The organism is Mycobacterium sp. D16Q16, from assembly GCF_002013745.1.
Taxonomy (GTDB): Bacteria; Actinomycetota; Actinomycetes; order Mycobacteriales; family Mycobacteriaceae; genus Mycobacterium.
The window spans coordinates 1-57671 of the sequence record NZ_MAEY01000002.1 but is presented as its reverse complement, the minus strand read 5'-3'; the positions used below and the strand labels follow the sequence as shown (position 1 = coordinate 57671).

The 57671-nt window shown below is 64.6% G+C and carries 44 protein-coding genes (1 of these 44 running past the window's edge); 28 read left to right on the top strand and 16 right to left on the bottom strand.

Annotated features, from left to right (window positions below; genetic code table 11):
- The 4 genes in view from B4394_RS04275 to B4394_RS04260 are tightly spaced (at most 51 nt apart) and all read right to left on the bottom strand, a layout consistent with a single transcriptional unit that may run on beyond the window.
- Positions 1–112: the 5' end (the start) of an AMP-binding protein gene (locus tag B4394_RS04275; protein WP_078312675.1), read on the bottom strand. It extends 1658 nt beyond the left edge of the window; 112 of the gene's 1770 nt are visible here — the first part of the coding sequence; its start codon is at positions 110–112; its stop codon lies beyond the left edge, outside the window.
- Between the two features lie 15 nt (positions 113–127).
- Positions 128–1294 (bottom strand): acyltransferase PE, encoded by a 1167-nt coding sequence (gene pe / locus B4394_RS04270; protein ID WP_078314294.1) that lies wholly within the window; start codon positions 1292–1294, stop codon positions 128–130.
- 51 nt (positions 1295–1345) lie between these two features.
- On the bottom strand, positions 1346–4366 hold the full coding sequence (locus B4394_RS04265) for an MMPL/RND family transporter (RefSeq protein WP_078312677.1): 3021 nt from the start codon (positions 4364–4366) through the stop codon (positions 1346–1348).
- A gap of 33 nt (positions 4367–4399) precedes the next feature.
- The gene (locus tag B4394_RS04260) at positions 4400–5821 is read right to left on the bottom strand and encodes a condensation domain-containing protein (RefSeq protein WP_078314293.1); all 1422 of its coding nucleotides are present in this window, start codon (positions 5819–5821) and stop codon (positions 4400–4402) included.
- A 297-nt stretch (positions 5822–6118) separates the two neighbouring features.
- On the opposite strand from B4394_RS04260, the gene B4394_RS04255 reads away from it, so the two are divergent.
- The 8 genes from B4394_RS04255 to B4394_RS04220 all read left to right on the top strand — a co-directional run bounded on the left by B4394_RS04255 (position 6119) and on the right by B4394_RS04220 (position 25093).
- Positions 6119–17248, top strand: coding sequence for a type I polyketide synthase (locus B4394_RS04255; protein ID WP_078314292.1), 11130 nt, complete (start codon positions 6119–6121; stop codon positions 17246–17248).
- A 100-nt stretch (positions 17249–17348) separates the two neighbouring features.
- Positions 17349–18635: an MFS transporter gene (locus tag B4394_RS04250; RefSeq protein WP_139359940.1), complete on the top strand. Its 1287-nt coding sequence runs from the start codon at positions 17349–17351 to the stop codon at positions 18633–18635.
- A gap of 10 nt (positions 18636–18645) precedes the next feature.
- On the top strand, positions 18646–20022 hold the full coding sequence (locus tag B4394_RS04245; protein WP_078312681.1) for a DUF2252 domain-containing protein: 1377 nt from the start codon (positions 18646–18648) through the stop codon (positions 20020–20022).
- A 62-nt stretch (positions 20023–20084) separates the two neighbouring features.
- Positions 20085–21062 carry a GlxA family transcriptional regulator gene (locus B4394_RS04240; RefSeq protein WP_078314291.1) on the top strand — a complete coding sequence of 326 codons (978 nt, stop codon included), beginning with the start codon at positions 20085–20087 and terminating at the stop codon, positions 21060–21062.
- Positions 21059–21838, top strand: coding sequence for a DJ-1/PfpI family protein (locus B4394_RS04235; RefSeq protein ID WP_078312683.1), 780 nt, complete (start codon positions 21059–21061; stop codon positions 21836–21838). Before B4394_RS04240 ends, B4394_RS04235 begins: the two co-directional genes overlap by 4 nt.
- 78 nt (positions 21839–21916) lie before the next feature.
- A complete protein-coding gene (locus B4394_RS04230) occupies positions 21917–23194 on the top strand; it encodes a citrate synthase (protein ID WP_078312710.1) in 1278 nt (425 codons plus the stop codon).
- Positions 23195–23268: 74 nt separating this feature from the next.
- The gene (locus B4394_RS04225; protein ID WP_078312684.1) at positions 23269–24681 is read left to right on the top strand and encodes a DHA2 family efflux MFS transporter permease subunit; all 1413 of its coding nucleotides are present in this window, start codon (positions 23269–23271) and stop codon (positions 24679–24681) included.
- A 28-nt stretch (positions 24682–24709) separates the two neighbouring features.
- Positions 24710–25093, top strand: a complete 384-nt coding sequence (locus B4394_RS04220) for a MarR family winged helix-turn-helix transcriptional regulator (RefSeq protein WP_078312685.1) — start codon at positions 24710–24712, stop codon at positions 25091–25093.
- Here the strand turns inward: B4394_RS04220 and B4394_RS04215 are convergent.
- The 3 genes from B4394_RS04215 to B4394_RS04205 are packed head-to-tail and all read right to left on the bottom strand — an operon-like array spanning position 25086 to position 29469.
- Positions 25086–26555 carry a phytoene desaturase family protein gene (locus B4394_RS04215; RefSeq protein ID WP_078314290.1) on the bottom strand — a complete coding sequence of 490 codons (1470 nt, stop codon included), beginning with the start codon at positions 26553–26555 and terminating at the stop codon, positions 25086–25088. The two genes, B4394_RS04220 and B4394_RS04215, sit on opposite strands and share 8 nt — an antisense overlap.
- 26 nt (positions 26556–26581) lie before the next feature.
- Positions 26582–27901, bottom strand: coding sequence for an aspartate aminotransferase family protein (locus B4394_RS04210; RefSeq protein ID WP_078314288.1), 1320 nt, complete (start codon positions 27899–27901; stop codon positions 26582–26584).
- Positions 27898–29469 carry an APC family permease gene (locus B4394_RS04205; protein WP_078312711.1) on the bottom strand — a complete coding sequence of 524 codons (1572 nt, stop codon included), beginning with the start codon at positions 29467–29469 and terminating at the stop codon, positions 27898–27900. Before B4394_RS04205 ends, B4394_RS04210 begins: the two co-directional genes overlap by 4 nt.
- Before the next feature lie 258 nt (positions 29470–29727).
- Between B4394_RS04205 and B4394_RS04200 the strand changes: the two genes are divergently transcribed.
- Genes B4394_RS04200 through B4394_RS04185 form a run of 4 tightly spaced genes read left to right on the top strand, consistent with a single transcriptional unit; the run spans position 29728 to position 32747 of the window.
- Entirely contained in the window at positions 29728–30744 is a 1017-nt protein-coding gene (locus B4394_RS04200; protein WP_078314286.1) for a phosphotransferase enzyme family protein, read from the top strand.
- Positions 30745–30767: 23 nt separating this feature from the next.
- Positions 30768–31544, top strand: coding sequence for a 3-oxoacyl-ACP reductase FabG (fabG, locus tag B4394_RS04195; protein ID WP_078314302.1), 777 nt, complete (start codon positions 30768–30770; stop codon positions 31542–31544).
- A gap of 25 nt (positions 31545–31569) precedes the next feature.
- Positions 31570–32391 (top strand): GntR family transcriptional regulator, encoded by an 822-nt coding sequence (locus tag B4394_RS04190; RefSeq protein ID WP_078312689.1) that lies wholly within the window; start codon positions 31570–31572, stop codon positions 32389–32391.
- Positions 32388–32747 (top strand): FKBP-type peptidyl-prolyl cis-trans isomerase, encoded by a 360-nt coding sequence (locus B4394_RS04185; RefSeq protein WP_078292753.1) that lies wholly within the window; start codon positions 32388–32390, stop codon positions 32745–32747. Before B4394_RS04190 ends, B4394_RS04185 begins: the two co-directional genes overlap by 4 nt.
- Before the next feature lie 2 nt (positions 32748–32749).
- Here the strand turns inward: B4394_RS04185 and B4394_RS04180 are convergent, their stop codons facing one another.
- Both B4394_RS04180 and B4394_RS04175 read right to left on the bottom strand, forming a co-directional pair.
- On the bottom strand, positions 32750–34063 hold the full coding sequence (locus B4394_RS04180; protein WP_078312713.1) for a sensor histidine kinase: 1314 nt from the start codon (positions 34061–34063) through the stop codon (positions 32750–32752).
- Positions 34064–34138: 75 nt separating this feature from the next.
- Positions 34139–34873 (bottom strand): response regulator transcription factor, encoded by a 735-nt coding sequence (locus B4394_RS04175; protein WP_078292835.1) that lies wholly within the window; start codon positions 34871–34873, stop codon positions 34139–34141.
- A gap of 120 nt (positions 34874–34993) precedes the next feature.
- Here B4394_RS04175 and B4394_RS04170 point away from each other — a divergent pair, with 120 nt between their 5' ends.
- Entirely contained in the window at positions 34994–35620 is a 627-nt protein-coding gene (locus tag B4394_RS04170) for a hypothetical protein (RefSeq protein ID WP_078312690.1), read from the top strand.
- Here B4394_RS04170 and B4394_RS04165 read toward each other — a convergent pair.
- Positions 35600–36661 carry an NAD(P)-binding domain-containing protein gene (locus tag B4394_RS04165; RefSeq protein WP_078314284.1) on the bottom strand — a complete coding sequence of 354 codons (1062 nt, stop codon included), beginning with the start codon at positions 36659–36661 and terminating at the stop codon, positions 35600–35602. The two genes, B4394_RS04170 and B4394_RS04165, sit on opposite strands and share 21 nt — an antisense overlap.
- A 15-nt stretch (positions 36662–36676) precedes the next feature.
- Between B4394_RS04165 and B4394_RS04160 the strand changes: the two genes are divergently transcribed.
- Both B4394_RS04160 and B4394_RS04155 read left to right on the top strand, forming a co-directional pair.
- Positions 36677–37408: an enoyl-CoA hydratase gene (locus tag B4394_RS04160; protein ID WP_078312714.1), complete on the top strand. Its 732-nt coding sequence runs from the start codon at positions 36677–36679 to the stop codon at positions 37406–37408.
- 2 nt (positions 37409–37410) lie between these two features.
- Positions 37411–38511: an MBL fold metallo-hydrolase gene (locus B4394_RS04155; RefSeq protein WP_078312692.1), complete on the top strand. Its 1101-nt coding sequence runs from the start codon at positions 37411–37413 to the stop codon at positions 38509–38511.
- Here B4394_RS04155 and B4394_RS04150 read toward each other — a convergent pair.
- A complete protein-coding gene (locus B4394_RS04150) occupies positions 38508–39185 on the bottom strand; it encodes a class I SAM-dependent methyltransferase (RefSeq protein WP_078314282.1) in 678 nt (225 codons plus the stop codon). The two genes, B4394_RS04155 and B4394_RS04150, sit on opposite strands and share 4 nt — an antisense overlap.
- A 117-nt stretch (positions 39186–39302) precedes the next feature.
- Between B4394_RS04150 and B4394_RS04145 the strand changes: the two genes are divergently transcribed.
- Positions 39303–41708 (top strand): cation-translocating P-type ATPase, encoded by a 2406-nt coding sequence (locus tag B4394_RS04145; protein ID WP_078312694.1) that lies wholly within the window; start codon positions 39303–39305, stop codon positions 41706–41708.
- Between the two features lie 303 nt (positions 41709–42011).
- Entirely contained in the window at positions 42012–42689 is a 678-nt protein-coding gene (locus B4394_RS04140; protein WP_078314280.1) for a slipin family protein, read from the top strand.
- 10 nt (positions 42690–42699) lie between these two features.
- On the opposite strand, the gene B4394_RS04135 is transcribed toward B4394_RS04140, so the two are convergent.
- On the bottom strand, positions 42700–43533 hold the full coding sequence (locus B4394_RS04135; protein ID WP_078314278.1) for a class I SAM-dependent methyltransferase: 834 nt from the start codon (positions 43531–43533) through the stop codon (positions 42700–42702).
- Between the two features lie 54 nt (positions 43534–43587).
- Here B4394_RS04135 and B4394_RS04130 point away from each other — a divergent pair, with 54 nt between their 5' ends.
- From B4394_RS04130 to B4394_RS04115, 4 genes are all read left to right on the top strand, one after another.
- The gene (locus B4394_RS04130) at positions 43588–43803 is read left to right on the top strand and encodes an antitoxin (protein WP_078312697.1); all 216 of its coding nucleotides are present in this window, start codon (positions 43588–43590) and stop codon (positions 43801–43803) included.
- Between the two features lie 13 nt (positions 43804–43816).
- Positions 43817–44962 carry a lipase family protein gene (locus B4394_RS04125; protein WP_502688512.1) on the top strand — a complete coding sequence of 382 codons (1146 nt, stop codon included), beginning with the start codon at positions 43817–43819 and terminating at the stop codon, positions 44960–44962.
- Positions 44963–44998: 36 nt separating this feature from the next.
- On the top strand, positions 44999–45442 hold the full coding sequence (locus B4394_RS04120; protein ID WP_078312698.1) for a type II toxin-antitoxin system Rv0910 family toxin: 444 nt from the start codon (positions 44999–45001) through the stop codon (positions 45440–45442).
- 113 nt (positions 45443–45555) lie between these two features.
- The gene (locus B4394_RS04115; RefSeq protein ID WP_030094381.1) at positions 45556–45843 is read left to right on the top strand and encodes a hypothetical protein; all 288 of its coding nucleotides are present in this window, start codon (positions 45556–45558) and stop codon (positions 45841–45843) included.
- A gap of 18 nt (positions 45844–45861) precedes the next feature.
- Here the strand turns inward: B4394_RS04115 and B4394_RS04110 are convergent, their stop codons facing one another.
- Positions 45862–46773: an LLM class flavin-dependent oxidoreductase gene (locus B4394_RS04110; RefSeq protein WP_078312699.1), complete on the bottom strand. Its 912-nt coding sequence runs from the start codon at positions 46771–46773 to the stop codon at positions 45862–45864.
- Between the two features lie 91 nt (positions 46774–46864).
- Here B4394_RS04110 and B4394_RS04105 point away from each other — a divergent pair, with 91 nt between their 5' ends.
- Positions 46865–47416, top strand: a complete 552-nt coding sequence (locus B4394_RS04105) for a TetR/AcrR family transcriptional regulator (protein ID WP_078314276.1) — start codon at positions 46865–46867, stop codon at positions 47414–47416.
- Here the strand turns inward: B4394_RS04105 and B4394_RS04100 are convergent.
- A complete protein-coding gene (locus tag B4394_RS04100) occupies positions 47379–49379 on the bottom strand; it encodes an MDR family MFS transporter (RefSeq protein ID WP_078312701.1) in 2001 nt (666 codons plus the stop codon). The two genes, B4394_RS04105 and B4394_RS04100, sit on opposite strands and share 38 nt — an antisense overlap.
- Before the next feature lie 516 nt (positions 49380–49895).
- Here B4394_RS04100 and adh point away from each other — a divergent pair.
- The 3 genes from adh to B4394_RS04080 all read left to right on the top strand — a co-directional run bounded on the left by adh (position 49896) and on the right by B4394_RS04080 (position 53690).
- Positions 49896–51413, top strand: coding sequence for an aldehyde dehydrogenase (gene adh, locus B4394_RS04090; protein ID WP_078312703.1), 1518 nt, complete (start codon positions 49896–49898; stop codon positions 51411–51413).
- A gap of 28 nt (positions 51414–51441) precedes the next feature.
- Positions 51442–51828 (top strand): DUF779 domain-containing protein, encoded by a 387-nt coding sequence (locus B4394_RS04085; protein ID WP_078312704.1) that lies wholly within the window; start codon positions 51442–51444, stop codon positions 51826–51828.
- Between the two features lie 101 nt (positions 51829–51929).
- Entirely contained in the window at positions 51930–53690 is a 1761-nt protein-coding gene (locus B4394_RS04080; RefSeq protein ID WP_078314274.1) for a hypothetical protein, read from the top strand.
- On the opposite strand, the gene yaaA is transcribed toward B4394_RS04080, so the two are convergent.
- The gene (yaaA, locus tag B4394_RS04075) at positions 53680–54426 is read right to left on the bottom strand and encodes a peroxide stress protein YaaA (protein ID WP_078312706.1); all 747 of its coding nucleotides are present in this window, start codon (positions 54424–54426) and stop codon (positions 53680–53682) included. The two genes, B4394_RS04080 and yaaA, sit on opposite strands and share 11 nt — an antisense overlap.
- A 119-nt stretch (positions 54427–54545) precedes the next feature.
- On the opposite strand from yaaA, the gene B4394_RS04070 reads away from it, so the two are divergent.
- Positions 54546–55328, top strand: a complete 783-nt coding sequence (locus tag B4394_RS04070; protein ID WP_078314272.1) for a VOC family protein — start codon at positions 54546–54548, stop codon at positions 55326–55328.
- Positions 55310–56023, top strand: a complete 714-nt coding sequence (locus tag B4394_RS04065) for a polysaccharide deacetylase family protein (protein ID WP_286141898.1) — start codon at positions 55310–55312, stop codon at positions 56021–56023. Before B4394_RS04070 ends, B4394_RS04065 begins: the two co-directional genes overlap by 19 nt.
- Here the strand turns inward: B4394_RS04065 and dinB are convergent.
- The gene (gene dinB / locus B4394_RS04060; RefSeq protein WP_078314296.1) at positions 56020–57225 is read right to left on the bottom strand and encodes a DNA polymerase IV; all 1206 of its coding nucleotides are present in this window, start codon (positions 57223–57225) and stop codon (positions 56020–56022) included. The two genes, B4394_RS04065 and dinB, sit on opposite strands and share 4 nt — an antisense overlap.
- Positions 57226–57452: 227 nt before the next feature.
- Between dinB and B4394_RS04055 the strand changes: the two genes are divergently transcribed.
- Positions 57453–57671: hypothetical protein (locus B4394_RS04055; protein ID WP_176138283.1), on the top strand; the 219-nt coding region annotated here is incomplete at its 3' end.

The window sequence follows — 57671 nt, the reverse complement described above, 5'->3', positions numbered from 1 at the left end:
TACCGGCCGGGTTGTGGGTGTAGTCGGTGAAGGTGAACGCGATGTCATCCGGACGCAGGCTGGCACGTCCGTGCAGCATCGAGAGGATGGATGACTGGGTTGAAGGTGTCATGTGTTTCGTCCGTACTTAATTGGGAGGGTTCGAGCGGGTGCCGTTACCCAGCACGGCCAGGGCGCCGCTGGTGATCTGTGAAATCGGGTCGGAGCCGCCGCCGAACGTCGCCTGATTGGCCGGCGCGGTGACTTTTGCGGGGTCGAAGCCGCGCACCGGATCCACAGTGATCGGTGCCGTTGCAGGATCGTCGTTTCGTGAATAACCGGCATCCACCCGGGGTTGCAGGATCGCGTCGAGCCTGTTCAGTGTTTCCTCGGGTACCCCGAGATACTTGAAGCCCAGCACCAGGGGAAGGTGCTGCTCGGGGATGAAGTAGGTCGTCGTCGACCCTCCCCGGGAGTTGAACTCCGTCCTGATGTTCTGCGCCGGAACCATTTTCGGGTTGGTGAAGGCAATGGCGGTGTGACCGGTGGCCAGACCCGCGATGGCGTTGGCGACCGCGAACAGGTTGTCCGGCCGGTCCGGCCAGTCCGCGATGCTGTCGTAGGCGGAGATGAACTGATCGGTGTGGTACTGACTTTCCACTGGCGCCGGTACCGGATAGTCCATGAACGGCACGACGGAGCCGACGGGGAAGTTCTGCGTCAGGAAGCTCTCACTGAAGGGGCTTTTCGCGATCGGGTCGCCGAACGTCGCAAAGGTGAGTGAATCCGGCGCCGGTGCTGTCGGATCGGTTGCCAACGCCGATTTGACGGCGTTGAGCACGAGCGCTCCCTCGGACAACCCCATCGCCGTTCCGGGACCGCCGGTGCGAATGGCGTTTTCGAGGTTGGGTTCTCCGATGTCGATCGACTCGCCGATGCTGGGGCCATCCAGACCCAAGCCGGGCATGATCTTTTCCCCCACCGGACCGATTCCGGGGAGCAGCCGCTCCAGGGTATGGCCCTGCACCTGTCCCGCCGGGTACCAGATGTTTGCCCGCTTCATGCCCGGGAACCAGTCCTTGCCCGTCATCCGGATGTACTCGTCATAGGGGATACCGAGAACATGCGCGCCACCGAGGGCGTATGCGGTCCGGTCCGGCGACACCGGAGCGGCCATCGGTACCCCGCTAGCCGAAATCCCGGGAATGGGTGGACCTGGAACTTGTGGGTCATCGGCCACCGCGGACGGGATGCCGAAACAGCCTGTCATGCTGGCGACTACCAGCAGGGCCGCTCCTGCGAGGAGGTCTTTCATCCGTGCTCCTGACCGCTCGGCTTCATTTCAGTCTCACATACATTTCGCGTGCTAGCCCGCCTGCGTCGCCGGTGCGGAGGGGGGCGGTGATGTCACCGACGGTCTGTGACGCTTGCTGGCCTGGGACGGCCACCAGTTGGCCCAGCCCACCAATGCCGCGATGGCGGGCACCGTGATGGTCCGAACGACGAAGGTATCCAGCAGGATTCCCACGCCGATCACGAAGCCGCCCTGGACCACGATTCCAATGCTAGAGAAGAGCAGGCCGCCCACCGACGCAGCGAAGATCAGTCCGGCCGCCGTGATGACGCCACCTGTGGAATTCAGGGCACGGATGATGCCGTAGCGCACGCTGTTCGTGGACTCGTCGCGCATTCGCGAGACGAACAGCATGTTGTAGTCCGCGCCCACCGCGACCAGCACCACGAAAGCCAAGGGCGGCACGGTCCAGTGCAGCTGCTCGCCGAGCAGGAACTGGAATGTCAACACGCCGATTCCGATGGCCGCGAAGTACGACAGCACCACCGAACCGACGAGATACAGCGGTGCGACGATCGCCCGCAGCAATACCATCAATGTCAGCAGGACGACGATCAGGGTCGCCGCGATGATGAACTGGATGTCGTGCTGGTAGTAGTCGCGCGTGTCGCGCAGCGCGGTCGGGAACCCGCCCATCGATATCGTGGCGTCGGCCAGCGTGGTGTTGGGCTGCGCGCCCTTGGCGACATCGCTGATCTGGTTGACCTGGTCCATCGCCTCGGGACTGAACGGGTTGAGTTTCGTCTGAACCAAGTACCGCACCGAATGCCCGTCCGGTGAGATGAACGCTTTGGCGGCCCTCTGGAAATCTGGATTACTCAGCACCTCGGCGGGGATGTTGAAGCCCGCCTGTGATGGATCCGCGGCGTTGGTCTTCATCGTCAGCAGGAATGACGACGCCTGGTTGAGGCCGTTGACGATCACCTTGATCTGCCCGACGAGTTGATCCACCCCTCCAGCCACCTGCTGGCTGCCACCGGCCAGTCGGTCAGCGCCCTGCCGTAACTGGTTGAGTCCGGCCTGCGGGCCGCCGGGCTTATCCAGGCCCATGGCCTGCAGCCCGTTCATGACGCTCAGAAGTGACGTGTTCAGCTTGGTCACCGTCGCGGAGAGGGTTGCCTTGTTGCCCTGAGAGTTTCCGAGCTGATGAGCGAGCTGATTGATTTCATCGAGGCGTCCGCTGTTGCGCTCGCCGACCAGCCGCTCGAGCTGGCCGCGGGTGGTGGCGCAGGAGGCATCGGCATCGCAGACCGGGTTGGCCTGTAGCGCGTTCAAGACCGGGTTGATCCAGGCGAACATGTCCTTCGCGGCGGAGAAGTTCCACCCCATGTCGTTGGCGAGCGCATTGATGGCGTCGACGAGCTTGGCGGCGTTGTCCACGTTCCGCACCAGCTCGTCGCCGCCGGATTTGGTCTTCAGCGAGGCCGACGCGTCGAGCAGACTCTGCAGACCGGGGACGATCTTGTTGAGCTGGGTACGCAGGTCACCGAGGCTGCCGGCCAGGGTGTTGGCCCCGGAGGTGAGTCGATTCAGGTCGCTGCTGCGCTGGCTGATCTGGTTGGAGCCGTCGGCCAGACGGGTTCCGACGAGCCCCGCCTGATAAGTGGCCCTGAACTCCGGCGGCACCTCGCCCAGTGGGCGGGTGACACCGCTGACCAGGCCAACTTCCGGTAGCTGGGCGATGCGAGAGGCCATCTGTTCCAAGTCGGCGAGGGCCTGCGGGGTGCGCAGGTCACGCGGTGACTGGATGAGGATGTACTCGGGAATGGATTGGCTGAGAGGGAAGTGGCGCTCCAGCGCGGCGTACCCGACAGAACTCGGGGCCGACGGCGACACGGCCTTGCGGTCGTCATAGTTGTAGCGCGCGAGCAGGGCGCAGCTTCCGAGCAGCGCCAACACCAGCACGCTGGCAACCAGGTGGGGAATCGGGCGGCGCACGATGCGAATACCGGACCGCCGCCAGAACTGCGCGGTCAGCTCGCGCCGGGGCCTGACCCAGCCGCGAGGCCCGGCGAGCACCAGGATGGCGGGCAGCAGGGTCATTCCGGACAGGTACGCCACGCCGATCCCGATCGCCGACGACACACCGACCGTCTGGAAGACGCCCATCTTGGCGAAGCTCAGGAGCAGGAAGGTGATGCCCACCGTCGTGGCGGATGCGGTGATCACCTTCCCGATCGACATCATCGCGGCCCGGACCGCCTGCTCGTAGGTCTTACCCGACCGCAGATAGTCGTGATAGCGGCTGATCAGGAAAACCGCGTAGTCCGTGCCGGCTCCGGCCAGGATCGCGCTCAGGAACACGATGGACTGGTTCGAGACGCCCGCGCCGGTCAGATGCGAGTAGGCCGCCACCACGGACTGCGCGATCACCAGCGACGACCCGATGGTCACCAGCGGAAGCATCATGGTCAGCGCGCTGCGATAGACCAGGAGTAGCACCGCGAGCACCAGGATGGCGATCGCGAGCTCGATCGGCAGCCGATCCTGCTGGCCCGCGACGGTCAGATCGGCGACCGTGGCCGCGGGACCGGTGATGTGCACAGTGGTCGGACTGCCGTCGATGCTGTGCTGGATGAGGCCGGTCACCCGGTTGTAGGAGTCGAAGGCTCTGGGTGTGCCCAACTCGCCCGCGAGGCCAATCGGCAGAACCCAGGTCTTGTTGTCCTGACTCGTCAGGAACTTTCGCAGTTCGGGTGTACCGATGAAGTCCTGTACCGACACGACGTTCGTCAGGTCGTGGCGTACCGCGTCGACCACTTTGCGGTAGGCCGCCGCGTCGTCGGCCCCCAGTCCGTTCTCGTTGATGAACACGACCAGGAGCAGATCGTCGTTGCTCGATTCGTGGAACGCCTCGGTCATCTTCTTGGCGGCAACACTCGACGGTGCGTCGGCGGGCAGGATGGCGAGCGGATGCTTCTCCGCCATCTCGGTCAGTGAGGGGAAGGTCAATGGCAGAGCGATGGCCAGCGCGACCCAGGCGCCGATCACCGCCCATGGCCATCGGACCACGAAATCGGCTAGCCGCCGCATATCTTCCTCACCCTCACGTTGATGTTGCTCAAGCTACGCGACGCGTCCCCAGTGCCCGCTGTCCGCGACCCGCACACACACCGACTTCATCGCCTCCATGTAGCGCAGCGAAGACTTCTCGGCGATGGGGTTGTCGGGGTGCATGATCGCCATCGCCGTGCCCTCCCCGTAGCGGAATATGTAAATGGTCAGCTGATAGGAGAAGCGGCCGTCCGGATAGATTCCGATGTTGTCGGCGAGGCCAAGCTCGCCCGCCGCGAGAATGGCGTTGAGCGGAGCCGCGCCGCCGTGGAAGAAGTTCGATACCGGGAAATTCGGTTCCGGCCACTTCAGCCACGGTGCCAATTCCAGTACCCGGTAATACGGCACCCGGGACATGTCCAGACTCGAATCGAAGGCGGTCTGCGCGGCGTATGCGGCGTCATTGAATGAGGTTGCCGCGATCGGAACGGTGATCGGGATTAGGCCGGTGAACCAGCCTTGCGTCATGAAGTTGTCGCTAGCTGTGCGGGAATCTCTCGGAGTCAGGCCGTAATACGTGAGCGCTCCGGTGAATTCGTGCTCCACCAGACCGAGGCAGGCGAACAAGCCGCCGACAAATCGGGAGCCGGCGGTCGAACAGGCGGATTCGAAGCGGTCTGTCTGCTCCGGGTTCATCAGCGACAGAGATGTCATGGTGCTGTTGGTGGCTTCGGACGGGTTACCCAGGGGAAGCGGGAACTCGGGGAAGGTTCCATTGTTGTTCTCGGCAAAGTCAATCCACGCGCGCACCCCCGGAGAGTCCAGGGTCAATGCGGAGGTGAACTCGCGCTCGCGAGTGCAGAAGTCGTCGAAGCTGCCGGGGTCCGGAAGCATGAGTGGCTGGCCGCCTCCGCTCAACGCGGAGTACATCCCGTTGGCTTCCATCATTGTGGTGCCAATCAACGTCGCGTCGCCATGCACATGGTCCATGGCGGCGAAGAACGTAAAGTGGTTCTCGCCCTGGATGATTCCAAAGGTGAAGCATCCCCATTCCAGTGGACTCGGTATATCGATGACGTGGCTGCGTATTTCATCGACCGACATATGCCCTTGCGTTACAGGCGCGAACTCGATGTCGCCTGGATCGCTGATGGAGTGCCTGATGAACTCCCCGTCGTCGGTGCGCTCGAACCAGCTGCGGAAGGTGTCATGCCTACGCAGGTATGCATTGAGGGCATGGTCCATCGCGGAGATATCGCATTGGCCCGCAACATCGCAGCTGGCGATAATTTGGCGGGAGAAGTTTAGGCCAGCTGCGTTCCGTTCGTAGTAGTTTCGCAGATGTTGCGTCTGCATGTAGCTGACTGGCACCAAACTCACAGGTGCTTGCCGGGCTTTCTCAGCCGCGGCGGGGGTGGGGTGCCACGAGGTGACGGAGCCGGGGCTCAACGTCCATTCATCAAGTGCGCCAACCGTTATCGTGCCTATGCGCAACGCGCCGTCCTCTCATCCGGCCGGCCCCGCTCCGGCATCTCTCATCGCTGGCCAACATACCCTCGGTTTGACCGCGCAACCGCCGGTCGACCAAGACCCGGAAACCCCATGCGCCACATGGCATACCGGGAATAACTAGAACTCCTTGTCCTAGTTACCGTGAAGTTTGGGAACAACAGTGCGCACGATACTTGTTCGGCTAGAGTCGCGTTCGCACCCGCCGATGTCCCGAGTCACATTCTCGCCCGACGACGTCGAGGGCCACTCTCCCCACCCGCCGACGCAAGGAGGCCAAGCATGGAATCCGCTGACCATCCGATCAAGCCCGCCCCACGTTTTGCAATCATCGGATATGCAGCGCGTTTTCCCGGTGCCGCGAATGCGGACGAGTTCTGGGACGTGCTGCGTGAGGGCCGTGACGCGATATCGGAGGTGCCCGCTGACCGGTGGGATGCCGATGAATTCTTTGACCCTGAGCCCGGAGCTCCCGGCAAGGTCGTCACCCGCCGTGCGGGTTTCGTCGATGACGTGACGGGGTTTGATGCGCCGTTCTTCGGTATGTCGACACGCGAGGTCAGGCTGATGGACCCGCAGCACCGACTGTTGCTGGAGATGGCGTGGCGGGCAGTGGAGCATTCCGGAATCGCCCCAACGGATTTGGCCGAGACCAATGCCGGCGTGTTCGTCGGTTTGGCCACGCATGACTACCTGGGAATGGCATCCGATGAGCTGACCTTCCCCGAGATCGAGGCCTACATGGCCATCGGTACCTCGAACGCCGCGGCAGCGGGCCGCATCAGCTACCGACTGGGACTGCAAGGCCCCTCGGTAGCCGTGGACACAGCGTGCAGTTCGTCATTGGTAGCAATTCATCAAGCGTGCCAAGCACTTCAGCTCGGAGAGTGCGACCTCGCGCTGGCCGGTGGCGCGAATGTCCTGCTGACTCCCGCGACAATGATCACGTTCTCGCACGCGCATATGCTCGCGCCCGACGGCAAGTGCAAGACCTTCGACGCGGCCGCGGACGGCTACGTGCGTGGTGAGGGATCGGGTGTCATCGTCATCAAGCGTCTTGAGGACGCGCTCCGCGACGGTGATCGGATCCGGGCCGTGATCCGGGGCAGTGCGATTAACCAAGACGGCGCATCGGGCGGGTTGACGGTACCCAATGGTGTTGCTCAGCAGCGTGTTATCGCCGATGCGCTCAAGCGTGCGGGTGTCGCACCGAGTGACGTCGGGTATCTGGAGGCGCACGGCACGGGAACATCGCTGGGCGATCCGATCGAGGCGCAGGCCGCGGGAGCGGCCTATGGCATCGGCCGTGAAGCCAACGATCCGTTGTTGATCGGATCGGCAAAGACCAACATCGGTCATCTGGAGGCAGCCGCGGGTATCGCGGGTGTCATCAAGGTCATCCTGTCGCTCGAGAACGAGTTGTTGCCGCAGCACCGCAACTTTCAGAATCCGTCGCCGCACATTCCCTGGGACCGGCTCCCGGTGGAGGTGGTCAAGGAACCCACTGCCTGGGAGCGCAACGAGCGGCCGCGCCTTGCGGGAGTCAGTTCGTTCGGATTCGCCGGGACCAATGCTCACGTCATTCTCGAAGAGGCACCCGAGCAGGCCGAGATCGACACGGCCCAGGAGCCCGGGGTGAACGTCGACGGCGCTGCGGGTTCGCGGTTCAGCATTCTGCCGCTCTCAGCACGCACACCCGCCGCGTTGGTGCAGATCGCCGATCAGTACCGCAGCTGGCTGAACGCACACCCGGAAGCCACGTTGGCCGATGTGTGCCTCACCGCCGGAGTGGGGCGAGCGCACCTCGAGCACCGGGCCGCGCTGGTGGTCAATTCGCGAGAAGGTGCCGTGGAGCTGCTCGGCGCTGTCGCCGACGATCGCCCGGCTCCGGGTCTTGGTCGCGGCGAGTCCTATGACGCGCCGAAGACGGCATGGCTCTTTACCGGTCAGGGCAGCCAGTACCCGGGCATGGCCCGGGAGTTGTTCGACACCGAACCGGTGTTCGCCGAGACGGTGAAGCGCTGCGCGGCAGTGGTCGCCGATGTTCTCGAAAAGCCTTTGCTAGATGTCATTTTCGACGTGGACGGTCCGGAAGCCGGAGAGACGCTGCGGCAGACCTCTTATGCCCAGCCTGCCTTGTTCGCGGTGGAGATGGGCCTGGCCCGGCTCTGGCAGTCGTGGGGCTTCGAGCCGGACGTGGTGCTGGGACACAGTGTTGGCCAGTACTCGGCGGCGTGCGTCGCCGGTGTGTTCAGCCTTGAGGACGGCGCGCGGCTGATGGCCGAGCGCGGACGCCTGTTCGGCAGTCTGCCCGCAGGTGGCCGGATGGCGGCGGTGTTCGCCGCTGCCGAGCGGGTGGAGAGCCTGACCGACGAGTTCCCGAGCCTGTCGGTTGCGGCCTACAACGGCGCTAACACCGTATTGTCAGGTCCCGCACAGGATCTGGAAAAGGCAGTGGCGGGGCTGGTTGCCGAAGGAGTGCGATGCGATTTCCTGGAGACTAGTCACGCGTTCCATTCGGCCTTGCTTGACCCGATCCTCGACGAATTCGAATCGTATGCGGGCCAGTTCAATTACAAGACCCCACAACGGCTTCTGATCGACAACAGGACCGGGGCCGCGCTCGGTAGGAGTACAAAACTCGATGGCGCGTACTGGCGTCGTCACGCGCGCCAACCGGTGGAGTTCGCCAAGAGCGTGCGCACCCTCGCCGACCTGAACTGCAAGGTGTTGTTCGAGATCGGTCCCCAACCAGTGCTTACCGCCGCGGCCTTGCGGGCGTGGCCCGACCCCGCCACCGCACCGCGGGCGATCGCGTCGCTGCGCCGAAACACCGCAGACCACCGACAGATCACTGAAGCCGCCGCCGACGCGTACGTCCTAGGGCATGTGCCCAACTTCGGCGCGCTCCGGCACGGGCACGCGCGAAAGCTCGATCTGCCCACCTATCCGTTTGAACATCGCCAGTACTGGTTCAGTGATAAGCGAGACGCCGCTGGACGAGACGCCGCGAATCAGCAACAGCGTTCCGGTGGCCCGCGCACCGAGGCTGTTCGGCTACTCGAAGACGGAAAGATCGAGGAACTCGCGAATCTGCTTGGCGGTGCCGGGGGTGACCAACAGACCCTCGCTGTGCTGACAAAACTTGCGGCACAACATAACCGGCAGCGCACCACCCAAACCATCGCGGACGACCGCTACCAGTTCCGCTGGGAGAAGTCGCCCACGCCACTGTCCGGTGCGGAATCCGGTGCGGGTATCACCTGGATTGTTGTCGGCGAGGTATCTGGCGCGGCCGCGCCGCTGGTCGATGCGCTGACCGCACGTGGGCACCAGCATCGAATCCTCGGGTTGCCTGCGTCCGATGCCGACGAGCAACAGCTCGCAGATGCATTGCGCGCTGCGGCAGCTGACGCCTTGTCGCAGGAACAGGCACTACGCATCGTGCACGTCGCGGCGCTCGACGCAGGTTCACCTTCGGCGCGGTCGCTGCTGCGGATGCAGCACCAGGTGCTGGCCGGAACGCGCCGACTCTTCCGCGCCGCGGTCGCTGCTGAATTGCGGGCGCCCCTCTGGTTACTCACCCGAGGTGCACAGCGAATCACCGACACCGACACCGTGGCGCCGGAGCAAAGTGCGCTGTGGGGATTCGGGCGCGCGGCCGCGCTGGAGCTTCCGCAGGTGTGGGGCGGACTTGCCGATCTGGCTGATGTCAGTGCCGACGAATGGTCACAGTTCATCGTCCGGGCCTCCGCATCTACCGACACGGCCGTCCGGGAAGATCAGATCGCGCTGCGCGGTCACGCCGTCTACGTTCCCCGGCTGGTTCGGCGCGAGGAACTGCCCAGCGGCACACCACTGGAAGTGCGGGACAACGCAACGTATTTGGTAACCGGTGGACTTGGTTCGATCGGACTCGAGATCGCCGGATACTTGGCCGCGCGCGGTGCCAAGAATCTGGTGCTGACCAGTCGGCGCGAGCCCAGCGAGTCCGCGCAGCAGCGCATCGACGCATTGGGTGCCGAACACGGCTGCGCAGTCCGGGTTGTCACCGCCGATGTCGCGGACGCGCACGACGTTGCGCGCCTGCTGGCGGGTGTGCGGGCCGAGTTGCCGCCGTTGGCGGGCATCGTCCACGCTGCGGGGGAGATCGGTACCACCCCGCTCAGCGGTCTTGACGATGCCGAAGTGGATCGCGTATTTGCTGGAAAGGTTTGGGGTGCTTGGCATCTGAGCGAAGCTGCGGCCGACCTGAAGCTCGACTTCTTCATCAGTACCTCCTCCATCGCCTCGATCTGGGGTGGCTTCGGCCAGACCGCGTACAGCGCGGCCAATGCCTTCCTGGACGGGCTGGCCTGGCGTCTGCGTGAGCAAGGCATTGCCGGAACCAGCGTCAACTTCGGCCCGTGGACGGCGGGCATGGCGGACGCGGAATCCCGTGCTCGGCTGGAGCAACGAGGGATCAAGACGTTGTCACCGGCCGATGCACTGGCAGGCATGGCCGATATCGTGGCGGCGTCCTCGCCGCAGGGCGTTATCGCCCGCATCGACTGGGCCCGTTTCCTGCCGCTCTACCAGCAGGCGGGCAGGCGGGCATTCCTGGCGGAGCTGGAGAGCGAGGTGCCCGCGCACCTTGCCGCATCGCCGGCGGTCACACCGTCGGGCAAGACGCAGTTGGTTGAACGGCTCGCGAGCGCCCCCATCCAGCAGCGCAAGAAGCTGTTGACCGACTACCTGCGCGACGCGGTGGCAGAGGTCACGCGTGTGGACGTATCCGAGATCCGCGAGGATGCCGGGTTCTTTGACCTGGGCATGGATTCGTTGATGGCCGTTGAACTGCGGCGTCGCATGGAACAGGGAGTCGGCAAGGAGATACCCGTCACCCTGGTGATGGATCATCCCCGTATTTCCGATGTGGCCGACTACCTGCTCGGCGAGGTACTCGGGCTCAACGAGCAGGTCAAGTCCGCGCCTCGGCAGGCTGCGACGACACGTACCGACGAACCGATTGCGATCGTCGCGGTGTCGTGCCGATTCCCCGGCGCGCCCGATCCGGAGGCCTTCTGGGACTTGCTGTCCGGCGGTGTCGATGCGATCCGGGAGGTCCCGGAGGACCGTTACGACATCGACGAGTTCTATGACCCGGATCCGGAGGTCGCGGGCAAGACCTACACCCGCTTCGGCGGATTCCTCGACGGAATCGATGGGTTCGATCCCGAGTTCTTCGGCATCTCGCCGCGCGAGGCGGTCTGGATCGAGCCGCAGCAGCGGCTGATGCTCGAAACGGTGTGGGAGGGCCTGGAGCGGGCCGGATATTCGCCGGCCGCGTTGCGCGGCAGCCGAACCGGCATCTTCGCGGGAGTGGGCGCCAACGAGTATGCGCACCTGCTGTCGTCGGAGTCGCTCGACAAGATCGAGCCCTACTTCATCACCGGCAATGCGCTCAACGCCATCTCCGGGCGGGTTGCCTTCGCGCTGGGATTTGAAGGACCAGCGGTGGCTGTCGATACCGCATGCAGCTCGGCTCTGGTGGCCGTTCATCAGGCGGTCCAGGCCTTGCACTCCGGTGACTGTGACTTGGCAGTGGCCGGTGGTGTGAACGTTCTACTGAGCCCGGTGACGGTGATCGCCGCCTCACGCGCCAGGATGCTGTCACCGGTTGGCCGATGCAAGACGTTTGACGCATCCGCCGATGGCTACGTGCGCAGTGAAGGCTGCGGAATCCTCGTACTCAAGAGGCTCAGCGACGCCCAGCGCGACGAGGATCGGATTCTCGCCGTCATTCCCGGCAGCGCGGTAAACCAGGATGGCGCATCCAGTGGTCTGACCGTGCCCAATGGCGGTGCGCAGCAACGGCTTATCGGTGCTGTGCTGGACCGGGCGGGTCTGGCAGGCGGGGACGTCGACTACCTCGAGGCGCACGGCACGGGCACTCCGCTGGGTGATCCGATCGAGGTGCAGGCCGCAGCCGCCGCGTACGGCGGCTCACGTGACGCGGACCGCCCGTTACTGATGGGATCGGTGAAATCCAACATTGGTCACACCGAATCGGCATCCGGCGCAGCGGGTCTCATCAAGGTGGTGCTGTCACTTCAAAACGGGGTGCTGCCACAGAGCCTGCACTTCGACAAGCCCTCCCCGCATATTCCGTGGGACTCGTTGGCGGTACGGGTGGTGGACAAGGCCATTCCGTGGGAGGCCAACGGCAGGCCTCGGCGTGCCGGTGTGAGTTCGTTCGGATTCACTGGAACCAACGCGCACGTGCTCATCGAGGAGGCCCCGCAACGGCCGGCGGACGGGGAGGAGGGCGCTACCGACACCCCAGAAGCCGCGCCGGAACCGCAGGGTGACCAGGTGAGCGTGCTCGCGCTGTCGGCGAGGTCGCCGGAGGCGCTGGTCGCGGTGGCGCAGCGTTACGAGACGTGGTTGACCGCTCATCCGGATGTTGACATCGAGGATGTGTGCCTGACGGCCGGCAGAGGCCGGTCGCACTTCGAGCATCGCGCCGCGCTGGTCGTGGATTCGGTCTCGGCCGCGCGCGAGGGGCTGGCCGAGCTGGTTCAGAATCGCCTGCGCCCCGGTGTGGTCCGTGGCGAGCACACGAATCATCCGACGACGGCATGGCTGTTCACCGGGCAAGGGAGCCAGTATCCCGGTATGGCGCGTGAGTTGTTTGATGCCGAGCCGGTTTTCGCTGAAACCGTGACGCGTTGCGCGGAAGCGGTTAAGGACATCGTGACGAGTCCGTTGCTCGAGGTGATGTTCGCCACCGATCGCGAAACTGGTGGGGAAGCCGGGAAAATTCTGCGGCACACGTCCTTTGCGCAGCCGGCGATCTTCGCCGTCGAGATGGGGCTGGCGCGTCTCTGGCAGTCATGGGGCATTGAGCCCGATGTGGTGCTGGGGCACAGCGTCGGCCAGTACGCTGCCGCATGCGTGGCCGGAGTGTTCAGCCTCGAGGACGGTGCGCGGCTGATCGCCGAGCGCGGCCGGTTGTTCGGCAGTCTGCCCGCGGGCGGGCGCATGGTGGCGGTGTTCAGCGACGCCAAGCATGTCGAGCAGATCGCGGGTGAGTTCCCGCGGGTATCGATCGGTGCCTACAACGGACCGAACACCGTGCTCTCGGGTCCGGGCGAGGATGTGGAACAGGCGGTCGCGCGCTTCGAGGGAGAGGGCATCCGCTGCACCTGGCTGGAGACCAGCCACGCCTTCCATTCGGAGTTGTTGGACCCTGTCCTCGACGAATTCGAGTCGTACGCAGCGCAAGTGCAGTTCGCCACCCCGACGTTGCCCTTGGTGTGCAACCGCACGGGTGCCGTACTGACGGCGCAGACCCCCATCGACGCCCAGTACTGGCGTCGGCATTCGCGCCAGCCGGTGCAGTTCGCCGAAAGCGTTCGCACCGTCGCCGCACTGGGGTGCTCGGTGCTGATGGAGATCGGCCCGCAGCCCGTGCTGACCGGTGCCGCGGTGCAAGTCTGGCCGGAGCATTTGTCCGCGCCGCGGGCAATCGTCTCGCTACGCAAGGGGGTTGGTGACCGGCGCCAGATCGCCGAGGCACTTGCCGCGGCGTACGTGGGCGGACATCGTCCCAATTTCGCCGCGCTGCAACGTCACCCCCGGAACACTCTCGAGTTGCCGACCTACCCCTTCCAGCGTCGCCGCTTCTGGCCGAAGTCGTCCGGTGCCGCCATCGAAGGCGGGGGCGGCCTGACCGCGGGCATCCTGGGCAGGGGCGAAGATCTCGCCTCCGGCGATTCGGTGTACATCAGCCGGTTGTCGGTCAGGTCGCAGCCGTGGCTGTCCGACCATGTCATCTACGGCACTGTCGTTGTCCCCGGCGCGACGTACGCCGCGATGGCGCTGGCCGCCGTTGGCACTCCGGCACGGGCTAAGGATGTGTTCTTCTACGAGCCGATCATCCTGCCGGAGAAGAGCTCCCGTGAGGTGCAGCTGACTCTGCATCCGCTGGAGGATGGCAGCGGGTCGAAATTCCAGGTGCACAGCCGTCCCTACGGTGAACGCGACGTTGACTGGTCGTTGAACGCCGAGGGCACCGTCGTCACCGGTGTCGGCGACGACGCTGACGTGCCGGCGTCTGAGGCGTCTGAGCCGGCGGAGCCCATTGATGCGGCCATCGAGCGGATGGAACGCATGCGTCCGATGGAGCTCTTCGAGATTTTTGCCGACCTGGAACTGGCCTGGGGCCCAACCTGGTCCGGTTCTCTGAAGTCGCTCTGGCTCGGTGAGGGCGAGGCGATCGGCGATGTCCTTGTCGGCGAGGAACTCGCCGAGCAACTGGGCACCGAGCCGATGCATCCGGTCTTGATGGACCTGTGCACCGGTGTTGCCTTCCCGGCGTTCCCTGCGCTGCTCGCCGCGGAGCAGGGTATCAACGACCTGTTCCTGCCCTTGCGGTACGGACAGGTGACGTTGAAGGAGAAGATGCCTCGGCGTTTCTACTGCCGTGCGCGCTGGCACCAGAGCCCACTGGACAGCGAGACGCAGGTCTTCGATCTGGATTACCTGGATCGCGATGGCCGTCACCTGGGTGGGATTCGCGAGTTCACCGTCAAGCGCGCACCGCGCGAGGCGCTGCTGCGCGGGCTCGGTGGCGATGCCACCCGCTTGCTGTACACCCTTGGCTGGCACGAGGTTCCGGTTCCGCCCGTGGAGGACGCGGCGGGCGAGACCAGCGGCACGTGGCTGATCGCCGGATTCGACGAGCTTGCCGCCAAGGTGCCGGGCTGCATCCCGTGTGACCGCACGACGGATCCGGAGTTGCTCGGGCAGGTGCTGGAACAGGCCAAGGAGCGCGGTGTGCCGTTCTCCGGTGTCGTCTGGCGTGCGGCAGGGCCGAGCGCGGAGGAAGGCGCCGGTTTCTCGGACGCTGAGGTCGCGCGTCTCGAAACGGAAATCGCCAACCTGCTCAGTGCCGTGCACACAGTGCAGAACGGTTCCCAAAACGGTGTGAAGCTTCCGCATGGTCTGTGGATCGTCACCGAGCGGGCCGTGGCCACCGAGTCCGGCGAGCCGGTCGATCCGGTGCAGGCCTCGCTGTGGGGATTCGGGCGCACCACTATCAACGAGGAACCGGCGCTACGTGCCAAGCTCGTCGATTGCGACGGGTCGCCCGAGGCCGTGCAGGCGCTGGCGAATCTGTTGGCCACGCCGGTTGAGGAGCCGGAAATCGCTGTGCGGCAGGGCAAGCTGCTGGCATCCCGGTTACTGCCGTGGTCACGCAGTGGGAATCTCACGGTGCCGCGCGGGAGTGACTACGCCCTGTTGCCCACCGAACGTGGGGCCATCGACAACCTGAGGATCATCGAAAAGGACGTGCCGGCGCCGGACGAGGGCTACGTGCAGGTGCGGGTGGAGGCCGCAGGTCTTAACTTCCGTGACGTGCTCAACGTGCTGGGTCTGTACCCGGGTGATCCCGGCCCGATCGGCGGTGACTTCGCCGGTGTTGTCACACAATTGGGTGAGGGTGTCACCGAAGTCGAGGTGGGCCAGCGGGTGTACGGCTCCATGCAGGGTGCCTTCGCCAGCCGGTTCAACGCTCCGGCCCAGTTCCTGGCACCGATTCCCGACGGGGTCAGCGCGGTTGAGGCCGCCACGATCCCCGCCGCGGCGCTCACTGTCCGGCTGGCATTCGATTGGGCGCAGCTCAAGCCCGGCGATCGGGTGCTCATCCATGCGGCCAGTGGCGGGGTCGGATTGGCCGCCATCCAGATGGCGCAACAGCAGGGTGCTGAGGTCTATGCGACGGCGAGCACCTTCAAGCGGGCAACGGTGCGCAAGCTCGGTGTCAAGCATGTCTACGACTCGCGTACAACGGATTTCGCTGATCAGATTCTGGCGGATACCAACGGCGCCGGCGTCGATGTGGTGCTCAATAGCCTGACCAGTGAAGGTTTCGTCGAGGCGACCGTGCGGGCCACCGCCAAGAACGGCCGTTTCGCCGAGATTGCCAAGCGCGATATCTGGACTACGGAGCAGATGGCCGAGGTCCGACCCGATATCGCCTACGAGATCGTCGCGTTGGACACGGTGATGTTCCAAGAGCCCGAGCGCATTCGCGCCTTGCTGACCGAGGTGTCCGATGGGCTGGCCAAGGGGGAGTGGACGCCACTGCCTGCCGAGATCTACCCGTTGACGGAGGCCAGGACGGCGTTCCGGCGCATGCAGCAGGCCCGGCATATCGGCAAGATCGTGTGCCAGATGCCGAATCCGCTGGCACCGCGGCCGGATCGGACCTACCTGATCACCGGTGGTCTCGGTGCGATCGGTCTGCACACCGCGGGCTATCTGGCTCAGCTTGGTGCCGGTGACATCGTGTTGACCAGCCGCCGCACGCCCGATACCGACGCGCAGCGGTTGATCGAGGAGATTACGGAGCGTTCCAAGACCCGCATCCACGTCTTCACCGCTGACGTCGGTGAGGAGTCCGAGGTTGCCAAGCTCCTGGAGCGGATCCGTGCGGAGCTGCCGCCACTGGCGGGCATCGCGCATCTGGCGGGCGTGCTCGATGATGCGCTGCTCGGTCAGCAGAGCGTGGATCGGTTCCGGACGACCTTGGCGCCCAAGGCCTTCGGTGCGGGGTATCTGGATAAGTTGACGCAGGACGACGAGCTGGACTTCTTCATCGTGTCCTCCTCGGTGTCCAGCCTGTTCGGTTCACCCGGTCAGTCCAACTACGCAACGGCCAACGCATTGCTTGACGGCCTGATCGCGCAGCGCAGGGCACAGGGTCTGCCGGCCACCGGTGTCAACTTCGGGCCCTGGGGGCAGGGTGGTATGGCCTCCTCGGAGGCGGCGACCGCGAACATCAGTGCGCAGGGACTGATTCCGCTGGATCCGTCGGCGGCGCTCGCGGCACTCGCGGAGGTCATCGCCAACGGCACCGGACAAGCCACCGTCATCAAGGCCAACTGGCAGCGAGCCGCCAAGGTACTGGGCAGTTCGCGTCCGCCGATCCTGGACCTCGTCTTGCCGAGTGCCATCGGAGAGGTGACAGGCGACAGCGAGTTGCTCAAGCAGCTGATGGAGATCCCGGTGCCGCAACGGGCCGGATTCGTGACCGAATTCCTGCAGCGCGAGGTACAGAACTTCCTGCGACTGGCCCAACCGCCGGCCGCGACGAGTCGGTTTCTTGACCTCGGCACGGATTCACTGATGGCGATCGAGCTTCGCAACCGGCTGCATAGCCAGTTCGGCGGCAAGTTCACCATCAACGCGACCGCGGTGTTCGACTACCCGACCATCGGTGGTCTCGCCGAGTATCTCGTGGCCCAGCTGCCGGACGCGGAATCCGAGTCGGCGGAGGCGCAACCTGCTGCCGAGTCGGCGGAGGCCGACTCCGAAGCGGCGACACCTACGCCACCTGACGCAGTATCCGAGCCGAAGGAGTGATCCGGCGGCCTCCCGGGTACGTTAGCTAGCCTGGACACCGCGGTGTCAGTTAGCCGATAACGAGGGGAGCGGGTGCGGTCTGAGACGATTGTTTGCGGACATCACCCCTCTTCGGAACGCTGACTTCCGGCGTCTGTGGCTGGCCGGTGTTGTCACCGTCATCGGTGCCGGACTGACGCTGTTCGCGGTCCCGGTGCAGATCTATGCGCTTACCCACAGCTCGGCGTACGTCGGGCTGACGGGCGTTTTCGGTCTGGTGCCGTTGGTGGTGTTTGGTCTGTGGGGCGGTGCGCTGGCCGACCGGATGGACCGGCGGACCCTGCTGATCATCACCGCGACCGGGTTGGGCGTCTCCTCGGTACTGCTGTGGCTGCAGGCCGCACTATCGGTCAACAACGTGTGGGTGGTGCTGTGCCTGCTCTCGGTGCAGCAGGCCTTCTTCGCGGTGAATTCACCGACGCGCGCCGCGGCGATTCCCCGGATGCTTCCGCTGGATCAGTTGCCCGCCGCCAACGCGCTGAACATGACCGTCCAACAGTTCGGGTTTATCGCCGGACCGCTGCTGGCCGGGGTGCTGCTGAAGTGGGTGGATCTATCCACCTTGTATCTGATTGATGCGATCGCGTGCGTGGCGCCCATCTGGGCGACGATTCGGTTGCACAAGATGCCGCCGAGTGGCGTGTCAAAGGACCTGCGAGCCAATACCTCCGGGCTTCGTGACGTACTCGAGGGTTTCCGCTATCTGGCGGGACACAAGATCGTGCTGATGTCTTTCGTGGTGGACCTCATCGCCATGATCTTCGGGATGCCGCGGATCCTGTTCCCGCAGATTGCCCACGAGGGATTCGGTGATCCCGCCGACGGCGGCACCGTGATCGCGTTGCTGTCGGCGGCGATATCGGTGGGTGCGGTGATCGGCGGGGTGTTCTCCGGCTGGTTCCAGCGGATCGATCGTCAGGGTTTCGCGGTGGTGGTCAGCATCGTGGTGTGGGGCTTGGCGATGGTGGGTTTTGGGCTCACCGCGCATGCTCCGCTGCTCTGGTTGGCCCTGCTGTTCCTGGTGATCGGCGGCATCGCGGACATGGTGTCGGCGGCCTTCCGGTCGACGATTCTGCAATCGGTGGCGACCGACGATGTACGGGGCCGGCTGCAAGGTGTGTTCACGGTGGTGGTCGCCGGGGGACCACGGGTCGCCGACGTTACGCACGGCGCCGCCGCTGCCGTGGTGGGTACGACGGCAGCAGCTACCGGTGGGGGTGCCCTCGTGGTGGTCGGGGTGATCATCGCTGCGCTACTGGTTCCGATGTTCGTTCGGTTCCGGACATCGGATGAGATCACCGAGGACGATACGAGCCAGGCCAACCCGGACCAGGTACAGCCCCAGTAGGTTTCACCCTATGGATGCTCTGACGGCCGAGGCTCTTCGGCGGCTTCCGCGGGATAAGCAGCTTGCTCTCGGTCGCGGGCTGCGTGATGGGATGCCACGGCGACGGCTCGGGGAACTCTCCGCCGAGCCGGGACGAGATCCGATAGCGGTACTCGCCGCACAGAACAAGGCCAGGATTCCGTCCTTGGTTCCGGTGCGCAGAGAGCGAATGTCGGAGTCGCCGTTCGCGTTCTACCGGGGTGCGGCTGCGGTGATGGCCTCTGATCTTGCACCCACGGCGTCAACCGGGGTACTGATTCAGACCTGCGGTGATGCGCACCTCTCCAATTTCGGGCTGTTCGCCTCGCGCGACCGGGCACTGTTGTTCGACGTCAACGACTTCGACGAAACCGCGGTCGGTCCCTGGGAGTGGGATGTCAAGCGCCTGGTCACGAGCGTGGCGATCCTCGGTGACGAATTCGGGATGCCGGACGATGCCGTGCGCCAGACGGTTATCAAGACCGTCGCCGCGTACCGCACCCGGATGAACGAATTGGCGCAGATGTCCGCCCTGGAGCGGTTCTATCTCAAGACGACCGCGCTGGAGGTGCTGGACTTGGTCTCCCGGCTCTCCAAGAGCGCGTCCAAGTTGGCGACCGACACGGTCGCCAAGGCGTCCCGCAACACGTCGCACCGTGCACTCAGGAAGCTGACCGCGACCACTGTCGATGGTCGCTACCGGATCGTCGAGCAACAGGACATCGCGGTCCGTGTGCCGGAGGTGGGCTTATCCGAGGCGGCGGCCATGGTCGACGAGTACTTCGGTTCGGTGCCCGAGGACGTCGTGGCGCTGTTGGCATGTCATCAGTTCGAGGATGCCGTGGTGCGGGTGGTCGGTGTGGGCAGCGTGGGCACCCGCTGTTATCTCGCGCTGCTCACCGATGCGGATGGGTCGCCGTTGTTCCTGCAGATGAAGGAGGCCTCGGCCTCGGTGATCGAGGCGTACTTCCCGCAGGAGCTGCGGCTGGATCACGGGCGCCGGGTGGTGGCCGGGCAGCGCATCATGCAGGCCAGCGGCGATCCCTTTCTCGGGTATGTGTCCTCGGCGCGGCGTGGCAGCTTCTACGTCAGGCAGTTCCGCGACATGAAAGGTTCCGTGGAGATCACGAGCCTCACCGATCCCGATGATCTGGCGCTGTACGGCTCGCTGTGCGCGATGACGCTCGCGCGTTCCCACGCTCAATCGGGTGTGCCGGGAGTGATCGCGGGCTACCTCGGTACGGGAAGTGATCCCAACGCCGCGGACTCCGCGTTCGCGGATTTCGCCGAGGCCTACACGCAGCTCAACCGTGCGGACCACCAGCGGCTGCTCGCGGCCTCGGCGGAGCAGTGGCTGCCGAACTCCTGATGTCCTAATTTGTGGGATACCCGACCTGGACGCCATTGCCCAGGTGGCGAACACTGAGAAACGTGACGCGTTCGGTCGTGATCCTGGGATTCCCGGGGGTGCAGGCCCTCGACCTGGTGGGGCCATACGAGGTGTTCGCGACCGCGTCGCAGTACTTGACCGGCACACCCGGCTACGACGTGTCGCTGGTATCGAGCGATGGTGTCCCGGTGTCCACGGGGTCGGGGATGGAGCTGGTTACCCATCAGCTGCCAAATCCCGACGGAGGATGTGACACGTTGCTCCTGCCCGGCGGCATCGGTGTGCCCGCGGTCCAGGGGGATGCCGCCCTCATGGAATGGATACGTACCTCAGCACGCTCTGCCCGACGAGTGGTGAGTGTTTGCAACGGTGCGTTTCTGGCCGCCTCGGCCGGCTTGCTCGACGGCTGCCGTGCCACCACGCACTGGGCGATTGCCGAAAAGCTTGCGGCTGAATTCCCGAGCATCACAGTGGATCCCGACCCGATTTTCATACGCAGTTCGGACAAGACGTGGACGGCTGCCGGCGTGACCGCGGGTATAGATCTGGCGCTGGCCCTCGTTGAGGACGATCACGGCGCAGAGGTGGCGCAGACCGTCGCGCGCTGGCTTGTTCTCTACCTGCGCCGCCCGGGCGGGCAGTCTCAATTCGCGGCTCCGGTCTGGATGCCGCGGGCCAAGCGAATGCCGATCCGGGACGTGCAGGAGGCCATCGAGGCGCAGCCCGGAGGATCGCACCGGGTGCCCGAGCTGGCCCGCCTGGCGGCGATGAGCCCGCGGCATTTCACGCGTGTGTTCACCGCGGAGGTTGGTGAGGCACCGTCGGCCTATGTGGAGCGCATCCGCTCCGAGGCCGCTCGCCGCCAGCTCGAAGAGACCGACGACACCATGGTGGTGATCGCGAACCGCTGCGGGTTTGGATCCGCGGAATCCTTGCGCCGCAACTTCGTTCGCCGCATGGGTGTATCGCCCGATCAGTACCGCAAGACCTTCCACCGCACAGAAAGGATTTCCCTATGACTTCCCGTACGACGCAGATCGCGATCGTGCTGTACCCGGATTTCACGGCACTGGATTTCATTGGCCCGTATGAGGTCCTGCGCTTCATGCCCGACACCGAGGTCCGGTTTGTGTGGCATCAGCCCGGGCCCGTCACCGCTGATTCCGGCGTGCTGGTCATCGGTGCCACGCACTCGTTCGACGAGACCCCCGCACCGGATGTCGTGCTGGTGCCCGGAGGGCCGGGAACGACGATAGCCGCGCGCGACGAACAGCTCCTGGAATGGTTGCGCCGGGTGCACCCGACGGCCACCTGGACCACGTCGGTATGCAGTGGTTCGGTGGTGCTGGCGGCGGCTGGTCTGCTCGAGGGCCACCGGGCCACCTCGCATTGGTCGACCCTGCCCCTGCTGAAACCGTTCGGGGTGACTCCGGTCGGCGACGAGCGCATCGTGCGGACCGGTCACGAGGGTGTGGTGACCGCGGCGGGGGTATCGGCGGGTATCGATCTGGGGCTGTGGCTCGCGGGCCAGATCGCGGGGGAGGAACGGGCCAAGGCGATCCAGCTGAGCATCGAGTACGACCCGCAGCCGCCCTTTGACTCCGGGCATATGTCCAAGGCCAGCGCCGCCACCAAGGCCACCGCGACCGCAGGGTTGGCCAAGGACACGTTCCGGCCGACGATCATCGCCGCGGGCGCGATGTTGTTGTGGGATGGCGCACTCGCGACGGTGCGCAGGAGAGGGGACCGACGCGGGTCGCTCCGCGGCCGCGTCGACCCCCGACCTCGACCCTGACCAGGCGCCCTGAAGGCGGAGCGACTACCTTCTCTATGAACGTTCTCACGGAGCCGCTCAACCTCAGAAGGGATGCCTGTGGCCGACAACAATGATTTCGCTACTCTCCAGTACCCCGGAGGCGAAACCAAGCTGGATATCGTCCGCGCGACCGAAGGCTCTGATGGCTTCGCGCTGGGCAAATTGCTGGCTGATACCGGCTACACCACCTTCGATGCGGGCTTCGTCAACACCGCATCGACGAAGAGCGCCATCACGTACATCGACGGCGACGTGGGCATCCTGCGCTACCGCGGTTACCCGATTGAGCAGCTGGCCGAAAAGTCCACCTTCATCGAGGTGAGCTACCTGCTCATCTACGGCGAGCTGCCCACCCCGCAGCAGCTGGAGGACTTCACCACCAAGATCCAGCGCCACACGCTGCTGCACGAGGATCTCAAGCGGTTCTTCGACGGCTTCCCGCGCAACGCGCACCCGATGCCGGTGCTGTCGAGCGCCGTGAACGCGCTCAGTGCTTACTACCAGGACTCGCTGGATCCGCATGATGACGCACAGGTCGAGCTGTCGACGATTCGCTTGCTGGCGAAGCTGCCGACCATCGCCGCCTACGCGTACAAGAAGTCGGCGGGACAGCCGTTCCTGTACCCGGACAACTCGCTGACCCTCGTCGAGAATTTCCTGCGGATGACCTTCGGCTTCCCCGCGGAGCCCTATGAGGTGGACCCGGAGATCGTGCGGGCCCTCGACATGCTCCTGATCCTGCACGCCGATCACGAACAGAACTGCTCGACCTCGACGGTGCGCTTGGTCGGCTCCTCGGACGCCAACCTGTTCACCTCCGTATCCGGTGGCATCAACGCGCTCTGGGGGCCGCTGCACGGCGGCGCGAACCAGGCGGTGTTGGAGATGTTGGAGCGCATCCGCGCCGAGGGCGGCGATACCCACGACTTCGTCCGCCGGGTCAAGAACCGCGAAGACGGCGTCAAGCTCATGGGCTTTGGGCACCGCGTCTACAAGAACTATGACCCGCGTGCACGCATCTGCAAGGAGCAGGCCGACAAGATCCTCGGCAAGCTCGGCGGCGACGACCAGCTGCTCGAGATCGCCAAGGCCCTTGAGGAAGCCGCGCTCACCGACGACTACTTCATCGAGCGCAAGCTGTACCCGAATGTCGACTTCTACACCGGTCTGATCTACCGGGCCATCGGCTTCCCGACCCGGATGTTCACGGTGCTGTTCGCCCTCGGGCGACTCCCGGGCTGGATCGCGCACTGGCGCGAGCTCCATTCGGAGCCGGGCAAGATCGGCCGTCCGCGCCAGATCTACACCGGCTACGGAGAGCGTCAGTACCCGTAGCGTTCGCTCGTGAGATGACAAAGCTCACACAAATCTGTTTGCATCGCTAACAGTTGTAGTTTCACAATAGTCATGTGGAACCAACCGTCGAGGCATTGAGCGAGCGCCGCAAGATCGTGATCCTCGGATCTTGCTGCCTGAGTCTGCTCATCGTGTCGATGGACTCCACCATCGTGAACGTCGCGCTGCCGACCATCCGGGCTGATTTCGGTGCCAGCACGTCACAGCTGCAATGGGTCATCGACATCTACACCCTGGGGCTGGCCTCGCTGCTCATGCTTTCCGGAGCCGCGGGTGACCGGCTGGGGCGCCGGAGGGTCTTCCACATCGGGCTTTCGATCTTCACGGTGGGCTCACTGCTGTGTAGCGTGGCACCCACCGTCGGATTGCTGATCGCCGCGCGTCTGCTGCAGGCGGTGGGTGGCTCGATGCTCAACCCGGTTGCGCTGTCCATCATTTCGCAGGTGTTTACCGGCCGCGTGGAACGCGCCAGGGCGCTGGGATTCTGGGGCGCGGTGGTGGGGATATCGATGGCGCTGGGCCCGATAGTCGGCGGGTTTCTGATCGAATGGGTGGGCTGGCGAGCCGTCTTCTGGATCAACCTGCCCGTGTGTGCGCTAGCATTCGTGCTGACGGCGATCTTTGTGCCGGAGAGCAAGTCTGCGACCATGCGCGATATCGACCCGGTGGGGCAGGTGCTCGCGGTGCTCTTCCTGTTCGGCATCGTGTTCACCTTGATTGAAGGTCCGTCGCTGGGATGGGCCACACCACAGCTCATCGCGGTTCTCATCACCGCGCTGGTGGCGTTCGCGGTGTTCCTCAGGTACGAGTCCCGGCGCCGCCACCCCTTCATCGATCTGCGCTTCTTCCGCAGCGTCCCGTTCGCGTCCGCCACCCTCACCGCGATATGTGCGTGCGTGGCCTGGAGTGCGTTCCTGTTCACGATGTCGCTGTACCTGCAGGGGGAGCGCCACTTCTCGGCGATGCACACCGGGCTGGTCTATCTCCCAATTGCCATTGGGGCGCTGGTGTTCTCGCCGATCTCGGGCCGCATGGTGGGCCGGTTCGGCGCGCGGCCGTCATTGCTGACGGCGGGTGCCCTGTTCTTCACGGCATCGCTGCTGCTTACCCAGGTATCGACGGTGACACCGATCTGGGAGCTCCTGGTGGTTTTCGCCATCTTCGGCGCGGGTTTCTCCATGGTGAACGCACCGATCACCAATGCCGCGGTCAGCGGTATGCCACTGGATCGGGCCGGCGCGGCCTCAGCGGTCACCTCCACCAGTCGCCAGGTGGGCGTGAGTATCGGTGTGGCACTGTGCGGTTCGATCGGCGCTCCTGCGCTGTGGTTCATGTGCGCGGGCCTTGGTCTGGCCATCGCTACGCTCGGTATCGTGTCTACCTCTCCGTTCGCGCTGCGCTCGGCGCAGCGACTCGCGCCGCTTATCCAGAGCACCCCGGCACGGGAGGTTTCTCGTGCCGGATAGGTCCCTCGCGGACGACGTGTGGCGCGCCATGGCGAGCCTGGTGCTGGACAACCGTGACAGCTGGCGACGGACGGTCGTCGAGAAGACTGGACTGCCCTTCAGCCGCGTGCGCATCCTGCGAAGGCTTGCGCGACAGTCCATGACGGTGAAGGCAATAGCCGAGGCCACCGCCCTGGACGCTCCGGCGGCCACGGTGGCGGTGAGCGATCTGGAGCAGCGTGGGTTGGTGGTGCGTCGCATCGATCCCGACAATCGCCGATGCAAGCGGGTGTCGTTGACCGACGAAGGTCAGCAGCTGATGGCGGTCATTGCCGAGATGGATGACCCCGCACCGGCCGGTCTGGCCGCGTTGAGTGAGGACGAACTGAAGAACTTGCGGGCCATCCTGGAGAGGGCGGCGTCCTTCAGTTAGCGCCGAGCACCGCCATCGCGGCATGGTATCCGCCGAGCCCCGATACCCCGCCCCCGCGGCGGGAACCCGAGCCACAGAGCAGAATCCGATCGTGATCCGTGGCCACGCCCCAGCGGCGGGCGGGTGTATCCAGCGGTTCGTCATCCTCTGCGAATGGCCACTGCAGACCACCGTGGAAGATGTTTCCTGCCGTCATGCCGAGGGCGCGCTCCAAGTCTTCGGTGGTCTTGGTCTCGATACACGGGTTTCCCTGCGAGTCGTTGGCCAACACCTCGGTGATCGGCTCGGCCAGTACCGAGTTCAGCGATGCGAGCACGGCGGCCTGCAGTTCTTCGCGGGTTGCCTTCAGGCCATGCGGAGTGTGCAATCCGAACACCGTCAGCGTCTGCGCCCCGGAGGCGCGTAGTTCCGGAGACAGAATGCTGGGATCGGCCAGCGAATGACAGTAGATCTCGCACGGCATCGGGTCTGGGATCTGGCCGGCGAGCGCCTGCCGGTAGGCATTGTCCAGCTGCGTGTAGGTCTCGTTGATGTGGAAAGTTCCGCCGAAAGCCTGCTCAGGCGTGACCTTCTCGTCAGGCAGCCGCGGCAGACGCCTCAGGAGAAGGTTGACCTTGACCTGTGCGCCCGGCTGACCATCCGGTGGATCTTCTCCGAGCAGACGGGCCAATACCGCGGGTGTGACGCCGCTGAGAATATGTTCACCGATGGCGATGTGCTCGTCCTCGCCGATTCGGTAGTGCACCTCACCGTCGGGATTGATGGCCAAAACCTCTGCTCCGGTGCGTAATTCGGCACCATGGCGGCGTGCAGCGGATTCCAGCGAGCCAGTCACGGCGCCCATGCCGCCGATGGGGACATCCCAGGGATTCATCTGGTGATAGAGAAAGCAGATGTTCTGCTGCAGCGATGGGTCATCGGCACCGGCGAATGTTCCGATGAGCGCATCCGTCAGGAGGACCCCGCGTTGTAGGTCATCGGGTGTGGCCGCGCGGATCACTTCGCCGATGGGCGTCTCGATCAGCTCGGACCAGGCGCCGGTGCGCAATTGATGACGAGTGGGCAGCGGTCTGAGCATCGAATCCCACACGGGCTCTGTCACCGAGGCGCACAGGGCTCCGAACTCGGCGAAATCGTCTGGACGGGCGAGAAATCCGCTCCGGCCACCGGTTGATGGGTCCGGTGTGTACGACGCGTACTTACGTCGCGCCAGCTGCACCGATAGGCCCAGGTCGCCGATGATCTGGCGCGGGAGCAGGCTCACCAGATATGAGTACCGCGACAATCGGGCGTCAACGCCGTCGAATGCCGGTGCCGAGATCGCGGCACCGCCCAACATATCGAGCCGCTCTAGGAGCAGCACCCGCTTGCCCGCGCGCGCCAGATACGCGGCGGCGGTCAGGGCATTGTGCCCGCCGCCGACGATCACTGTGTCAAATCGGTCAGATCCCGTGATGGACATGGGAGGACTGTACGACCTGCCGGTGATCAGACGGCGCTTTTCAGGACGTCCTCGAACTCGGTGCAGAACCAGTCCACGTCCGATCGCGAGAACACCAGTGGGGGTCTGACTTTCAGCACGTTGCCATCCTGGCCGCAGACCGAGATCAATACCCGCCGATTTCGTAGCGCATTCACGATGCGCAGCGCGCCGGCACGGTCGGGGGTGCGGGAAACGGGGTCGACGACGACCTCGACTCCGGTGTACAGACCGGCACCCCGGATGTCGCCCAGCTCGACGTGACGCGAGGCTAAGGATCGCAACTCAGTGCGCAGCATCGCACCCACCTCTGCGGCATGCAGCTGTAGCTTCTCGTCTTCGATGACATCCAGCACGGCGGAGGCCGCGGCCATGGAGACCGGGTTTCCTCCGAAGGTGTTGAAATAGGGTACTTCCCGGGAAAACGGAGCGAGAATCGCGGAAGTCGCCGCCATCGCCGAAACCGGAATGCCATTGGCCATCGGTTTACCCATGGTGACCAGGTCGGGCACTACACCGTGACGAATGAACCCCCACATGGCCTCACCGGTGCGGGCGAATCCTGGCTGCACCTCGTCGGCGATGAGTACACCACCTGCCTTGCGCACAATCTCAGCGGCCGGCGCCAGTACCGACGGGTCGGGATAGATCCCGTCCGAGGAAAAGATGGTGTCCACTACCAAGCAGCTGAAACCATGATCCGCGGTGCGTAATTCATCGATGGCAGCCGATACGGCAGCGGCGAATGTGGCGGCCAGGTCGCCCGCTGATGTCCGATAGCTGTCGGGTGCCGGTACCACCCGCACGTGCGATCCAAGGGAGCTCCCGCCGAGTGATGGGGAGATGGCGGTGACCGCCGCGGTGTTTCCGTGGTAGGCATCGCTGGTCACGATGACTCCCCTTGCTCCGGTGTACATCTCGGCCACCCGCAGCGCCAGGTCGTTGGCTTCCGATCCGGTGCATGCATACATCACCTGGTCGATGGCGCTGGGCATGGTGGCAAGGAGACGTTCCGAGTAGTCGACGATGCCTTCGTGGAGATACCGGGTGTGAGTGTTGAGTGTGGACAGCTGCCTGGTGACCGCCTCGACGACGTGGGGATGGCAGTGGCCAACGCTCGCCACGTTGTTGTAGGCGTCCAGATACCGGTTGCCTTCGGCATCGAACAGATGGCTACCCCGTCCGCGCACCAGGTGTACCGGCCGCTCGTAGAACAGCCGGTATGACGGGCCGAGCATCCGTTCTCTCGCTGAGATCAGTGTGTCGGTGGCCAGATCATCGTGTTCCCCCGCGTAGCTGTTCGAGTCCATGATGTTGGAAAAGCTCATCGTTCGGGTGCCTCCTCCAGGACGGTTCTTCCGAGGTCTTCGTAGCGGTCCGGTGCGGTGTACTTAAGGGTGAGAGCCAATGCGATACCGCCGATTCCGGTGACTGCGACCACCCACGGAATCGACGCGAAGATCCAGTCGCTGGCCGCGGTGCCGGCCGCGAACGAGGCATGTTTGGCCAGCAGGTAGACGACGTAGACCATGCCCAGCCCGCCCAGTAGCGGCGCCACCAAGGTGCGGAACCAGTGTGCTGTTTCCGGGTGATTCCGCTGTACATGAAAGTACGAAATCACCGCGAAAGCAGTGAGTGCCTGGACGATCAGGATCGCGGTCGTACCCAGGAGAGCCATCAGCCCGTAGAGCCCGGTGTAGGGATCACGGTGGGTCAGCGCGAAGAAGAGCACCACCACTGTGGCGAAGGCGGTTTGGACGAATCCCGCCACGTGCGGTGAGCCATGAGCCGAATGAGTGGCTCCGATGGTCCGGCGCATCCCGGGTATGACATTCTCGCGTCCGATGGCATACAAGTAGCGGGCCGCACAGTTGTGGAAGGCCATGCCGCAGGCGAAGGAACCCGTCATCAGCAGCACCTTGAACAGGCTGACTGCCCACACCCCGAGGTGGCTCTGCACCGGGCCGAAGAAGATGTCACCGGCCGTCGATGAATCTTGAGCCAGCGCAACGGCATTGTCGGGGCCGGTGCCCACGATGGCGAGCCACGAAACGAGGACGTAGAAGATTCCCACACCGACTACTGAGGTCACTATTGCGATAGGGATGATCTTCTTGGGGTTCTTGGACTCCTCGGCATACATCGCACTGGACTCAAACCCGACCCAGGACCAGAACGCGAAGAATAGGCCGACGCCGGCAGAACCCGCGACCGCGATCGGGCCGGCCGGGCCATGGACCACTCCACCGAGATCGTGAAAGCCGTTGAGGGGATTAAGCGATTCCCAAGACCAGCCCTGCGGCCCGCCCCCGGTGAACAGCACCGACAGCGCCAGCAGCGACAGCATGAAGATCTCGGTCACCAGGAAGACACCTAATACCCGCGCCGCGAGATTGAGGTCGAAATAGGTGAGCACCGCGTTGGTGGCCAGCATGATCAGCGCGAAGACAATCCAGGGAACGTTGGCGTGGAACAACGTATGGAAGAGGTCGTTCGCGAAGAACGAGAAGATTCCGACCAAGGATGCCTCGAAGACCATATAGGCCAACGTGATCAGGAATCCTGAGCCCAGTCCGACGACGCGGCCGAGGCCGTGCGAGATGTATCCGTAAAACGCGCCCGTCGCGACGATGTGTCTGGACATGGCCGCATAACCGACAGCGAAGAGCGTGAGCACGATGGTGGCCACCAGGTATCCGGCGGGTGCGTACGCCCCGTTGCCAAATCCCACCGCCATGGGCACGTTGCCGACCATCGCGGTGATCGGCGCGGCGGTGGCCACCGCCATGAACAGCACTCCCATCAGGCCGACGGCATTGGGTTTCAGGCGCTGCATGCCGCCGGGTTCGGTGGTGGTTTCGGTGGCAGTGGTGGTGGGGTCGATGGTGTCGCTCACAGAAGATCCCTTCTCCATATTTGGTCTGGTCTTGACCGGTTCTCCGTGACCGGCGAAGCCTGGGCGATCAGATCAACGGTGCTGCTTTGGTGCGACGGCGTTATTTATACCCGTCCTAGTGCCCAGGTTGAAAGGAAATCAGAGAAATCGCCCGGATTGGTTTCGGTGATGTTTCGAGCTGGGTCCATTGCGGTTCGTTCGAGTTAAATGGTCCGATTTGGTCCGCTCAACGGCCGCTTATGGTGCACACTCGAAACCATGCCGGGACTACCGTCGAACCACAGCGCGTTCGCGCACGCCGCCCTGCCGGAATACGGTCGCGATCCGCACACCCCGTTGCGGCTGTTGAGCCTTTCCGAGAACGCCACATATCTGGTGGATGATCAGCGCCCAATCGTGCTCCGGGTACATCGGCCCGGGTACCACACGCTGCCCGCGATTCGTTCGGAGCTGGCCTGGATGCGGGCGCTTCGCACTGAGACTCCTGTCGTCACACCGGAACTCGTGCCGACGGCGAATGGATCGGATGTGATCGCCGTCGCCGTAGGCGGAACCACACTGCACGTCGATGCCATGGGTTATGTCCCCGGCTGCACCGCGGAGGAAACATCCGGTGTTGTGGGTTACGGGAAGCTCGGCCAACTGACCGCACACATGCACGACCACGTCCAGCACTGGCGTGTGCCGCAGGAGTTCACCCGGTTTCGTTGGGACCTGGACTCGATGTTCGGCCCGCGGGCGCGCTGGGGTGACTGGCTGCAGGCCCCCGGGATGACCGACCGGGACCGGATGGCGATCGACGCCGCGGTGCAGGACATGGCCCGTAGGCTCGGCGAATACGGTTACACCCCAGACCGATTCGGCCTGATACATGCCGATATGAGGCTGTCCAATCTTATGGTTGACCCGGCACGGCCGGGGTCTGACATCACGGTCATCGACTTCGACGATTGCGGGTGGTCCTGGTTCATGGCGGACCTCGGCGCCGTGGTGTCCTGGGTGGAAGACACTCCGGAGGCGGAGGTAGCGGTTGCCGAATGGCTCGATGGCTACCAGCGAGTGCGCCGCCTCTCCGAGGACCATCTCGGCATGATCCCGGTTTTCGTGATGCTGCGGCGGGTCATGCTCACCGCCTGGATCGCCTCGCATGCCGATGCCGACGCGGCGATCAGGGTCAGTAACGGATTCGGGGCGCGCACCGCCCTTCTTGCACAGCGATACCTCGGCGACCGGACATGGTTGCGGGAAGCAGTTTTCGGTCGTCGAGTCGGCTAACCCGGCCGCAGAGAGGAAACATGATGTTCGATCTGTCCACAAAGTCGGTGCTGGTGACCGGCGGTACCAAGGGGATTGGCCGCGGCATCGCCACCGTGTTCGCGCGGGCCGGGGCCAATGTTGCGGTTGCCGCCCGATCTTCCGATGAGACCCAATCGCTAGCAAGGGACTTGGATGAACTCGGTGTCGGTAATGTCATGGGTGTCCGCCTGGATGTGTCCGACCCGGGCTCGTGTGCGGATGCCGCGCGAACCGTCGTCGACGCCTTCGGCGGGCTGGATGTGCTGTGCGCCAATGCGGGAATCTTCCCGGAGGCGCGACTGGACACCATGACCCCCGAACAGCTCTCCGAGGTGCTCGATATCAACGTCAAGGGCACCTTCTACGCCGTGCAGGCCTGTCTGGAGGCATTGACCGCATCCGGTCGGGGTCGTGTGGTCCTCACCTCGTCCATCACCGGGCCGGTCACCGGCTATCCGGGCTGGTCGCACTATGGCGCGTCGAAGGCTGCGCAGTTGGGTTTCATGCGGACGGCGGCGATAGAACTGGCGCCACGGCGCGTGACGGTGAACGCGATCCTGCCCGGCAATATCCTCACCGAGGGCTTGGTGGATATGGGCGAGGAATACATCGCCGGGATGGCGCGCTCGATTCCCCTGGGAACGTTGGGCAGCCCCGCCGACATCGGGCACCTGGCGGCCTTCCTGGCCAGCGATGAGGCCGCATACATCACCGGTCAGGCCATCGTGATCGACGGCGGGCAGGTGCTGCCCGAATCGCCGGAGGCGGTTAACCCGTAGGCGCGCTTGCGGCGATACTGAGCAGATGGAGGAGTCGGAGGGCGGCCCGGTAGCCGAAGACGTGCGGCGTCGAATCCTGTCGATGCTCGCGCAGGGCACGCTGCACCCGGGCTCGCGGTTGGGGTCCGAGCGCGAGATGGCCGAGCGATTCGCGGTGTCGCGTGCGACCGTGCGCAGTGCTTTGGTGCCGTTGAGTCGCGCCGGCATCCTGGAGCGTCACACCGGCCGTGGCGGTGGCACCTTCGTGCGAGCCGATGTGGTGCAGCGCAATGTCGCCGAGCTGGTTGGCCTGCCCACCAGGCTGCATATCGGTGGCCACACGAGTGACACTCGGGTGCTGGGTACATCCCGGCGGCCCGCCACCCCTACCGAGCGATCTGCTCTTGAAATCGAGGACGGGGCAGAGGTTTTCGATGTGCGGCGGCTTCGCTACGCAGACGGGGTGCCGCTCTCTGTCGACAATGCGTGCTTCGCTGCCGAGCTGGTTCCGGACTTGCTGGAACAACCGCTCGGCGGATCCCTGTACGAGCTGTGTCAGCTGCGCTACGGATTGATCGCCGACTCGTCGACAGAGACGATCGAAGTGGTGAGTGCAAATCCGCGTGAGGCCGAATGGCTTGACGTGCCCCATCGCAGGCCCTTGCTGGCCATCACGCGGGTAACCCGTAGCACGGACGGGCGTCCGTTCGAGTACAGCTATGACCTGTTCCGTGCCGACCGGGTACGACTGACCGCCACCATGACATCGGCCGTCGCGCAAGAGAGTCGCGGGGTGGACGGCAAGGTGGAACGCGCGGTGAGCAGCCTGGCCGCCCACCGGAGGCGGGACGATACGCTGCTGGCATGACGAAACCCGAGATTGATTTTCAGCCAGGTCCAGCGCCCACCGAACTGGTCATCAAGGACATCACCGTCGGTGACGGCGCCGAGGCCGCGCCCGGATCTGTCGTCAACGTTCATTACGTCGGAGTCGAATTCGAGAGCGGCGAGGAATTCGACAGCTCGTGGAACCGTGGCGAGTCCATCGAGTTCCCGCTCGGCGCACTCATCCAGGGCTGGCAGGACGGCATTCCCGGTATGAAGGTCGGCGGACGTCGTCAGCTCACCGTGCCGCCGGCGCAGGCGTACGGCGAGGCAGGCGCCGGGCACCAGTTGTCGGGCAAGACGCTGGTGTTCGTGATCGACCTGCTCGGCGCGCGCTAGGACTAATGCCCGGGGAGGCGCAGGACCAGTCTTGCGCCTCCCAACGGGCTGGACTCCAAAGCCGCTGTACCACCGTGGAGTTCGGCTTGCTGAGCGACCAGCGCCAGGCCCAATCCGGAACCGGTGTGCGATGCGGTTGAGCCGCGTGAGAACCGTTCGAAGACGACCTCGCGCTCGGCTTCGGGGATGCCGGTGCCGTTGTCGTCAATCGCGATTTCCACACCGTGCACCGTGCTGATCGCCGAGAGGCGAACCTCTGACGCGCCGCCGTGCCGGACAGCGTTCTTGATCGCATTGTCGATCACCAGCCGCAGCCCCGCGGGCAGCCCCAACATCAAGATGGTCGACGAGGGGACGAGGGACACCTCGACATTCGGAAAGCTGCGGTCGGCATCGTGCGCGGCGCGGTCCAGTAGCTCGGTGATATCGACCGGTACGTGGTCATCCTCAGTGGTCAGGTCGCCCTGTGCGAGTCTCTCGAGCGCGGAAAGCGTTGCCTCGATGCGGGTTTGAGTGCGTACGGTTTCCTCGAGGATCTCGGCGCGCTGGTCCTCGCTGAGGTTGAGTGTGGACAGTACCTCGAGGTTGGTCCGCATCGCCGTGAGCGGGGTGCGTAGTTCATGGGAGGCCACCGCGGAGAAGTCGCGCGCGGTTTCGAGGGCGGCCTTGGTCTTTTCCTGCTCGTTGTTGATGCGTTCGAGCATTCCCTCGACCGCCTCGGAGATCTCGACGGCCTCGCGTACGCCGCGCACATTCACGTCATCGGGGTTGGATTGCGCGTTGATCAGGCGGGCCTGCTGCGCCAGCAGCCGGAAGGGACTCACCACGATGAGGGAAATCACCCAGCCCACGATCACGGTCCCGATCAGTACGCCGCCACAGATCGCGAGGATGCGGATGTGGTACCGGTCGATCTGTCGCTGTGTCTCGGCGATCGGAGCGCCGACCGCGACGGGGATGTTGCCTGGGGCGATGAACGAGCGGACCCGGTATTCGACGCCGTTGATCGTGGTGTTGGCATAGCCGGGCTCCAAGAGTGGCAATTCCACTTCACTGGGGATGGACTTGGTCAGCCCGGCGACGCGGGCGGTGAGCACCAGGCCGTCGGGGGTGTCGATCTTCCCTTCCGAACTGATCACCGAATTCAGCAGGCTCGAGACGGCGCCGAGGCTGGACACCGAGTCCAGCCGGCGGTCCAGCTGGCTGTTCTGGTCGTCCTCGACACCCAGCCACACCCAGGTTCCGAGCGTGACGACGAGCACCATGACGCCCAGCGCGGCGATGGCGACCAGGGTGCGCAGTGAGAAGACCCGCATGGGTCTCTCCAGCAGTCGGTACGCCAGGTCGGTGATTCGCTGGCTGCGGTGCTTGCTGGGAGTGGTCATACAGAACTACTGCGACCGCAGCACGAACCCGACGCCGCGCACGGTGTGCAGCAGCCGAGGCGCGCCACTGGTCTCCAGCTTGCGGCGCAGGTAGCCGATGAATACGTCGACGACGTTGGTATCGGCGGCGAAGTCGTATCCCCACACCAGCTCCAGCAGCTGGGCGCGGGACAGCACGGCGGTCTTGTGTTCTGCCAGCACGGCCAGCAGATCGAACTCGCGCTTGGTGAGGTCGACCTCGACACCGTTGATGCGCGCACGCCGGCCGGGGATCTCGACCTCAAGGGGGCCGACTGTGATGGTTTCGGTGGACGAGGTGGCCACCGCGCCGCGGCGGCGCAAGAGCGCTTTCACCCGCGCTACCAGCTCGGCGAGTACGAATGGCTTGGTCAGGTAGTCGTCGGCGCCCGCCTCCAGGCCCGCGACCCGGTCGTCCACCGAGGTGCGCGCGGACAGCACGCACACCGGCACGTCGTTGTCCATCGCGCGCAGCGCTGTGACGACGCTGACACCGTCGAGCACGGGCATGTTGATATCGAGCACGATCGCGTCCGGACGATGCTCGGTGGCGCAGCGCAGCGCCTCGGCGCCGTCGCTGGCGGTGTTCACCTCGAAACCGGAGAGACGCAGGCCACGCTCCAGCGAGGCGAGCACATCGGCGTCGTCATCGACCACTAACACGCGCGGGGAGGCGTGCCCGGCATCTTGTGATGAGCCGCTTGCGCGAAGTCCATCAGGCATGCCTGCCATCTTGCCCGATGCAGCGCTCAAAACCTTCCATCTGCCGACACCGGTGCTGTCCCGTGAGTCGCCAGTATCATGAAAGCTGATAATCCGGCGTCCCATACCGAAAGCTTGCGAATGTCAAAAACAGTACCTGTAAAGCTGGTTTCCTACGTTGCTGGCGTATGCGCCGTGCTTGGTTTGGGGCTGCTTTCCGAGGGTGCGGCTGTCGCTCACGCCGATCCCGCATTCCCCGATCTGAATGGGTTCGCCGCCGTGGCGCCCGACGGGTACTTCGTGACCAACGAGAACTCCTCGGTTCGCTCGATCCACTTCTCGACCCCGGACGGAATCGGCTGCATGTTCCGCGCCTCGGCGAACATCACGCCCACCTCACGTCAACGCCTGAGCTGCGACGGTGCTGTGCCGGGGATTCCCGGGGATGCGCAGAGTGCGCCGAACGTGCCGGGTGTCGGTGGTGCGAGCGCTAATGTGCCGGGGCTGGGCGGTGTGAACATTCCGGGCGTGGGGACGTGTCCGATGGGCACTGTGGCGCAGAAGGGCGATGGCGCGTTCGAGATCAGCAAGGGTGCCTGGTCCTGCGGCACCAAACCCGAGGCGCCCGTCCTCAATGTCGGGCAGAAACTCACCTACGGCAACGTCACGTGTGCTGTGGGCGCGGGCAGTCTGACCGCCTGCCAGGTGAGCATGGGCGATCAGAAGCACGGCTTCGTGCTGCAGCCCTCAGGCAGCACGTCCTTCTAGATAGTTCATCAGCTCCGCAACGGCGGCGCGCGACGCCCTGTTGGCGCCGATGGTGCTGGCCGAGGACCCGTATCCCAGCAGGTGGATCGTGGGCCGTCCCGCGACCTGAGTGAGCAGCCGACCGGTCATCGTGATGCCGCCGCGACCGTTGCGCAGGCGCAGCGGTGCCAGGTGATCCAGTGCATGCCGGAATCCGGTGCACCACAGGATCACGTCGACATCCAGTGAGCTGCCGTCGGCCCAGGCGACCCCGGTCGGGGTGATGTGGCTGAACATGGGCCGGCGAGCAAGCACCCCGCGTTGTGAGGCCTCGGCGATCTCCGGCGTCCACGGCAGTCCGGTCGCGGACACCACCGAGCGTTGCGGTTCCCCGCGGCGCGACCGCTCATCGACACCGGCGACCGCGGCACGCAGCCGATCGACGGTGAAATCAACGACGAATTCCGGCTCGCGCCGGGTCACCCACGATGTGCGTGTGACCATCGATATCTCGGCCAGTAACTGCACGGCGGACACCCCGCCGCCAACCACCAGCACGTGCTGGCCTGCGAACTCCCCGGGTGTGCGGTAGTCGTGGGTGTGCAGCTGGCGTCCCTCGAAGGTGGACGAGCCCGGAACAAAGGGGACGAACGGCTTGTCCCAGGTCCCCGTCGCGTTGATCAATCCACGGACGGTGAACTCGCCCGCGGATGTCCCGAGTGAGAACCCGCCCGAAATGGCCCGCACCTCCCGCACGTGTACGGGCCGGTGGACGTCCAGGGCGTACCGGTGTTCGTACTCGTCGAAGTACCGGGGCATGGCGGTGGACGCCCTGATGGTGCCCGTTTCGTCGAAGGGCAGTCCGGGCAGTTGATAGATGCGGTTGGTGTTGTCCAGCGTCAACGTGGGCCAGCGGAACTGCCATGCCCCGCCCGGGCTGGGGGAGTGATCGAGGATGACGAATCCGCTACCGGGCTCGAGGCCGCGCCGCCGCAGAAAGTATCCCGCCGCGATCCCGGCCTGCCCGCCACCAATCACGGCGACGGTAGTCATGGCCGCCATATTAGGGTGGTCGCCATGATCGGTGTAACTAGCGACGGTCCCGTCACCACCATTGAGCTGCAGCGCCCAGAACGACGCAACGCGGTGACCTACGAGCTTGCGCTCGCCTTCGCCGAGGAGGTCCGCAAGGCTGCCGAAACCGCACGCGTCATCGTCGTCACCGGGCAGGGCACTTCGTTCTGCGCGGGCGCCGACCTTTCCAGCGGCGCCCCTGATCCCGACAAGTTCGCCGATGCCTGGCAGCACTCGATCAAGAGCATCGACGCTGCCGACATCCCGGTGATCGCCGCCGTCAACGGCCCCGCCATCGGTGCCGGTGTCATGCTGGCGATGGTGGCCGATCTGCGGGTGGTCTCCGAGACCGCGCGTTTCCAGTTCCCGGTCGCCAAATACGGCATCGCCCTGGACAACTGGAGCATCCGCCGACTGTCCTCATTGGTCGGATACGGGCGTGCGCGTGGCATGCTGCTGGCCGCCGAGCCACTCGACGCACAGGCCGCCTTCCAGACCGGAATGGCCAACCGCATCGGAGAGCTTGCCGACGCGCAGGCGTGGGCGGCCGAGCTGGCCGGGTTCGCGCCGCTGGCCCTCAAGCACGCCAAGCGCGTGCTCAACGACGACGGCGCGTTCGAGGATCAGCTGCCCGAGCACAAGGTGTTGTTCGACAAAGCCTGGAGCAGCCAAGACATCATCGAGGCTCAGGTCGCACGAATCCAGAAGCGTCCTCCCAACTTTCAGGGAGCCTGAGCATGCGGGCGCTCTGGGTTGGCGCCGGCGCAGCTCTTGCGTCGACGTGGATCGGTCGCGCCCTGCGTGACGTCCCGCGGACGTTGGGCGCCAGCAAGGAACGCATCGCCGAGGTTGCCGAGGGATCGGCGCAATACCGGAACGGTTCCTTCCATAACGCCGAGCCGGCGCGGCAGTTTGTCCCCGATGCGGATCCGACTTCTCTGTTGCGCGGACTGCTGACACGGCAGGGTGCTGGCAGCCCCAAGGGGGAGGTGCCTCTGGTGGTCCCCGAGCTTGCCGGTCCACCAGCGGATTTAGCGGTTACCTGGTTCGGGCATTCCAGTGTGCTCGTGGAGGTTGATGGTTATCGGGTGCTCACCGATCCGGTGTGGAGCGACCGCTGCTCGCCCTCCCGTGCCGTAGGGCCGCACCGCCAGCATCCGGTGCCCCTGGAGCTATCGGCGTTGCCCGCGCTGGACGCCGTGGTGATCAGTCATGACCACTACGACCATCTCGATATGGACTCGATCATCGCGTTGACCCGCAGCCAGAACGCGGTGTTCGTGGTGCCACTCGGGGTCGGGGCGCACCTGCGCGGTTGGGGTGTCTCACCGGCACGGGTCATCGAGCTCGATTGGGATCAGAGCCATCAGCTCGGAAAGCTCACGCTCACCTGCACGCAGGCCCGGCATTTCTCGGGCAGATCACTTGCCCGCAACACCACGTTGTGGGCGTCCTGGGTCATCGCCGGGCCCAGGAACAAGGTGTTTTTCGGTGGCGACACCGGATACACCAAGGCGTTCAAGGTCATTGGCGATACCTACGGGCCCTTTGATCTCACCCTGTTGCCGGTCGGGGCCTACAACACCCAGTGGCCGGATATCCACATGAATCCCGAAGAGGCCGTCCAAACTCACCGGGATCTCGCGACCTCTCAGGCGCCATTGCTGCCCATTCACTGGGCGACGTTCAACCTGGCACTGCATCCGTGGGACGAGCCGATCGAGCGGGTGCTTACCGCCGCCGGCGAGCAGGGTGTCACGGTCGTGGTGCCCAAGCCCGGGCAGCGGGCCGATGCGCAGCGGCCCGCCGCCCCCGACGGCTGGTGGCGTCTTTCTTAGCCCTTGTGCCCTTGGAGCAGGAACGCGGGCTGCTTGTTGCGGCCTTTCTCGTCCTTGTGGAATACGGGCATCTGGAAGTCGACACCCGGAATGACGGCCGGGATGTTTGAGTGGATAAACGCCGGGCGCAGCTCGTCGATCACCCAGTAGGGCTCGACCGCCGCACGCAGCTCGTCCTCGGTGACCGCGTTGGGGCCGATGCCGGGCGGAAAGGCGCCCACCGCGAAGACCAGCACGTAGTACGACGCGCCCGGTGCCGCCGCACGAGAGATCGACTGCTGGTAGCCCTCGCGCGCTTCGACGGGGATGGAGTGGAACAGCGTGCTGTCGACGATGGTGTTGAAACGACCGTCGTAACCGGAGAAGTCCGTGATGTCGGCGACCTCGAAGCTGGCGTTGGTCAGGCCGCGCTCGGCGGCCGCGGTCCGTGCCGCCTCGATCGCGGTGGGGGACAGGTCAAGGCCGAGGGTGGTGTGTCCCTGTGTGGCCAGCCGCAGCGAGGTTTCGGCGTGCCCGCATCCGACGTCGAGGACGTCGCCGTGGAACTTGCCGGCCTCGATCAGCGCGGCCAGCTCGGGTTGCGGCTCGCCGATGTTCCACGGCGGCTCACCCTGGAAGATCTCGCTCTTACCTTGGTATGAGGCGTCCCAGTCCGGCAGCTCGTTTGATGTCATACCACCTGACATTACCCGCGTTCGCCGCGATCACGCCAGGATGATCGGCCCAAATAATCGTGCGGTGTTCGCCCTCGGCGGCCGTGCCAGGCGGTCGCCGGTCGCTACTGTGCAGGGGTGGCAACGATCGAGGAGTTGACGTCGGGTGGATTGACCGCCGCCGAGGTCGCTGAGCGCGTAGCGCAGGGGAAGACCAACGATGTCCCGTCTCGTGCGGCACGCAGTGTGTCGGACATCGTGCGAGCCAATGTCTTCACCCGTATCAACGCGATCCTCGGTGTGCTGCTGATCATCGTGCTGTCTACCGGCTCAGTCATCAACGGCGCGTTCGGCCTGCTGATCATTGCCAACAGCGCCGTCGGCATCATTCAGGAGCTACGCGCCAAGCAGACGCTCGACAAGCTCGCCATTGTCGGCCAGACCCGGCCGGTGGTGCGGCGCGACGGTGCGGCCATGGCGCTCGCGCCCAACGACGTGGTTCTCGACGACATCATCGAGCTGGGGCCCGGCGATCAGATCGTGGTGGACGGCGAGGTCATCGAGGAGGCCGCTCTCGAGGTCGACGAGTCGCTGCTGACCGGTGAGGCCGATCCCATCGATAAGACCGTGGGTTCCCCCGTGCTTTCGGGGAGCTTCGTGGTCGCCGGCAGCGGTGCGTATCGGGCGACCAAGGTCGGGCGCGAGGCCTACGCGGCCAAGCTGGCTGAGGAAGCCTCGAAGTTCACCTTGGTGCATTCCGAACTGCGCAATGGCATCAACAAGATTCTGCAGTTCATCACGTACCTACTGCTGCCCGCGGGCGCGCTGGTTATCTACACCCAGCTGTTCACCACAGATGACAGTTGGCAGGAATCGGTGCTTCGCATGGTGGGCGCGCTGGTCCCGATGGTGCCCGAAGGCCTGGTGTTGATGACGTCAATTGCCTTCGCGGTCGGTGTGGTTCGACTGGGGCGGCGCCAATGCCTGGTGCAGGAGCTGCCCGCCATCGAGGGTCTGGCTCGAGTGGACACGGTATGCGCCGACAAGACCGGCACCCTCACGGAGAACGGCATGCGGCTCTCGGATGTGAAGAAACTGGGCGCCGACGGTGATCACGCGGACGCATTGACGGCGCTATCGCAACTCGCGGCCGATGATCCGCGACCCAATGCGAGCATCGCCGCCATCGCGGAGGCGTACGACTCCCCGCCGGGCTGGAAATCGACTGCGATCGCTCCCTTTTCGTCGGCCAAGAAGTGGAGCGGTGCCTCCTACGGCGAGTATGGCAACTGGGTGATCGGCGCCCCCGATGTACTTCTTGATCCGGCCGACCCCGTCGCCACCACCGCCGAGGAGATCGGATCCCGGGGTCTGCGGGTGCTGTTGCTCGCCTCGGCGGAATTGTCCGTCGACGACGCCCACGCGCCCGGTGCGATTACCTCGCGCGCACTGGTGGTGTTGGAGCAGAAGATCCGCCCCGATGCCCGCGACACCCTTGATTACTTTGCTTCCCAGCATGTCTCGATCAAGGTGATCTCCGGCGACAACGCGGTCTCGGTGAGCGCTGTGGCCCAGACGCTGGGGCTCTCCGGCGCCGCCGTGGACGCGCGCACCCTGCCCACCGATACCGACAAGCTGGCCGACACTCTTGCGGATGCGACCACCTTCGGGCGGGTACGGCCCGACCAGAAGCGGGCGATGGTCAAGGCTCTGCAATCGCATGGCCATACCGTCGCGATGACCGGTGACGGCGTCAATGACGTGCTCGCGCTCAAGGACGCCGATATCGGTGTCGCGATGGGTGCCGGTAGCTCCGCCTCACGCGCGGTGGCTCAGATTGTCTTGTTGGACAACAAATTCGCAACCCTGCCCTATGTGGTTGCCGAGGGTCGGCGCGTTATCGGCAACATTGAACGAGTTTCCAACCTGTTTCTGACCAAGACGGTGTACTCGGTGCTGCTGGCGCTGACGGTGGGGCTCGCGGGGCTGGGCTCGAAGGTCTTCCACTACGGCGCGGTGCCGTTCCCGTTCCAGCCGATTCACGTCACCATCGCGGCCTGGTTCACCATCGGTATCCCGGCGTTCATCCTGTCGTTGGCGCCGAATAACGAACGCGCACAGACAGGATTCGTGCGCCGGGTGATGATGTCGGCAATTCCGTCGGGTGTGACGGTGGGCGTCGCGACGTTCCTGTCCTACCTGTTGGCTCGTCAGATTTTGCACGTCACCGGCAACAGCACGCAGGCGTCGACCGCTGCGCTGATCACCGAGCTGGTAGCGGCGGTGTGGGTACTTGCGGTGGTGGCTCGCCCTTATCGGTGGTGGCGGGTGGCGCTGGTGACATGCTCCGGGCTGGGCTACGCGGTGATTTTTGCGATTCCCTTGGCGCGAAAGACATTCATGCTTGATCCGAGCAATCTGGCCGTCACCGGCCCCGCGCTGGGCATCGGCATCGCGGCCGCCGTGGTGATCGAGGTGTTGTGGTGGCTGCAGGGTAAGTGGTCCGGCCAGCCACGCCATTTCTGGGCCACCGAAGACGACTGAAGTAAATCGGATGCGCGCAATAGGCGCGGTTCGCTATCTTTGCTCACGCGGAGATCAAGCGGCGCCCCGGCATCGCCGGTCGGCGTACCGCGTGTTGGGCCTTCGCCTTACTGGTACGCCCTCTTCAGGCTAGTGGGTTCGAGTCCCGCACGGGACGGCTTCCGGGCTGCGCGCCGCAGGGCTCGCGATTCGGTCCTGCGGGGAGCGCTGTGGCGATTCCTCCCACCGGCTCGCGATGCTGTCCGGAAGCCGTTCCTCCACAACTGAATTACGACAAAAATAGGTAAGAGAGGTGAACAAAGAATGAGTATGTGGGACTGGATCTTCGGGCAGAAGGTCACGATCATGGAGTGGCAGCGTGGTGTGCTGTACCGCGAAGGTGTGTTCGAGGCGGTGCTGGCACCTGGCGTTCATTACACACGCCCGCGTACCGACACTTTGGTCACTGTGGACATGCGAACTCAGTCGGTGCAAGTTGCTGGCCAGGATGTGCTGACCGTTGACGGTTTCTCTGTGAAGGTATCGGCGGCGGTCAACTACACGGTGTCCAACCCGAGCGTTTTCGCTACGGCCGAGGGCGGTTCGGCGCACTGGAACATCTACCTGCGCACCCAGCTGCAGGTGCGTGACGCCGTCGCGGCACTGACTCTCGATGAGCTGCTGGCTCGGCGGGGTCAGATTCTGGGTGCGGACGCTGTCGCAAGACTCGCGGCAGAAGTAGCAGAGCTCGGTGTAACGGTGACGTGGTTCGTCGTCAAGGACATCATGCTGTCCGGCGAAGTGCGCAAGGCACTGGCTGAGCCGCTGCTGGCGCGAGAGGCGGGTAAGGCTCAGTTGGAACGAGCTCGCTCCGACGCGGCAGTGCTGCGCTCGATGGCGAACACCGCCAAGCTGCTGCGGGAGAACCCCGAGCTGCTGAGGCTGCGGACCCTCGAGTCGGTGGCCGAGGGCAGGGCCATGGTCGTCCTCAACGCACCGTGACCGCTCGCGCTTAGAAACTGAACCGCATGATCCTGCCGATGTCACGCAGGGCGGGGATGTGCGAGATCACCTTCATCTGGATGCGGCCCGATAGTGGCAGGTGCTCCTCACCTGCCACGTCGGTGCTGCGCAAGTCGTCGACGCAGCGCAGCCCAGGATGCAGCGCTTCGATCTGCCCGGGGTCGTCGATCCCCCAGTGCAGGGTGGCACCCGCGTTGCGCACCGCGGGCACCAGCTTCTGCAGCGTGATCCCGATGCTGCCGTAGCAGTCGAAGGCCAGTTGTCCGCTGGGGAATCGGCCGGTGATCCGCCGGATCAGGGACTGGCCGTCGGCGGGTGTCAGGTACATGGTCAAACCCTCGAATACCGCGAGGGTCGGCCGGTCGGCCGGGATGCTGTCGAGCCATGCCTCATCGGTGACCGAGCTTCCGACCATCCGATAGTCACCGGCACGCTCGGGGAGCAGCGCGCGCCGCAGCGCGATCACCTCGGGATAGTCGATTTCGACCCAGCGCACCGTGTCGGGCGGATTGATCCGGAAGACGCGGGTATCCAGCCCGCAGGCCAGATGCAGCACCGTCGCCTCCCGGTGGACGGTGAGAAACTCCGAGGTCCAGACATCGAGTTGGCGCGCGCGCAGCGCTACCCCGATTGCCTGGGTGCCTTTGATCTTGGTTTTGGAGAAGTCGTAGTCGATACGCGCGACGGCGTCCGCGGCGTAGTGGTCATGAAGAACCGAATTAGGGGATGTGGCGTCTTGCGCGCGGCCGTACAAGGTGGCCAGCATCGTCTCGGGAGCGCCGGTCAATGTGATTTTCACAGGGTCCGTCACTCGACCCAACATACGCCGCGATCTCGTACTACAGTTGCGCCGTCCCAGACGAAGGAGAACACGCTCATGGCTGATTTCAAGGGTCTCATCGACAAGCTTAAGAGCCTGTTGGCGGGCAACAAGGACAAGGTGAACCAGGCCGTCGACAAGGTCGGCGACGCGATCGATTCCAAGACCGGTGGAAAGTACAGCGCGGTCGTGGACAAGGTGCAGGACGCCGCCAAGGGCGCGGTCGAGAAGGTAGAAGGCACCGAGGCCCCGAAGGCCGGCGACGCTCAGTAACCGACTGGCGCCGTTGGTTGCGGCGCTGGTGCTGTTCACGGCGGCCTGTGCGCGGGTGGAGGCGGAAGGTGTCGCACCTCCGCCTCCGTCGCCGCCGCCGGGTGAGGTGCTGTCGGATACGCCGTTGTCGCTGGCCCCGGATCTGGACGCCCACGCCGACGGTCATCTGATCCGATACATGTCGACCTCGGGTGCCACCGGCACACCCACCGAGGTGTCCGGAGTTGTCTTTGCCCCGAAAGGTCAACCACCGCAACAAGGTTGGCCCATCGTGTCAGTCGGACATGGCACCACAGGGCTAGACGACGAGTGCGCGGTTTCTCGTGCTCCCGATTTGCGGGGCTATATCTGGCTGGTGCGCAACCTCACCAAACGCGGCTGGGTGGTGGCTATCACGGATTACGAGGGACTGGGCGTTCCGGGCCCGCATCCGTATCTGGAACCGCGGTCCGAGGGCTTCAACGTGATCGACGCTGCGCGTGCCGCGGTGTCGCTGATCCCCGGGGCTTCGACCACATGGGCGGCCATTGGCGCTTCACAGGGCGGCCAGGCGACGTGGGCGGCCGCCGAGCTTGCGGGCGATTACGCCCCCGAGCTCGAGTTTGTGGGCGCGGCCAACCTGTCCCCGGCCGCCGATCTCACCGATATGGCGACGCACGTCGGCGACGGCCGATACGACTGGAGTCAGCTCTCGATGATGCCCACCTTGCTGACGGGGCTGTCGGTCACCGTTCCAGAGCTGAGGCCGGAGAACTTTCTGCACGGATCCTTCCAGGACAACCCGCATGACAAAGCGCTCCTGCTGGGGTGTCACAACGGACTGGACCCCGCGCGGGCAGCGGCCATAGGTAGATTGCGCGCCAACGATTTTCACGGCACCAGCGCATTGGACCCGGCGATTTTCGCGGCTGCTCTGAAGCGGATCGCGCTACCGCTCGGCCCGGCGTCCGGGCCGATGCTCGTGTATGCCGGTGGGGCCGACCGTCTCATCGACGCACGCTGGATCCACGCGGCGGTGCGACGGGCCTGCGTACTGGGTGACACGGTCCAGGAGATCATCGCGCCAGGTAAGGGGCACGTGGACCCCGACGGGGAACGGCTGGGGGTGCAGTGGATCGCGGATCGGTTTGCCGGGATCCCAGCGCCCAGTAACTGCTAGCCCCGGGTCGGTATCGCTCCGGTATCGTTTGCCGACGTGGCAGCCAAACTGAATTCCTCCATCGATGTGCCCCTCCCTCCTCAGGAGGCTTGGGAGCACGCCTCGGATCTGCGGCGTTTCGATGAGTGGCTGAGCGTTCACACCGCGTGGCGCAGCGCGTTGCCCGAGATCTTGGAAAAAGGCACGGTGATCGACTCGATCGTGTGCGTGAAGGGCATGTACAACCGGGTCAAATGGACCCTGCAGAAGTACGATCCTCCGACGGGTCTGTTTCTGGAGGGGCAGGGCAGGGGCGGGGTGAAGGTCAAGCTCCGGTTGACGATCACCCCGAAGGGGCCGGGTTCGGTCGTGGATTTCACCCTGCATTTGGGTGGGCCCGCGATGTTCGGCCCGATCGGCGCGGTGGTCGCGGCCGCGCTGCGCAGTGACATCGACGCCTCGCTGACGAAGTTCGTTCAAGTTTTTGCATCCGCGTCATAATTTGCGTTTTTCGCGTTCTACCTGCGAAAACACAAGCGACGGTTTGTGATTGGATGAGTTTCGAGTTCGTGTCGGTGGTTGGCAGGCTCCGGAATAAGGAGCAATATGGATATATGTCAATCACACGGAAGTTCATCGGAACGGTGTTCGCCGCTGGTGCCGGCGCGGTGCTTATCGCTGCTGCGCCCGCCGCCGTGATGACCACCGGGGTGCCGACAACCACGTCCAACCAGGTCGTTCTTGCCGATCCCGGCGGCTCTGGCAGCGGTGACGCGGGAGGCGGCGGTGGCTGCTACAACGGCGTGTGCGGCGGATGGAATCCCGGGCAAGGTGGCTGGGGCCATGGCTGCTACAACGGCGTCTGTGGCGGCTGGGACGGCCAGCGCGGCTGGGGTAACTGAGCCGCGCAGCCGCACGAATTAGTGCGCTAGCGGTCGAAGGGCTTGGGCCAGGGCGTCGTACGCGTCCCGGCGAGCTGATCCAGTGCCGAGCAGGTGATCCGGGAGGATGACTTCGTCGACGCCCTCCTGGGCCCATGGTGCGATTTGCTCCGCGATGCGTTCCGCGGTACCGTACAACACTGGAATCGGTGATGCCGCAGCGGTTTCCGCGGCGCGGGCCTCGGACTGTGGGCCGTCGGTGACGATGATGCGAGCCTGAGTGGAACGCCAAATCGTCGCCGGATCCCGGCCAATCTTCTCGGCCGCGGCGTCTAATCGGCCCGAGATCTCGTGGAAGGTGCCGGGCGCAGACCACTGATTCCATTCGTGGGCATACCGCGCGGTCAGGCCCAGCATCCGCGGCTGAGTGGCGCCGATCAGGATTGGTAATGGCCGCTGTACTGGTTTGGGTTCGCAGATGCCCTCCGCCAGCTGGTAGTACTCGCCGGCCACGGTGGTGGCTTGCTCGTTGAGCAGGCCGGTAATCACTTGCAGCCCTTCGGAAAACCGGTCGACGCGTGGTCCGGGCTTGCCGAGTTCGAGCCCGTAGCGCTGGTGCTCGTTTTCCTGCCAGCCGGCGCCCAGACCGAGCGTGAAGCGCCCCTGGCTGACGTGGTCGACGGTGGCCGCCCAGTTGGCCAGCACCGCTGGATGCCGGAATGTCATCGACAGCACCAGGGGCGCGAGCCGGATTCGCGAGGTGGCCGCGGCGAGCGCGGCAAAGATCGCGGTGGCCTCGTGGAAATCGGTGCGCTCCTCGGCGGTGTCCGCGTGCGACATGAAGTGGTCGGCCGCGTAGAAGGCGCGCCAGGTTCCGTTGTCGGCGTATTGGGCGATATCCAGCAGATCTGCCCAGGATTGATTGGTTTGTCCCCATATCGAGAAGCGCATGTCGTCCAGCCTAGAGCCGGTGCACATATCGCCGTTATTGCGTACTACCCTCGAAATGGTGGAGGAGCAACCAAGGGGTCGGCGGGCAGAGGTGATCGCTGCCGCCATTGAGGTGGCGGGCACCATGGGTGTTGGCGGTCTCACGTATCGCTCGGTGGACGCGGCGGCGAATGTGCCGAGCGGGACTACGTCGAATCATTTCCGTACGCGTGATGCGCTGTTGTTGGGTGTCATCGTCGAGATCGAGAAACTTCGCCGGGCCTTCTGGCGGGCGCTTGTCACCGAGATCAGCCCGACCACAGTGGCCGACCTGGTGGGTATAGGGACCGCATACGTCAAGGGTGCCGTCGGGGTGATGAGTACCCGGGTGCGGGCGTACATGGCGCTTCTCATGGAGGGTTGGAGCCATCCCGATCTGAGAGAGCCGCTACAGCGGGGCCGGGATGCGCAGACTCCCCGCACGTTGCAGCTCATGCGCCACGTGAACCCGACGACCCCGCAGCTGCACGCGGAAATCTTCCAGGACTATCTCACCGGCATCATCTATCAGCAGCTTGCCAACCCGCTGCCGGACTTCAATCCGCGTCCCGGGATCGAGGCGCTGCTCACCGCGCTGGTGCTGCCCCAGGAAGCGCAGCGATAGGGTTCTCGCGCCAGTCGGTATCGGTAACGATTCGCCGTGAAATGCGTTCCAGCGCTGCCTGAATCTGCTCGCGGTCTGCGCGATCTTCAAAATCGGGTGTGCGGGAAAGCCGTTCGACGAGGTACTGGTTGATCGCCTCGCTGATCTTGTCGACTTCCTGTCGCCCCGAGTCGGTGAGCCAGACGTGGTCATTGGTGCGCAGGGCGTAGCCATTCCCGACGAGTTCGTTGAAGGCGGGGTCGATGACCTCTGGTGGTATCCGGTACCACTGCGCGATACGGGATACCTCGGCAGACCCGGTAGCACGCAGAAAACGGTTGGCCTGAACCAAGGCCCACAGCGGAGCGATGGGCATCGATACACCCGCGTGTTCGCGAAGCTTGCGCAGGCCGATATGTGGGAATCCGCGCATCGCATTGCTGATCGCGATCTCCAGCAATTTGTCCGGTGAGACCGAATTCGGCATGCCGAAGCCCTCGCCCATGTCCGCGGCAAGGGCCGAGTCGGTGCCGCGCAGCGGGACCTCCTTGAGGAACAGCGCGACGACGAACCCGATGACGGCAACCGGTGTGGCACAGAGGAACACCAGATCCAATGAGTCGGCATAGGCGTTGATGACAGGTATCGCTGCCTCATGCGGCAATGCGTGCAGCGCCTGCGGCGACTGGGTGGCCTCGGGTGGCACCTTCACCGAGCTGATCTCGCGTGCAAGGAAATTGGAGAACAGTGACCCGAATATCGCCGCGCCAAAGGAGCTGCCAATGGTGCGGAAGAACGTCACGCCGGACGTCGCGACGCCCAGATCGTCGAATCGGGCCGTGTTCTGCACGATGAGGGTGAGTACCTGCATTGATGCGCCGATACCGACGCCCAGGAGGAGCAGGTACAGCGACTGCAGGATGAACGGTGTGGAGTTGTCCATGCTAGACAGCAGCACCAGTGCGATGGCCATGATGGCGGTGCCGGCGACTGGATAGCGTTTGTACTTGCCGGTGCGCCCCACCAGGGTGCCGGTTCCGGTGGAGGTGATGAGCATGCCCGCCACCATGGGCAAGGTGCGCATGCCCGAGACGGTCGCCGAGACGCCGTTGACGAACTGCATGAACGTCGGCAGATAGGTCATCACGCCGAGCATGGCGAAACCGACGACGAAGCTCAGCACGCAGCAGATGGTGAAAACCGGGTCGCGGAACAGCCTTGGAGGCAGAATCGGTTCGGGCACACGGGATTCCACCCAGACGAACAGCGCTATGGCTGCGACCGAGCCGACGAACAACCCGATAATCATCGGTGAGGACCAGGGGTAGGTGGTGCCGCCCCAGCTGGTCGCCAGCGTCAGTGCCGAGGCGCCCAGCCCGATGAGCACAATGCCCCAATAGTCGATGACGGGACGTGTCGCCTTGGCCAGTGCCGGGATGGCCCCGGCCGCGACCACGATCACCACAGCCGAGATGGGCAGATTGATATAAAACGCCCAGCGCCACCCCAGATGATCGGTGAACAGACCGCCCAGCAGCGGGCCGATCACGGTCGTCACCCCGAAGACCGCGCCCAGCATGCCCTGATAGCGGCCGCGCTCGCGCATGGGGATGATCTCGCCGATGAGGGCGGTCGCCGTCACCATCAGGCCACCGGAGCCAAGGCCCTGGATCGCGCGTGCGCCGACCAACATGGCCATGGAGCCAGCCATACCGCACAGCAGCGATCCGGCCGCGAAGATGAGGATGCAGGCGATGAAGACTGCGCGCCGCCCGAAGAGATCTCCGAACTTGCCCATGACGGCAGTGGCCACGGTGGAGGCGAGTAGATAGCTGGTGACCACCCACGACTGGTGCCCGGCATCGCCGAGATCGGCGACAACGGTGGGCAGGGCGGTGGCGACAATGGTGCCGTCCAGGGCGGCGAGCAGCATCCCGAGCAGGACCGCGACGAAGATGAGATTGCGGCGCTGCACGCTGATCATCGAGCTCGCGGCTTCCTGATCGACGGTTTCGGATTCAGGTGACTGCGTAGACATCGTTACCCACTCTAAAGTATTTAATTTGGCATGCGTCTATTCTTATCCACATGGTCGATATGCGCAGCACAAACCGTGGTTCTATAGTTGCTGCGTTGTCAAGAAAGTTTCCTCACCTTCATATCGAGCTGGTTGGATCGGATGCGTCAGGTCTTCCGGGGGCGTGGCGAGGTATCGCGTTGTTATCGGGACGCGAGGCGGTGAGCGAAGCCCTGCTGTTGTGGCGCGGAGATCGGGAGTCTGATTGGCAATTCCGGTTTGGGCTAGCCCCGGCGGATGGTTCCACCGCGCTTGAACGCGAGACGGACGACCTCTTCACGCATCTGGATGACATGTTGGTCGGGTCCTTTCACGTACCTTCCGGTGGGCGGGAACTCATGTGAACCGCGGCCGTGCCCCCGCTTTTGACCTGGGTGTAACGTACGTCACAGGGCTCGGATGTTAGACCGACAGGAGCAGGCAATGAAGCACGCAGCACCCGGAACCGAGGGCAGCGCAGTCACTTTCGCTCCCCGATACGACAACTTCATCGGCGGGGAGTGGGTGGCTCCTTCCGATGGACGGTACTTCGACAATTCCTCGCCTATCGATGGCAAGGTGTTCACTCAGGTTGCTCGTAGCACCGCGCCTGACATCGAGAAGGCCCTGGACGCCGCCCACGCCGCGGCCGAAGCCTGGGGCAACACCTCACCGGCCGACCGGTCGAACACTCTGCTCCGGGTCGCCGACCGGATGGAACAGAACATCGAGAAGCTGGCGGTCGCCGAGACATGGGACAACGGCAAGCCGATACGTGAAAGCCTCAACGCCGATATCCCGCTGGCCATCGATCACTTTCGATACTTCGCCGGGGTGCTGCGTGCCCAGGAGGGATCGATCTCCGAGATCGACCATGACACCGTCGCCTACCACTTCCACGAGCCGCTCGGTGTCGTCGGCCAGATCATCCCGTGGAATTTCCCACTGCTGATGGCGGTTTGGAAGCTGGCGCCGGCGCTGGCGGCAGGCAACTGTGTGGTGCTCAAGCCCGCCGAGCAGACGCCCGTCTCGATCCTGGTGTTAATGGAGTTGATCGCCGACTTGCTCCCGCCGGGGATCATCAACGTGGTCAACGGGTTTGGCGTCGAGGCCGGTAAGCCGCTGGCGTCGAGTCCGCGTATCGCCAAGATCGCGTTCACCGGCGAGACCACCACCGGGCGCCTCATCATGCAGTACGCGACCGAGAACATCATTCCCGTCACTTTGGAGCTGGGTGGCAAGAGCCCCAACATCTTCATGCCCGATGTGATGGCCGCCGACGATGCCTTCCTGGACAAGGCACTCGAAGGCTTCACTATGTTCGCGCTCAACCAGGGCGAGGTGTGCACATGTCCCTCGCGGGCGCTCGTGCATTCGTCCATCTACGACGAGTTCATCGCCCGCGCGATCCCCCGCGTCGAGGCGATCGTCAGTGGTGATCCGCTGGATGAGGACACCATGATCGGCGCCCAGGCGAGTAACGACCAATACGAAAAGATCTTGTCTTACATCGATATTGGACGAAAAGAAGGCGCCCAGGTGCTCACCGGAGGTGACGCCCGCAAGGTCTCGGAGTACCCGGACGGTGCCTACATTCAGCCTACCGTGTTCGCCGGTACCAACAACATGCGCATCTTCCAGGAGGAGATCTTCGGTCCGGTGCTGTCGGTGGCGAAGTTCGACTCGCTGGACGAGGCATTGAAGATTGCCAACGACACGCTGTACGGCCTGGGCGCCGGGGTGTGGTCACGCGATATGACGAACGCCTATCGGCTGGGCCGCGGCATCAAGGCGGGCCGGGTATGGACAAACTGTTACCACCAGTACCCGGCGCACGCCGCGTTCGGCGGTTACAAGAAATCCGGTATCGGGCGTGAGAACCACAAGATGATGCTCGATCACTATCAGCAGACCAAGAACCTCTTGGTGAGCTACTCGCCCGACGCCGCAGGCTTCTTCTGATGGGCGGTTACGCGAAGGAAGTCCAGCCCTGATCAACCGCGTCGAGCTCACTCCGGCGGCGGCCGAGCTGTTGGCTTCGCTGGCGGCTAGGCATGGGCCTGTGATGTTCCACCAGTCCGGCGGCTGCTGTGACGGCAGCGCGCCGATGTGTTACTTGCGCGGGGAATTTCGTGTGGGTGCGTCGGATGTGTTGCTCGGCGAGGTTAGCGGGGATACCCCGTTCTGGATGAGCGCCGACCAGTTCGAGTACTGGTCACATACACATTTGACGGTGGATGTGGTGCCCGGGCGCGGGTCAGGATTTTCGCTGGAGGCGCCGGAGGGGGTGCGTTTCCTCATCCGCTCAAGGTTGTTCACCGATGACGAGGTGCTCGCGTTGGCGAATCAGCCGGTCAGGACCGGCGCCGACGGTTGAGGCGCTGCCGATTCCTTCGTGTTGTCGGTTGCCTGCAGAGGTAGTAGTTTGCCCTTGTCGGAGACAGTCTGGTCGGGTCGGTCGTAGGGGAGTGTCATCCAGTGTATGTAGCTATTCGAACTGCTGCGGTTGCTGCGGTGTGCAGTCTGTGCGTCGGAACCGGTGTGGACGCGCGCACTGTGCGGGCGGTTCCTTCCTTAACGCCTACGGCCACAACGCGTTCCGTGACGAATCAGGCGGTCTCTCTCACGTCGTTTTCTGACCTGCTGGCGGTGGCCGCTCCTCAGAACAGCACTGGGGCGCAATCGAATCCGGTCGCCACCGGGGTACCGAGTAGCAGTGATCTCATCGGGACAGTCGCCAAGCTCCTCACGGCGTCACAAGCCGCGTCGACCGGTTCGGCTCCGGGGATCAGCGCGGCCGCCGCCGAGCCTGTCGATCCGCCGGTAGAGCAGCCGGTTGATCCGCCCGTCGAGCAGCCCACAGATCCACCCGCGGCTGACGAGCCGGCGCCGCCGACTAACTTTCCGGGGACGCATTGGCCTGCGTTTGGCACCCCGTCCTACTTTGCGCAGTTGGCCTTTGCGGTGTTCCACGTTGTGGCCTTGCCGATCACGGTGCCTGTGCAGTTCTTCTTGGGCAGTGCCGAGGGTGTGCCGACAGTGATAGCCGCGGCGCTCAATGACTTGTCGGGCCTGCTAGGCCAGATACCCGGGTTCTCACCGCAGCAACCGGCGGCGCAGGCGCAGCAGAAGGTCGCAGAGACTTCCTCGCCGTTGCAGAAGGCGGCAGCAGCGGAGGCCGAAGCGCCCGCCGCTGAGGAGCCGGCGCCGGCTCCAGAACCGGAGCCCTTGCCGACCAACTTCCCGGGCCCGCGCCCGGCGTTCGGCACGCCGTCCTACTTTGCGCAGTTGGCGTTCGCGGTGCTGCATGTGCTGGCGCTGCCGATCACGGTGCCGGTACAGGCGATCATCGGTACGACCGAGGGCGTGCCATCGGTGATCGTCGCGGCGCTCAATGACTTGTCGAGCCTGCTGGGACAGGTGCCGAAGATATCGCTACCAGGGACCGACCCCGGGACCACACCGGAGGCATCCTCGAAGCAGGTCGATCAGGCTGTCACCAAGCCGGAAACCGCGTCCGAGAGGTCAGAGACCACCAAGCGCGCCGTCGATGCGAAGGCGCCCAGTACCGAGCACACGGAGCACGCGGCGAAGCCAGGCGATACGCCCGCAGAGTCGTCCAAAACCGAGCATGAGGCCAAGCCCGCTGATACTTCGGCGGACGCGACGAAGGTTGATCCGACGAAGGCTGTTGAGCCCAAGGTTGATCCGGCGAAGGCTGTCGATCCGACGAAGGCTGTTGAGCCCAAGGTTGATCCGGCGAAGGCTGTCGATCCGACGAAGGTCGTTGAGCCCAAGGTTGATCCGGCGGCGGCAGCATCAACGAAGCCCGAGCCCGCCAAGCCCGTTGCGGTCAAGCCGGAGACCAAGCCCGAACCGGTCAAGGCGGAGACCAAGCCGGAACCGGCCAAGCCTGAAACCGCCAGCCCGGTGAAGGTCGTCCGCGACAGCCTGAAGTCGACACCCGGTGGAACCACCACCACCGGCGGCACCAAGACGACCGAGGGATCCAAGGGCGCCGAAACGGACGGTAAGGCGCCCGCCGCGTCTACGGCGATCAAGGTGCGCGAAGGATCGACCCCCTCCGTGGGTGGCACGACCGATAAGCCCGCCGAGAAGCCCTCGACGGAGAAGTCGTCGACCGGTAAGAGCTCACCGGCTTCGGAAGGGAATTCACATTCCTCCGAAGGAAAGACGCACTCGTCCGAAGGCAAGTCACACTCCGGGTCTACTGACTGACGATGATCGTCAGCGTGTTGCCGTCGCGTTCGATATGAAGTCCGGCGCGCCGGGCGACGGCAGCCACGGAGGCGGCATCGTTGGGCTCGGCTCTGCTGCCGGCGAGGATGCGTGCCAGTTTGCCCTTGTGGGCCTTGTTGAAATGGGTGATCACCGTGCGCCGCCCATCGGGATGTTCTGTGAGGCAATCAACGGTGACCGCCTGCGGTAGCCGCCCCAATCCCGCGTACGAGCCCGAGCGTAGGTCCACCACCAGTTCGTCGGCGGCCAGCTCCGCCAAGACCGGTTCCAGTACCGGCTTCCAGCGGGCAGACAAGGACGGTCTTCCAGGCAGCTTGGACGAGGCCGACAGCCGATAGGCAGGCACCGGGTCGTCGGCGCGTAGCAGTCCGAACAGCGCCGAGCCGACAGCCAGGCGTTCGCGCGCACGCGTCGCGGAGGCGCCGCGCAGAGACGTCACGTCCAGGGCGTCGTACAGCACACCGGTGTACCGCTGCAGAGCGGGCATGGTGGGGGAGATCCGTAGTTCGGCATTGCGCTGGATTTCGGCGTCCTGGGAGGCCGAGATGCCCAGCGCCTTCCTGCATGCCGGGGGGTCGGCGGCAAGGGCGACGAGTTCGTCAACGAGTGCCGCGCGCACTGGATTCAGCGACGGTGTGGCCAGCTTGTCCAGGCGCAGAGGAACATGATCTCCACCCTCGCGTTTGGTTTCCGAGGGCGGCAGCAACACGATCACGCCACAGACCGTAGCGAACTGGCCGCCGCTCACGGCGCAGCGGGTCAGCAGCTGCGATGAGTTTTGGTGGTCTGGATGGTCGATATGGGTGAGTGCCCCATCCAGTACAAGGAGACCCCATGCCCACTCGTGAAGAAACTCCACTCGGCGCCCCCGCGTGGATCGACCTTGCCTCGTCGGATGTTGAGAAATCAAAGGCCTTCTATAGCGCGTTGTTCGGCTGGACCCTGCAGGAAGCGGGCCCCGAGTACGGGGGCTACATCAACGCGTACAAGGACGGCAAGGCCGTCGCAGGAATGATCGCGAACAATCCGGAGTGGAATGCTCCCGACAGTTGGACTACCTACTTCGCCACCGATGACATCAACGCCACGCTGCAGAAGGCAGTCGACAACGGTGGTGCACATTGCTTGGAGGCCATGGAGGTTCCGCAGCTCGGATATATGGGGCTCTTCGGTGATCTCTCCGGCGCCGTGGTGGGGCTGTGGCAGCCGCTGGCCCACAAGGGGTTCCAGCTGGTCGCCGAGGCGGGCGCGCCGGTGTGGCACGAGCTGAACACCCGTGAGTACGACAAGGCGGTCGACTTCTACACCAAGGTGCTCGGTTGGGACACCAAGGTAGAGGGCGATTCCGAGGAGTTCCGGTATGCGTGCGCCCAGCATGATGGGGAGCCGATCGCCGGAGTCAACGACGCGACAGTGGGCCAGTGGACGCTCCCCGAGGGTGCGCCCGCACATTGGGCCGTGTATTTCGGCACCGACGACACCGATGCCAGTGCGGCCAAGGCGGCCGAGCTCGGTGGTGTGGTGCTCACGGCCGCGCAGGACACCCCTTACGGCCGGATGGCGCTGATTCAGGACACCACCGGCGGTACCTTCTGGTTGTGCTCCGTCGATTCCTGATCGCCGCTGCGGTAGGCCTCGCCATCGTCCTCGCGGCGATGACGGGGCTCTACTTCTTGGTGAACGCGCGCACCTTTCAGCTAGCGGGAACCCTTGTCGCGCACTGTGCCACCGATGAGAAGGTGGTCGCGCTCACGCTTGATGACGGGCCGAGCGGCCGCACCTCCGAGGTGTTGGTGACGCTCCAGCGTGCGCACATTCCAGCCACCTTCTATCTGGTTGGACAGGATCTCGCAAGGAATCCGTGGTCGGGACGCCAGATCGCCGCGGCCGGTCACGAGATCGGTAACCACAGCTACACCCATCGCCGACTGGTCTTCGTCACTCCGGCCACTGTGCGGGAGGAAGTGGAGAACACCGATAAGCAAATCCGGGCAACAGGATTCAGCGGTGCCATAACCTTCCGCCCGCCTTACGGCAAGAAGCTCTACGGGTTGCCGCGGTATCTCGCGTCCCATGACCGCATCACCGTGATGTGGGACGTCGAGCCCGACTCCGAAGGGCCACGAACACGGGAAGCGATCGTGGAGGAGACCGTCTCCCGGGTGCATCCCGGGTCGATCATTCTCCTGCATGTGATGTATTCCTCTGGACGGGAATCGCTTTCGGCGATCCCCGAAATTTCGCGACGTCTCCAGGAACAGGGTTATCGGTTCGTCACTGTGTCACAGCTCCTTGCCACGCCGTGTCGTTAGATGTCTTCGAAGGTCGGGATGCCCCACTCCTCGTGTCCGCCGCCATGTAGCAAGGTGGCGCGGGTGACCGATCGAGTGCCGAACTTGTCGCGCAGTTCATCAAGGGTACTGTCGAGTGCCAGCGCGTTCTCCGTCAAACCCGTGAACGGAAGTTCCAATTGTGCTGCACCGCAGGGGTCGAAGTTGGATACCGAGAATCCGATCAGGGTGATCCCCCGTTCGGCGACGAGTGCAGTGGCCTGGGTGACAAGCTGTCGTGCCACTGACAGCAGCTGCTCGGTAGACGTCGTGGGCCGCGGCACGGTGTGTGAGCGCGTCGCGCGTGTGTAATCGTCGAACCGCAATCGCAGTACCACTGTTCGGCAACTTCGTCCGGTGCCACGCATCCGGCGGGCGATCCTTTCGACGAGTTGCGTCGCGATGGCGTCGATCTCATCGGCGCTGCGGCGCCGTCTGCCGAGTGCGCACTGCGCGCCGATCGAGCGTCGCCGTCGTCCACCCTGCACCCGTCGTGGGTCGACATTATGTGCCAGACAATGTAATTGGTGACCCATGGCCCGACCGACCATGGATGCCAGCGTGGACTCGCCGAGATCGGCGATATCCGCGACCGTATGGATGCCGTACACCCGCAGCTTCTCGGCAGTGATCGCACCGACGCCCCACAGCGCCTGCACCGGCAACGGGCGCAGGAATGACAGCTCCTGGTGCGGCTCCACCACCAACAGCCCATCGGGCTTGCCCTGTCTGCTGGCGACCTTGGCCAGGAACTTGGTGCGAGCGATCCCGACGGTGATCGGCAGACCTGCCCGTCGGCGTACCTCAGCCCGCAATGTTGCCGCGATATTGCGCGGCGTGCCCGAAATGCGCAGTAAGCCAGAGACATCGAGAAACGCCTCGTCGATGGACAACGGCTCGACCAGGGGAGTGGTGTCTCGGAAGACCTCGAAGACCTTCTTGCTCGCCGCACTGTAGGCGTCGAAACGGGGTGGAACCACCACGGCTTTCGGGCATAGTTGTTGCGCCTGCCGGCCCCCCATCGCGGTGCGGACCCCGCATCGCTTCGCTTCGTAGCTGGCGGCCAACACGACACCGCCTCCAACGATCACCGGGCGGCCGCGCAGCGCTGGATCATCGCGTTGCTCGGCGGAGGCGTAGAACGAGTCCAGATCCGCGTGCAAGATGCTGGCGGTTCCGGTCATGAACAGATGCTCGCACCGGGGTCCGACAGTCATAGCGGGTTGATTTGCCCAACCGCTGGTTGATTCGGAGAAGCGCGGGGCAATCCTTGGTGGCGACCGGGAGATATTTGACTTACGGCTAGGAAAACTATCGAGTTCGTGGTCGGCGGCATGGTGCAGTGTGCCCTACGTTTATGGCGAGTTCTCCAGGTTACTTCCAGCCTATTCACAAACTTTGCCCAGAAGGGGTGGTTTACGTGCGTATACGACTTCGCGCCACGGCGGCCGCGACGGTTTGCAGTATTTGCATCGCCGCGTCGGCTTCCGGACTCACGATCCAAACTCCGATCGCGAGTCCGGAACAGCATCGGACCGTCTCGACACAGGGTTACGTCCTGACGTCGAACGACGGCACGCTCTCGCCCGCCAGCATCGGCTCGCTGGCCACCTTGCCGGGCGTGACCACA

Coding starts and splice junctions, on each gene's coding strand:
- B4394_RS04175 (WP_078292835.1), bottom strand. CDS start 34,873: ATGCCTGATGGACTTCGCGCAAGCGGCTCATCACAAGATGCCGGGCAC.
- B4394_RS04255 (WP_078314292.1), top strand. CDS start 6,119: ATGGAATCCGCTGACCATCCGATCAAGCCCGCCCCACGTTTTGCAATC.
- B4394_RS04245 (WP_078312681.1), top strand. CDS start 18,646: ATGGATGCTCTGACGGCCGAGGCTCTTCGGCGGCTTCCGCGGGATAAG.
- B4394_RS04170 (WP_078312690.1), top strand. CDS start 34,994: ATGTCAAAAACAGTACCTGTAAAGCTGGTTTCCTACGTTGCTGGCGTA.
- B4394_RS04160 (WP_078312714.1), top strand. CDS start 36,677: ATGATCGGTGTAACTAGCGACGGTCCCGTCACCACCATTGAGCTGCAG.
- B4394_RS04210 (WP_078314288.1), bottom strand. CDS start 27,901: ATGAGCTTTTCCAACATCATGGACTCGAACAGCTACGCGGGGGAACAC.
- B4394_RS04180 (WP_078312713.1), bottom strand. CDS start 34,063: ATGCGGGTCTTCTCACTGCGCACCCTGGTCGCCATCGCCGCGCTGGGC.
- dinB (WP_078314296.1), bottom strand. CDS start 57,225: ATGACCGGAACCGCCAGCATCTTGCACGCGGATCTGGACTCGTTCTAC.
- B4394_RS04185 (WP_078292753.1), top strand. CDS start 32,388: ATGACGAAACCCGAGATTGATTTTCAGCCAGGTCCAGCGCCCACCGAA.
- B4394_RS04155 (WP_078312692.1), top strand. CDS start 37,411: ATGCGGGCGCTCTGGGTTGGCGCCGGCGCAGCTCTTGCGTCGACGTGG.
- B4394_RS04130 (WP_078312697.1), top strand. CDS start 43,588: ATGGCTGATTTCAAGGGTCTCATCGACAAGCTTAAGAGCCTGTTGGCG.
- B4394_RS04220 (WP_078312685.1), top strand. CDS start 24,710: ATGGCGAGCCTGGTGCTGGACAACCGTGACAGCTGGCGACGGACGGTC.
- fabG (WP_078314302.1), top strand. CDS start 30,768: ATGTTCGATCTGTCCACAAAGTCGGTGCTGGTGACCGGCGGTACCAAG.
- B4394_RS04235 (WP_078312683.1), top strand. CDS start 21,059: ATGACTTCCCGTACGACGCAGATCGCGATCGTGCTGTACCCGGATTTC.
- B4394_RS04100 (WP_078312701.1), bottom strand. CDS start 49,379: ATGATCAGCGTGCAGCGCCGCAATCTCATCTTCGTCGCGGTCCTGCTC.
- B4394_RS04200 (WP_078314286.1), top strand. CDS start 29,728: ATGCCGGGACTACCGTCGAACCACAGCGCGTTCGCGCACGCCGCCCTG.
- B4394_RS04150 (WP_078314282.1), bottom strand. CDS start 39,185: ATGACATCAAACGAGCTGCCGGACTGGGACGCCTCATACCAAGGTAAG.
- adh (WP_078312703.1), top strand. CDS start 49,896: ATGAAGCACGCAGCACCCGGAACCGAGGGCAGCGCAGTCACTTTCGCT.
- B4394_RS04110 (WP_078312699.1), bottom strand. CDS start 46,773: ATGCGCTTCTCGATATGGGGACAAACCAATCAATCCTGGGCAGATCTG.
- B4394_RS04115 (WP_030094381.1), top strand. CDS start 45,556: ATGTCAATCACACGGAAGTTCATCGGAACGGTGTTCGCCGCTGGTGCC.
- B4394_RS04140 (WP_078314280.1), top strand. CDS start 42,012: ATGAGTATGTGGGACTGGATCTTCGGGCAGAAGGTCACGATCATGGAG.
- B4394_RS04165 (WP_078314284.1), bottom strand. CDS start 36,661: ATGGCGGCCATGACTACCGTCGCCGTGATTGGTGGCGGGCAGGCCGGG.
- pe (WP_078314294.1), bottom strand. CDS start 1,294: ATGAAAGACCTCCTCGCAGGAGCGGCCCTGCTGGTAGTCGCCAGCATG.
- B4394_RS04215 (WP_078314290.1), bottom strand. CDS start 26,555: ATGTCCATCACGGGATCTGACCGATTTGACACAGTGATCGTCGGCGGC.
- B4394_RS04190 (WP_078312689.1), top strand. CDS start 31,570: ATGGAGGAGTCGGAGGGCGGCCCGGTAGCCGAAGACGTGCGGCGTCGA.
- B4394_RS04135 (WP_078314278.1), bottom strand. CDS start 43,533: ATGTTGGGTCGAGTGACGGACCCTGTGAAAATCACATTGACCGGCGCT.
- B4394_RS04265 (WP_078312677.1), bottom strand. CDS start 4,366: ATGCGGCGGCTAGCCGATTTCGTGGTCCGATGGCCATGGGCGGTGATC.
- B4394_RS04070 (WP_078314272.1), top strand. CDS start 54,546: ATGCCCACTCGTGAAGAAACTCCACTCGGCGCCCCCGCGTGGATCGAC.